Below are 57,671 nucleotides of genomic sequence, written 5' to 3' on the forward strand. Positions count from 1 at the left end.
AGTCGTCGGTCATACCGGCGATGTAATCACACAGGACTCTGTCTGCGCCCTGTTGGCCTTCCTCTTGAAACGCTTTTTCCCATCTTTGTCTTGAGTTGCTAGGCAACAAACGTAACGGCTCAGAGTGAAATGCACTGAACAAATTCAATAACATATTTTGGCTACGGTAACGCAGCTGCTGTATATCTGGGGTGTTAATAACGTGCTCAAAAACCACCGATTTGAGGGCATTAAGAAGTTCGCGCTCTGCGGAAGGCAAAGACGCATTAAACTTCACTAAAGGCTCACTGGCCTGTGGCAAGCTCTCGGTTACATGAACACTGGTTACGAAAATATTAACCAATGCTCCAATGGCATTTTTGCGCGCGTGATGCTCGCTAGAGAAAAGATCGAGCGCAAGCTTTTCCATAAGCTGTTTAAGCGAGGAGGGTAGAGCATCTATTCGCTCGCCCATAAAAGTGTGCCACTGCTCTGCCTTAAGCGTTCCCGTTACCACAGCGTCCTCTAGATCGTGCACCCCATAGGCGATGTCGTCGGCAAGCTCCATTAATGAAGCGTCAAAAGACTTATGTAAAGACTTTTGAAACGGCGAATGAGAGAGTTGGTCGACACTTTGGAAAGCCTCGCGGTCTTCTTTGGACAGAGGCTCTAAAACCCAATTGAGCAAGTCACTGTCAGCCGCATAGAGCGCTTTCGCAGGTTTGAAGTTGGCCAAACTACGAGGATTGTCCGTTGCGTCTGGAACTTGGTTCTTCATGGCCTCATCAGGCATTAATACTGGGTACTTTAAAAGTCCAAGGAGTGTTCTGCGAGTTAGGTCCATACCATGGTCTGCATGGTAGCTTTCTAAGCGTCCGACAATTCTGAATGTTTGCCCGTTTCCTTCAAAACCACCGCTGGCTAACATTTTGTAGTTAAGTGCGGTTTCACCACCATGGCCGAATGGCGGGTGCCCGATGTCGTGAGCTAAACAAAGCGCTTCCATTAAGCTTTCGTCAGGTAAAAGCGTTACGCCCAACTCTGACCCAGTATGCTTTATTTGATTAATAAGCGAAGCTCCAATTTGAGCCGCTTCTAATGAGTGGGTTAAACGCGTTCTATAAAAGTCGTTCTCCCCAACATTCATAATTTGAGTTTTCGACTGAAGCCTTCGAAATGCTGCTGAGTGAAGAACTCGCGCGCGATCGCGTTGCCATGGGTTCCTTAAATCTCCCGGTCTTTGCGGTGCATCTTGCGAGCGTCGCTCAAGCCAAACATCAGACATGAAAGCATTCCTGTATTGAATCAAAAAAGAGGCTCAAACATTAGCAGAATACCGCAACGTGCTCCATAGCTAGCGTAGGTAATAAGCAATGTCGTGGTAATTTCATATCAGACTTCTCATTGTGGCACCGAGCCATGTATCATGTGTGCCATAAAATAATTATGGAGATTTTATGCTGTTACCTATTGTCGCTCTAGTAATTGGATTGGCGGTTTTGGTGTGGAGTGCTGACAAGTTTATTGAAGGTGCTGCAGGAACATCAAAAATTCTAGGCGTTTCGCCCTTAATCATCGGCATGATTGTTATCGGCTTCGGTACCTCGGCGCCGGAAATGGTCGTTTCAGCATTTGCTGCCTCGAGCGGTAATCCAGGTTTGGCATTGGGTAATGCGTATGGCTCTAATATTACCAATATTGGTTTAGTCTTAGGGTTAAGTGCTGCGTTACTTCCTATGACTGTGAGTTCAGGGGTATTAAGAAAAGAAATACCGTTGCTTATCGCAGTAACCTTATTGGCCGGCTATCAAATCTTAGACGGCACTATAAGCCGTTTAGACGCTGTCGTTTTGCTGGTGGCTTTTGTCGCTGTAATGTTGTGGATGGTATTACAACAAAAGAACGAAGACATTATTGGTACCGACACCGACAAAGAATTAGAAGCGCATCCGTTGTCTTTAAAAATGGCTATTGTATGGCTTTTGGTTGGTCTCGTACTGCTTATTATCAGTTCTCGGGTGTTGGTATGGGGCGCGGTGGAAATTGCTACCGCATTCGGAGTCGACGACCTCATTATAGGTTTAACTATTGTTGCTTTAGGCACTTCTTTGCCTGAATTAGCAGCTGCTATGGTGGCTATTCGTAAGCAAGAACATGACTTAGCTTTAGGCAACCTTATCGGTTCAAACCTTTTCAATACATTGGCCGTAGTAGGTATAGCTGGCGCAATTGAACCTATTTCAGTAGCAGCTGAAGTCCTATTGCGTGACTGGACATTAATGCTTGCTCTTACACTCATTATGGCTGCGTTCTCTTGGCGTCCTCAGTCGTGGCAACCGCAAAGACCAGCGCGCATTAATCGTATAGAAGGTTCGGCTTTCGTAGCTATTTATTTGGGTTACATCGGCTGGCTAGTGTTTTCAGTTATACAAGCAAATTCATTAACCTAGGATTGAATATGGAAAGCCCATTAGTACAACAAGCAACACGCTTGGCATGGTTCGGATTAGTCCCGTTTATTGTGACTGCTGTGCTGGGGGCTTTTCATGTATATCCTGACTTTTTATTACAGGTTTTTCTTATTTACAGTGCGGTTATTTTGTCCTTTTTGGGCGGTATTCATTGGGCGTTAGCTATGACAGAGAACCTGCCACGCCCTCAAGGCGCGCTACTGATTTGTATGCTGCCATCTATTGTAGCTTGGGCTAGCGTGTCATTTCTGAATGAAAAGGTCGCGTTACTTGTTCTAGCTGCTGTGTATTTACTATGGCTTAACTACGACATAAAAATGGTGAATCAAACGTGGTACGAAAGGTTTAGAAAACCCATTACCTTTGTTGTCGCAGGTACGCACCTAATTTGGTTCGTGGTAGTGGCTACGGCGGCTCGAACGCTATAAAGTTATTTAGTTTTGTGGGTGAAAACGCCGTCCCAGTTTTCACCCGGTGGCTCTTCAATATATTCTTTGCATCGTCCTACATACAATTTGGCTAGTTTATCGTTAGGCCACTGTTCTAAATGCTCCCTAAACAGTCGCTTAGCCTCTTTAAACTGGCCTTGTTCATAACATGCCAATGCCTTATTCGAGCTCGTTACTTGTGCTGGCGATGCTTGGCTATCTGCTTGATAACCCATTAGCTCATAAATGGTTAGAGGCGCTTCTCTGCCTTTAACACGTACTCGGTCTACTTTGCGATATACGAATTGTTCCTCAGCATATTTCTCGATGTGCTCTAAGGTGCTCTCGCTAAACAGAATGTCTACACCGTAGCCTTTCGTTAAGCCTTCTAGCCTTGAGCCTAAATTTACGTTGTCGCCAAGCACTGTGTACGCCATGCGGAACTCGGAGCCCATATTACCGACGTTCATAAGCCCAGTATGAACGCCAATTCCCATCGCCAATGCCTTTTTACCTTCTTGTACGAAAGTGTCGTTAATTTCTTTTAATGCGTCTTGCATAGCAAGCGCACCTTCCAAGGCATGAATAGCGTGTTGTTGGTCTTTTAGTGGGGCTCCCCAGAATGCCATTACTGCGTCACCCATGTATTTGTCGATGGTGCCCTTGTTGTTATGAATCGCCTTAGTTACAGGCGTCAGTAACCGGTTCATAACTTCGGTTAATTCGGCAGGGGGAATATTTTCAGAAAATGAAGTAAATCCGCGGACATCGGAGAACAAAACGGTCAGCTCCTTTTCTTGCCCTAACATATCTTGCGCTTCGGGAGACGCTACAATGTCGGTAACGAGCTCTGGGGGAATGTAGCGCCCAAATTGTTCTGCAACCTGTCTTTTTTGCAGGCTCTCACGCCAGAAGTTCATGGATAAGTGCCATCCGGTTAGCAGTAACAGAAGCAGCAATCCAGAGGCCAGTGGTAATACTAATCCTTGCTGCCAAGCGTATAGATTGACACCTAGATGTGTAGCTGTAAGTAGCGTGCTAATACTGAGTAGGGCTACGGAGCTTAATCGCGGATAGTACCAAGTCATAAGTAGACCCGTGATAAGAAGCGCAATAAGCGTAATGGCTAAGCTATAACCGGGCTCTGACTTGAAGTTCATTTGCAGCATCCCAGCTAAAATACTGGCATGTATTTCTACTCCGGGAAATACAGCTCCTACTGGGGTAGACCTTAAATCCATTAAACCTGGTGCAGACGTTCCCAATAAAACAATTTTCCCCGCGAGTTGCTCTTGGGGCACTTCTCCAAACAATACATCAGAGGCAGATATATAATCGAAATGTTCGCGTGTACCAAACCAAGGAACAAGAACCGCACCTTGTGGATCTGTGGGGAAATAGAATCCACCTACATCAACACCTTCTAAATGTTTCTGACCTCCTCCCTCATAAATGTCTAAATTTGCAGGTGGCTGTCCAAGTAAAGTGGAAAACATGGCTAGAGGCAGACTGGGGTAAAGTTCGTCCTGCCAAACCTGGAAAAGAGGTACACGTCTAAACACTCCGTCTTCATCTACAAGAGGGTTGTCAAAATAACCTCCCGACATTACGAACGGTTGTACCTCTTCGTTGTTGCTGCTGAAACGAGTTGGGCGCACCAAAGGTAATTGCTGCCACTCTTGCTTCGGGTTGGTGACTTGCAGAGGAGGTGGAAGCACTCCTTGTGACTCGGCGCCAGAACCGACTTGCAATGAAGAGTCGAAGTAGAACGCCGACACTGTGGGATAACTCATAAGAACGTTGCCTAAAACCGCGTCACCGCTAGCAATAGACGGAGTCTCGGGTAGGTTCGGGTAGCTTTGTCGCAGTTGCTGCCACTGGGTGGCTAGAAGGTTTGACTCTGGCTCTGCAAAAATCACGTCGAGTCCAAGCAATTGTATTTGGTAACTCTCAAATAGTTCGTAAACCAGCCGTGCCACATAAGCTCTAGGCCAGGGCCATTGGCCAAACTCCTGTAAGCTTTTCTCGTCGATATCGACAATAACGATACCGGGGTCGTGGGTTCCGTCGAGTGTTTGTACAACGCGTTCGTCAAAAGAGAGCCATTCTAACCGTTGTAAAACATTTGAAGACCACACACCAACTTGCTCGCCAATAACCCAAAATAAGATAATTAAACTTATTGTGGCCTGAAATGTTCTAGAGCCTATTCCATGCTTTTTTATCTTAGCCATGCTAGCGGTTATTCCAGAATGTTCCAGCCGCTAAACTGCTCATCACTAGCGAAGAGTTGGCGTAACTCTGACTCATAAGCCGGCTTAAGATGCGTAATCCAAACGTTTTTCGGTGGTGTTTCTAATTTCTGAAGCAATGCAGAAACGTTCTTAGGCGTGAGATGGCATGAAACATCAGCCAAATCTTCGTAACGATCAGGAAAAGCGCACTCCACCATAAACGTGTCCATAGGCGGTAAGCTATTCAACTTATCTACCACAGCTTGGCTTAGCTTTGTGTCAGCAGAAAATACGAAGTGCTGATCTTGGTCTTGCACACTATATGCAAATGTAGGAACAGTGTGCTCAACTTCGAAAGGTGTAAATGAAATTCCCTCAAGCGTTACAGTTTGTTTAGCGGATAAGGGAACAAACTCAAGAATAGGGTCGGCTTCATCAGGCAGTTTTAAAAAGTCTGGCCATATTTTCCAGTTGAAAATATGCTCCTTTAAAACATCAATGGTTTCTTGTTGCGCATAAACCTTTATGGGGTAGGGCACTTCATCGAATAAGTTCGAAAGAAAGGTGGGTAAATGACAAATATGGTCCATGTGGGCATGGGTAATAAAAATGTGACGTATAGCTCGCATTTCTTTTATGGAAAGCTCTGCCAAACCACTACCAGCGTCGATTAAAATTGAAGGGTGCACCCTTAAACAGGTACTTCCAGAAGAGCCTCCAACACCACCGCTACATCCCAAGACATCAATATTAAACATCGAAAAATCCTTATGCTTTAGGCGAGCTTGCCGAGAATTTCATCTACAGCAACGTCATCAATTTGTTCTGGTGTTAAGTACTTTTCAGCGTAGCGCAAGTACACCTTTTTCTCGACAAACATCTTAAACAAGTCAGGGTCAAGATGACTGTTTAATACCATATTCGACATAATATTCAGTGTTTGCGAGAGAGGCATAGGCTTCTTATATGTGCGTTCAGGGGCGGTTAAAGCCTCGAACACATCGGCAATGCCCATAATTCTGGCAGGCACCGACATTTGTTCTCGAGTTAGCCCTAATGGGTAGCCTGAACCGTCCATTCGCTCGTGGTGACCGCCAGCAAACTCAGGTACACGGCGCAGATGTTTCGGAAATGGAAGTTTACTGAGCATGTTAATGGTATGTACCATGTGATCTTCCATGATCTGCCGCTCTTCGTCGGTTAGAGTCCCGCGTCTGATGCTCAGGTTTTCAAGTTCATTTGGGGTGATTAACGGGTGTTTCTGTCCCTCAATGTCGGTGTAGTAAAGCTCACTAAGCTCTTGTAACCGGCTTAAATCTTTTTCTTCAGTAAACTCGGAGCCTTTATTGCACGTCCTCAAGAACGCTAGCGTGTCTTTAAAAAAGGCATCGTTATAGGTTTTACAGGCTTCAGGCTCGGGTTGGTTATTCGCTTTTGCTTCCAGCGCTTTCACTTTGTACTCCATGCGAATGCGCTCTAAACGAGCTTCTACTGCGTGAATTCTGTCATTTATGGTTTCTAGTTTGGTCGACTTCTCAACAACATGTGGTGGAGTTACAATTTTGCCGCAGTCGTGCATCCAGGCCGCTGTGCGTAACTCATACATTTCCTCTTCAGACATTTCAAAGCCTTCAATGCCAGGGAAATCGGAGCCACTGGCAGCTTCAGCAATCATGATTGTGGCGTCGGGTACCCGTCGACAGTGCGCGCCTGTTTGCGGTGATTTGGCGTCGATAGCGCTTGCGATAACTTGAGTGAAGCTGTCAAAAAGGTGATGTAGGTCATCAATGAGTCGTCTGTTGGTCAGTGCAATTGCTGCTTGAGAAGCTAAGCTAGAAACTAGCTCTAAGTCTTCTTCGTCAAAGGTAATGGTGTTGCCTTTGTCGTCTTGCTTATTTAAAAGTTGAATGGCTGCAATGACTTCATTTTCATGGTTCCGCATGGGAACTACGAGCATCGACTTAGAGCGATAACCTGTTGTTTCATCAAACTTCTTTGTGCCAGAAAAGTCGAAACCTTCTTCTTCGTATGCGTCGGCAATATTAATAGTTTGTTCCGACACAACAGCATGAACGGCTACCATCTTGTTGTTAGCTTCGCCAGACTCTAGATAGCATGGTAAATCTGGGAAACGATTATCTATGGGGTCGCCAGTACCTCCCAGCTTAACGCCAAGCGTATCGTTTTGTACTAACTTGAACTGAAGTACTTTACTTTTCGCGTCTTCGTCGTCTTTAACAATATAGAGCGTTCCGCCGTCTGCCGACGTTAAGTCGCGCGTACTGCTTAGGATTAACTCGAGTAGTTTCACTTCGTCACTTTCAGCGGAAAGTGCAATGCCAATTTCATTGAGGCGTTTTACAAGTTTGAGTTCGGTACTAACGTCTAATGTAGCGGTCATGCAGGGCCCCTAGCTAAATGTTTGTGCCTAAAACTACGAGGCGTTTTATCGTTAATTCTAAGACTAACACAGATAAATATATGTTCAGCTATACTTATTGGTGAAATCTACAGCACGTAGGAGCCGTTATGAAAATCCATATTTTGCTCGTCATGTGTGTTGCAGTACTTGTCGGGTGTCCGGCACAGACACCAGAAATGCCCCAAACTCAAGTTGAAAACCAAGCTACACCTCAAGTGGAGATACCAACATGCTCGTTGAGGCTGGGTTTCGACGCTTGGGAGCCCTATCAGTACATGGATGTTGGCAATGAAGTCATGGGAATTGACATCGAACTGGCGCGCCATGTAACTCAAGCAATGGGATGTGAGTTAGAGTATGTTCAAGCTACTTGGTTGGAGCTTTTACAAGGCGTCGAGGAAGGAACCATCGACATGCTAGTAGGAGCTTCAAAAACAGAAGAGCGTGAGTCTTATGCTTACTTCTCTAATATGTACCGTGAGGAGTCGTTCGCCTTGTTTGTGAGGCAAGGTGAACAACATAGGTATGCCGACTTTGAGACTTTGGGTGACTTCGTTGATGCAGGTTACAAGCTCGGTATAGTTAACCAGTATTACTATGGTGATAGCGTACAAGCGATTACTGAGAGTGCGAACTATCAAGAACAGATCAGCGGAGCGATGATTAGCGAATTGAACCTAGCGAGGCTTATTGACCAAGATGTCGACGGTATCTTAGAAGATGAACGCGTAGGGCTGTCTATGATACGCCGGAAAGGTCTCTCGGAATATGTGACGGAAAGCCATATTAATACCGTTGCGTCACCTATTTTTGCAATGTTTTCTAGGGAAAGTGTGAACGAAGAACTCATAGAGGAGTTTAATCGTGAGCTTGCTGTGGTTCATGCAAACGGAACCTATGCGGAAATAGTCGCTAGATATGGGCTTTAAAGCTCGCTGTTAAAGTTCGCTCTTAAAGTTCGCAGTAACCGGCAGGAAAAACGACGAGGTGGTCTAAGTTAAGTCTTAGGCCAACCTCACTTCCAAGTTCGTATTGATGATGCGAAGGTGCCATACATAGCAATTGACTACCGTCTTCAAGCTCAACAGTGTAGAGATAGTGAGCTCCTCGGAAGCCTTTGCTAATAACTGTGCTTCTCCGAGCGCTGGAGTCGTCGATAATAATGTCGTCTGGGCGAACCAATATTTCTACCATCTCGCCTTCACTATTAATCGAAATACCTTCGCCGTTTAACTCACCTAAAGGTGTAGACACCTTGTTGTCTTCGATCACCGAGCCTCTAATAAGCACTCCATGACCTATGAAGTCGGCAACCAAGTGATGTGCAGGTTCATGATACAAACCATAAGGTGTGTCCCATTGCAGCATTTTGCCGTGGTACATTACTCCTGCTTTGTCAGCCATCGCGAATGCTTCTTGCTGGTCATGAGTCACCAGTAGTGCTGTTATTTTTTCTTTTTTAAGAAGTTGGCGAACATCGGTCGCTAGAGACTCTCTTAATTCCGCATCTAGACTCGAGAATGGTTCGTCGAGCAACAGCAGCTTCGGTTGTGGCGCTAACGCTCGAGCTAGCGCTATGCGCTGCTGTTGACCTCCAGAGAGTTGATGAGGAAATCTGTTTTCGTAACCTTCAAGCCCTACGTATTCTAAAAGCTGCTTTACCCTTTGTGACTTTTCGCCTGTACTCCACTTGTGCAGGCCAAAGCTAATGTTCTCACCTACGTTCAAGTGTGGGAAAAGTGCAAAGTCTTGAAACACCATACCAATTTCACGTTTTTCTGGCGGTACGAGTTGAGCAGGTGAACTCATAAGCTTGTCTGCAAGCGTTATGCTTCCACTTTGTACAGGCTCAAACCCTGCAATAGCTCTTAACAGTGTTGTTTTACCACAGCCGGAAGGGCCCAACAGGCAGCCGATATCGCCTTCCTCTAGAGAAAAGTCTACTGAGTCGACAATGACTTGCTCACCAAAACTGACCTTTATTTGGTTAAGCGTTAACAGGCTCATAGATTTCCTCGGCTTTCTGCGGTGGTGTTTTCATATTGAGATAGCTTTGATGCCTAGCTTGAATGGCTCGGCTGAGCAATATTACAGGAACTAAGCCCGCAACCACAATCATTAAAGCTGCTGGACCTGCTTGTGCAAGTCTTTCGTCGCCTGCCATCTCATATGCGCGAACAGCCAATGTATTAAAATTGAAAGGGCGTAGAATAAGCGTTGCAGGAAGCTCTTTTAACACGTCGACAAAAACCAATATGCCGGCGGTCATTAAACTAGTTTTTAATAGAGGGAAATGAATGCGGCCAAGTACTTGAGTAGAGCTCAAACCTAATATTCGGCCAGACTCGTCCATCGCAGGACTGATTTGGGCTAACCCGCTGTCTATGGTTTGAATAGACACTGACAAGAAGCGCACTAAGTACGCAAATAAGACCGATATGATGGTGCCAGAAAAGATAAGACCTGGATTTATACCGAACAAAAATTCTGAGGCGCTAATGATTTGTCTATCGAACCAAGCGAAGGGCACAATAATACCCACCGCAACGATAACGCCGGGCACTGCGTAGCCGGTAGAAGCCAGGTTCACACTTATGCGTGTCCAGGTGGTTTTTAATTGGCGCTTGCCATAACAAAACCAGAGCGCAACCATGACGGTAATAGACGACGCGAGTAACGCTAAGGCAATACTATTCTTCACTAGTTCATGAAAATCTGGGCTTAGCCAAGTTTCGACCTGATCATAAGACCAAGATATTAATTGTAATGCAGGAAAGACAAAGCCAATCGCAATAGGAATAAAGCACACTAGAAACGCAGCAATGCTTTTGCCTCGACTTAGTTTAAACGGTCTTGCCGGCTGTGAGCCTTTAGTTCCATTATGATACTGAGACTGCTTTCTAGATATACGCTCGAGAACCATCAGGATAATAATGGCAGACAATAGTATGCTGGAAAGTTGCAATGCTCCGAGAGGATCTCCCATGCCGTACCATGTTCTAAAAATACCCGTGGTAAATGTGGTTACGCCATAAAAATGAACTGTGCCGTAGTCGGCTAAAGTTTCCATCAGTGCAAGCGTTAAGCCTGTGGCAATCGCAGGGCGGGCCATTGGAAGGGCAACACGCCAAAAACTTTTCCATGGAGATAAGCCCAAAACTCGGCTTGCTTCAATGGCAGCGCGGGACTGTTCAAGAAACGCAGCTCGTGTAATGAGATATACATAAGGAAAGAGTACAAAACTTAAGACTAGAATAGCGCCGGTGATTGAACGCACTTCTGGGAAATAATAGTCGCCGTAAGACCAGTTAAATATGTCTCTTAGTGTTCGCTGAACAATCCCTTCATAACTTAGCATTCCGCTGTACGTGTATGCGGTAATGTACGCAGGCATGGCGAGTGGCAACAACAATGCCCAGCGCAGCCAGCGCACGCCTTTAAATTCGCATGCGGTGGTTAACCAAGCTGTACTTACGCCCAATAGAGTAACAAGAACACCTACACCGACCATCATGACAATGGTGTGCCATACATACTCGGCAATCACAAACTCCCATAAGTGAGAGAGCGTTTGCCTTTGTTCTTCACCGGTTAGTCCGATAAAGAAAGCGGCAATAACCACCAACAATGGCAAACACACAAAGGTCGCGAGTAGCGGTGAACTTGCCTTTCTGAAAGCAGAAAAAGCCCGCTCTCGCAGGCTTTTATGCAACAAATAGGCTGAACTACGTGCCGGAGACATTAACGCTTAACGCCAACCTGCACGGTTCATTAAGCGAACTGCCGCAGCATTATTTTCGCCTAGTACGCTCATTGATAGAGTGTCAGCTTCGAAATCACCCCAACTAGTAAGGATTTCGCTGCGGTCTGTACCCGGGCGTACTGGGTACTCTTGGTTTGCTTCTGCATACCAAGCTTGTGACTCTTCACTCACTAAGAACTCCATGAGTTGAATAGCTTCGTCTGGGTTAGAAGCGTGTTGTAGTAAGCCAATACCACTCACATTCACGTGAACACCTTGTTCGCTTTGAGAAGGCCAGAATACGTTCACTTTAGACACTGTTTCTTGATTAGCAGCTTCGTCAGAAGCTGTCATACCGCCGAAGTAGTAGGTGTTAGCAATCGCAATGTCGCATTGACCTGAAGCAACGGCATGAATTTGGTCGCGGTCACCGCCTACTGGTTCGCGAGCGAAGTTAGCTACTAGGCCACGAGCCCATTCTTCTGTCGCTGCTTCACCGTGGTGCGCAATTAAAGACGCTACCAAAGACTGGTTATAAAGGTTGTCTGAAGAGCGAATACAAATACGGTTACGCCACTTTTCGTCAGCTAAATCCATATAGGTTGAAAGTTCGCTAGGCTCTACGCGTTCGTTTGAATAGAAAATGGTACGAGCGCGCATGCTAAGTCCGAACCATTGCTGGTCGGCGTCTTGCAAATGTGCAGGTACGTTAGCGTTTAATACGCGAGAGTCCACTGGCTGGAATAGACTGGCACTTTTAGCGCGGTGTAACGCACCTGCGTCTACAGTCAAGAACAAGTCGGCTGGGCTATTCTCGCCTTCGTTTTGTAAGCGAGTTAATAAACCGTCGCCAGAGCCGGTAACCAAGTTAACTTGAATTCCTGTTTCTTCAGTGAACTTTTCAAGAAGCGGTTTAATAAGACTTTCTTTACGAGAAGAGTAGATATTTACACTGCTTTCCTCGTTATTATTAGGTTTTAGAGTAAGGATGAGTCCTGCAATGATAAGGACTGCTAAAATGATTTTAAAAATGGGTTTCATAACAGCGTTAAACTCCTTCTTTAAGATTGAGTAGAGTCTAAAGCATATCTTTCTAAATGACAATTATTATCATTTAACTTTTTTGAATTTTTTTGGGATGTTTTATGGAAGCTACAATTAGCTATATTACGTTGGGTGTTTCAGACTTAAAACGTGCTGTTGAGTTTTATCAAAAAGTGCTTGGGTTGAAGACCAAAGGTATTATCGGAGAAGAATTCAATGACGGAGCTGTGGCTTTTTTTAAAGTAAACACAGATTTAACTTTGGCTTTGTGGCCAAGAGAGAGTTTAGCGCGCCAATGCGGCGTCCCCTTGGGCTCACCGAACTCGTCTGGTTTATTACTTGCTCACAATGTCGGTTCAACGGAGAAAGTTGACCAAGTTATTGCTTCAGCACTGAAAGCAGGAGCTACATTAACCAAAGAGGCCGCGGAGTTTCCTTGGGGTGGATACGGAGGAGTTTTTATGGACTTAGACGGACACCTTTGGGAAGTGGTATTTAATCCAAATAGCAGTAGCAACACGTAAGCACAGTGTTGTTTTCGCATTCATACAACTAAAGGAGATGAAAATGCGATCATTATTGTTAGCAGTGATTATAGGTACGTTTTGCGTTCCTGCTTTTGCAAAAATAGAAACGAGCTACCATGAATACAGAGTCGGCAATGAGGTTATGCGTGGCTACGTAGCATGGAACTCTCGTTTGGAGCGCTCTCTAGGCACAGTTTTAATCGTGCATGACTGGGATGGTCCGAACGACTACGAAGAAGGCAGAGCAGAGCAGTTAGCTGCACTTGGCTATACTGCTTTTGCGGTTGATGTGTATGGAAAGGACAACCAACCGACGAGCATGGACGAGAACCGTGAACGCGCGACAGAAATGTACCAAAATAGGGAATTATTTCGCCAACGACTGATGGGAGCAATGAACGAAGTTGCACATATTCCGGGTGGCACAGAAAACATCGTTGCCATGGGTTATTGCTTCGGCGGTGCAGCTGTCCTTGAAATGGCAAGAGCGGGAGCTGGATTAAATGGCTATGCATCCTTCCATGGCGGGTTAAATCTTCCAGAAGGGCAAAATTATGAGTCTGTAGACGCCCCGGTTATTATTTTACATGGCTCAGCAGATCCCGTGTCAGGTATGTCAGACGTCGCGGCCTTGTTAGACGGGTTAGAGGCACAAAGTGTTCAGCATGAAGCACATATTTATGGTGGTGCTCGCCACTCTTTCACTGTTCCATGGAGCGGTGACTATCTACTCGAAGCCGACAGAGCTTCTTGGGCGGCACTGTTAAACTTCTTAGACACCAACCTGTAAACATATAAAAAGAGGAGCCATTGAGCTCCTCTTTGCCTCCCAATCTGTATATTTTTGAAACAATTTAGTCGGTAAATTCACTTGAGCTCGTCATATTTTCGGCTTACTTTGAAGGTTAGCTAGGGTATGGCTGAAGTGGAGATTCACTATGTACAGTGATCAAGATTTACAAAACGCGGCGGAAGCTGGCGTTTTTAAACACGAACAGGTCGATGCTTTCAAGGAATGGGTGAACAAGCCCCAGGAAAATACTGATCTTAATATCGCAGACGAAGAACAGTTCCGTTTAGTTTCCGGGTTTAACGACATATTCGTCGTTATCGCGTGTGTTTTAACCATCATCGCGGTCTCAATGATCGGCCAGCAGGTCGATGAAGTTGTGGGTGGCTTGGCTGCCGCAGGCTTGGCTTGGGGGTTAGGCGAGTACTTTATTAACAAGCGTCACATGGCGTTACCCGCGATTGTGCTGATGTTCGCTTTTGTGGTTAGTATTTTTTACGCGGGTGCTGAGCTTATCTCCCACAAACATTACTCGATTGTTTTAGCTTGTGGTTTATCGATAATTGCGTCATACGGACATTGGCTTCGTTTTCGAGTGCCTATTACGGTAGCGGCGCTGGCTGCTGCTGGTGTTGGTTTACTGATCAGTTTGGCAATCGCTATTGCTCCAGGAATTGAAGAGTGGCTGCATGTGCTTACTTTTGTGCTGGGACTGGCTGTATTTATCTTTGCCATGTATTGGGATTCGCAAGACTTAAAACGGGTTACGCGTAAGTCAGACGTAGCGTTTTGGTTGCATTTACTGGCTTCACCACTTCTTGTGCATTCGGTCTTTCAATTTATTGAAGTGGGCGACTATCAAGGTATCTCTTTGTTGCAGGCTGCTTTGGTGCTTGTGACTTATGGCATTCTCGCCTTTATATCTCTTGCAGTAGACCGCAGAGCCTTAATGGTGTCTGCATTGGCTTACGTTATTTATGCGTTTTCTTCTCTGCTAAGTGACTTCGGTATAGTGAGTTTAAATTATGCACTTACTATTCTTGTTGTTGGTGGTTCGCTACTGTTGCTCTCGGTGTATTGGCACAACGTACGAAATAAAGTTGTTGGCGTTCTACCGGAAGCGGTTCGTTTGAATCTTATTCCGAGCACCTCATAACATTCTTAAATAAAAAAAGGGGTCAGGTGATTTAATCACCTGACCGCTTTTCGTTTTAGCACTTATTAGAAATTATATTGCAGACCAAACATCGCTGTTTGTGGTTTGTTTGGACGTGCACCATGCGGTGAACGAGCGATAATGACTTGTTCGTCAAATACGTTTTCAAGTTTGAAGTAAACGGTCATGTCGCGTGACAGCTCGTAACGGCTTACTAAGTCTGCTGTTACTAAAGACTCTGTGCGCGCGCTCGGGTCGTTGTTGCGGTTGCAACCTACCGAGACACACATTTCGTCGATATACTTCACCACAACGTAGTTCAACCAACCTTTGTTGTTATCGAAGGTTACACGTAGCGACAATGTATTTTCTGGAACATCGTTAAGTACGTCGCCGTCCATAAGACCTGTTACTGCATTGTTTTCACTGATCTCGGCTTGCGTGTACGTGTAGCTGAGGTCAACAGGAATTAAGTAGTCGCCTGCTGCAAACGTATTGCTAACTTGTAACTCCAAACCAGAAACAACAGACTCACCTAACACATAAGTACCCGACTCGGCTCCGTTGTCACAAGGATTTGCAATCGAGCAAAGTTGCGTGGTGTCACTGAAGTCGCTATAGAAACCGATAGCTTCAACGAACCAAGCGTCTTGTCTGTAACGTACACCAGCTTCATAGTTTAAGCTTGTTTCCGGCTCTTGGTTAGCGGTTGCACCACCACCTAGAGGAGAGAACCCTTTATGAGCTCCTGCTAGCACCTGCCAGTTGTCATTTACGTCATAAGTAAATGAAGCTCCAGGCAACCACAAGTCAGAACTGTTTGAACGGAAGCTTGGCGTGTCCGTGCGCTCTGGAGTTGCAAACTGTCGGCGCGAAGAATCAACGTCTTCGTAACGAAGCGCAAGGTTAAGGTTCAAATCTTCAGAAACTTGCCACTGATCAGTAATCCAAAAACTTAAGGCTTCTGCGCGTTCAATACGGTTGTCGCCGCCGGTTGGCTGAATAAATGAATCGAACACTAAGCTGCCGTTGATTTGGTCATAAACCTCTTTCAATTGGTAGCGGTTCATGTCGTCTTCATGACTGCGCATGCCCACTTCAATTGCATGGTCGGCAAGAGCTATTTCAGAGTGAAGTTCAATACCTTGTGAACCGTAAGCACGGTTACCATGCGTGTAGGTAATGTCTTCAAGATCAACCGCGCCGTCAAGAATAGCCTGAGCGTTTGCGTCACCTTGGTTAGCAGCTGAAACTAAACCATTTACAACACCGGCTTTAAACCAGTCTCTGTGAAAATTGTTGCTATAAACAGTCGCGCCCAGCGTAATCATGTCCGAAAGCTGATAGTCGTAATGAATGTTAATGCTGTCGTGGTGGTTGGTCATTTGGTCAATGCTCGACAAACCATAGCGACGATTAGGATTCTCTGCGAAGTCGGCGTCCGTTAACCCAGCATAAGTCTCATTCGATGTTTCTTCAGAATATTGCAGCTTTACAAGTAAACTTTGACGGTCGCCAGTCCAAAGGAACTTAGCAACGTAGTCTTCAATTGCGAAACCACTGTCGCGGTTAGAGCGATCAATTTCTTTAAAGCCTTGGCTGTCTCGCTGAGAAGTCTCAAGTAGGTAGCCAAAAGTGCCGTTGTAGTCGCCAACAAAAGCATGAGTTTCGTGTGTACCAAAGTCACCAAACTGAGTAAGAACTTGACCACCAAAAGATTCAGGGATTGGTGTTGTAACTAAGTTGAGCACACCGCCTGTAGTTTGCGGCCCATAGCGTAGCATTGGAGCGCCTTTTAGAATTTCAATAGAGTTCATGCGAAAAGCGGTAGGGAAGTAGTACGCCGCAGGGTTAGAGTAAGGAGCTGGCGCCATCATTACGCCGTCTTCAAGTAATGTAACCTTACTTACACGCCCAGCAGTTGCAGCCCGAACGCCAATGTTAGGACGCAAGCCAAAACCGTCTTCTTCACGAATATAAAGACCTGGTACCGTTTTTAATACTTGGTGAATGTCGGTAACCGTTTCTACTTCCATCTGTTCTTCGTCGATAACAGCGCTCGAACCAGCTACGGTTCGTGCATCTTCTTGACTACCGATAATCTGAATACGTTCTACAACTGAATTGTCATTATCGTCGTCAGTCTCTGCTAAAGCTGGCGCCGAAAGAACAGCTAAAACTGCTGCGGAAAGCGTGCTCAAACGCATGATATACCCCATTTAGTTCATTTAAGTTAATGCGAAAAAGAATATTAGTAAGAATCATTTTTATTTAAGTGTGAGAAAGGTACATTAATTAAGAATTATTCGCAATAGGATTTTATGTGTTAAGTGAGACAACTTTAGAATCTTGATATAGCCATTTTACGCGTGTTGTCCAAGGCTCTTGGTAAAATCCATAAAGCTATATTTAATATTTATGAGGTTTTTTAATTTTATAAGTTGACTTTATATTCAAATAGCGTAGATTAGTGGCGTTGGATAGAAACAGTTAGTTTAAAAATTACTACGTAGCATTTTAGTCTTCAAGGCAACAATACCTCCGTCCTGTAAGTTTTAAGTATCATTTTTTACCCCTCAATTATCGTCACTGAGAATGCCTCATTGACGTACTTTTATATTTTAAATTTCAGGAAGTTATTATGTCTAATACAGTAAACGGTGTTGTTAAGTGGTTTAATGAATCGAAAGGTTTTGGTTTCATCGAACAAGAAGGTGGAGCAGACGTATTTGCACACTTTAGTGCGATTGTTAGCGAAGGCTTTAAAACATTGACGGAAGGCCAACGCGTATCTTTCTCAATCACTCAAGGCCCTAAAGGTCCTCAAGCTGAGAATATCCAAGCGATTTAATGCGTCTTGACTAGCTTTTCAACGAGCTAAATTTTAGAAAGCAGCCTTAGGGCTGCTTTTTTTGTGTTTAGTGGTTCTCATCCGTCTTCTGGAAAACCATAAAAAATGGGGTCAGAGCACTTAGTGCTCTGACCCCATTTTTGAATATGGTGCCCGGAGGCGGAATCGAACCACCGACACGAGGATTTTCAATCCTCTGCTCTACCGACTGAGCTATCCGGGCTTATTTTACAGCGGGCGGTATTAAACGGTTTTTAACGCCTGCTGTCAAGACACATAGCCAATTATTCTCTAATTTGACCAGTTCCTGTTACCACAAATTTCTCAGTGGTTAGCGATTGCAGTCCCATAGGCCCATAAGCGTGTAGTTTACTGGTTGAGATACCAATTTCTGCACCTAGCCCCAATTGACCACCGTCAGAGAAACGTGAAGAGGTGTTCCACATGGTTACCGCTGAATCTACCTGGGCAATGAAACGCTTCGCCGTTTTTTCGTTCTCTGTGCAGATCACGTCTGTATGACCACTCGAGAACTTCTCGATGTGTTCAATAGCATGGTCGTAATCTTTCACGGTACGAATCGCAATTTCTAATGCTAAGTATTCTTCGCCGAAGTCTTCGTCGGCAATCAGTTCAGCACCTTCAAAGTGCGGCAAAGACTTGCTGCACGCGTGAATTTTCACGTTTTTCTCGGCCAGTGCTTTTGCCGCCATAGGCAAGAACTTGTCAGCAACCTCAGAATGAACTAGCAAGCCTTCTAGGGCATTACACACGCCTGTACGCTGTGTTTTACCGTTAAGAAGAAGCGCTAGAGCTTTGTCTAAGTCTGCGTCTTTGTCTACATACAGGTGGCATACACCTTTGTAGTGTTGAATAACCGGAATCTTACTGTTGTCACTTACGTAGTGAATTAGACCTTCACCGCCGCGTGGAATAACTAGGTCGATGTACTCACTTTGGCGAAGTAAATCGGCCATAAGTTCGCGGTCTGGTGTAGGTACTACGGTAAGTACGTCTTTGTCGATACCTGAAGCTTCTAATGCGTCGTGCATTGCTTCGGCAATAACTTTACTGGTACCGATAGCTTCACGGCCACAGCGAAGAATAACTGCATTCCCTGATTTAAAGCACAGTGCGCCTGCGTCTGCAGTTACGTTCGGACGTGCTTCGTAAATCATGCAAATAACACCGAGTGGAATACGCATTTTGTCTACGCGCATGCCGTTGGGACGTTCTTCTAGCAAGTAAGACTCACCGACAGGATCAGGTAATTCGATGATTTCTTCGATTGCAGACGCCATGTCGTTTACGCGGCCGGCATCTAAAGCTAGACGGTCCATCATGGCGTCGTCTAAGCCTTTTTCTTTACCTGCAGCTAGGTCTTGCTCGTTTGCAGCAAGAATAGCGTCGGTATGTTTTCTAATGGTGTCTGCCATTTTTTGCAACGCTGCATTTTTTTCAGCAGTTGAAAGAGTGGCAATTGTGCGCGCCGCTTTAGCAGCGCGTTTTGAAATTTCAGTAGCTAGTTCTTGACTCATAATTTACCCCATAACATCAAATCGTCGCGGTGAATGACTTCGCTGATTGGGCTATACCCATATGTTTCAGCGATTTTACTGCCGGTCTGTCCTTTCAGGTGAAGGAGTTCATGGGAACTGTACCGACAAATTCCCTTAGCGATCGTTTCGGTGTTTTCTGCATTGCGAACCAATACTGCATCGCCGCGATCAAAGTTACCCTGAATGTCGACGATACCCGACGTAAGTAAAGACGCACCTTCTTTTCTAATGGCTTCCACAGTACGGGAATTAACCATTAGTTCACCTTGTGCAATCAAGGTGTGGCGAAGCCAGTGCTTCTTATTACTAAGCGGGTTTTCTTTGGCACGGAATAGCGTACCTGGGTTCTCGTTGCGTAGTAGAACTTCAAACTTAGTTCCTTTACGGCCATTGAGAATATAAGTGTCTATACCGTGCGCTGTTGCCTTTTCTGCAGCCTCAACCTTAGTTCTCATACCACCTGTGCCAACTGCGCTCGCTGAGCCGCCCGCAAGGTCGTAAATGCTTTGGTTAATGGTTTCAACTTCAGGCATCAACGTAGCATCGCTATGTTTATTTGGGTCTTTGTCGTAAAGACCATCGATATCGGAACAAATAAAGAGAGCGTCTGCGTCTACCACGGTTGCAACCATGGCAGCTAAGTTATCGTTGTCGCCGACCTTCAAGTCGTCGGTCGCTAATGCGTCGTTTTCGTTCGCAATAGGCATAATTCCTTGCTCTAGCAGGGTATTAACACTGTTGCGAATACTAATGTAACGCTCGCGATCGCGAAGGTCGTCGTGAGTCATGAGAACTTGGGCGCTTGGGAAATCGAAAAAGCGCGACCAACTTTCCATAACTTGAGTTTGTCCTACCGCAGCCATTGCCTTTTTCAGTACAACGGGGATAGGTTTGTTTTCGTCGAATTTGAAGTGGTGCCTTCCGGCGGCTACTGAGCCCGATGAAACTAGTACAATTTCTTGACCACGTTCACGGCATTCGTTGATAAAGCGTGCAATTGCTAGCAAATATTTTGAACTGCAGCCATTACCATCTGGCGCGATGAGAGCACTGCCGACTTTTATGACTGCTCTTCGCCAGGTAGGTATCTTCATGAAAAACTCCCTGTGAATCTCGAAAGAGCCGAAAGTTTAGCACAACTGAGGCCGTCCAACCATGAGCCCAAGGCCTCTGTTATTCATTTATGCACTTTATTTTTGCATAAAGATGCATATTTATGCATAAAGGAACATAAAAATATTTCTGCTAATATATTTAACTGTCTTTTGCAGGCGGTGTGTAGCCCTCAATTTCGATATCTTTACCTTCGAACAAAAATCCGACCATTTCTTTTTCTAAGTACGCGCGGGTTTCCGGGTCCATCAGGTTCAGCCGCTTCTCATTGATAAGCATGGTCTGCTTTTGCTGCCATTGAGTCCACGCTTCCTGAGATATGTTGTCAAAAATCTTCTTGCCAAGTTCTCCTGGATACAGCTGAAAAGCCATAGCTGGTGCTTCTTTTTTCAAATATTGGCAATAAACCGTTCTGCTCATGGATAAACCTTATGTTGTAAATTCAGTGTGTTTCAAAATAAATATTCAGTATTTAATTTCTATTCGCTATGTTTATAGGTGGTATTTAGTCTATTTATGCTTGGTTTTAGTCTTTGTTCAGCTCTTCAAGACGCTCATTATAGCTTGAAAATGCTTCTTCAAAGGCGCAGGTATTCCAAGTTGTTCGACATGCTCTTCTTTAAAACCTTTTCTAGTCGCTTCTTGCACTTCGTGGCTATTAGTTTCCGGTATGCTTCCATACCAAACTTTACCTTTCATTTTAAAGTGGGTGAAAGTGTGTTCGAATTCAAATTTACATTCTAATTCTTGTGGCGCACGTTCTAACTGCGGAAGCATCCATAATGAAGACCAAATGCCTGTGGGAGGACGCTTCTCTAGAACTAATTGGTCCTGCTCTAGCTGACAAACAAAATGATATTCGCGAACGGGCGCAGTTTTCTTAGGCTTCTTCGTTGGAAGTTCGAGCTCACGGCCGGTTAACCGAGCTTCGCAATCAGAGCTAAAGGGGCAGTTTGTACACTGTGGGTTCTTCGGTTTACAAACTTCTGCGCCAATGTCTAATAACCCTTGAGCAAATACTCTGTTGTTTTCTGTGGGAGTGAGCCGCTCAGAGATGTCCCATAGCTGTTTATCTACTTTGCTTTGCGTGGGTACACCCTCAATTGCAAACAGCCTTGTAAATAAACGGCGAACGTTACCGTCTACGATCGGGCCCCATTGGTTAAACGCGAAAGAGCGAATGGCTCCCGCCGTGTAACGTCCCACCCCTGGAATGCTCTGTATATCTTCTAGCTCTCTTGGAAACTCACCGTTTAGTTCTTCAGCAATATATTGGGCTGCTTTTTTTAAATTTCTAGCGCGACGGTAGTAACCCAGCCCTTGCCAGTGGGCCATTACTTGCTCTTCGGACGCATCTGCCAAAGCCTGAATGGTAGGGAATGACTCCATCCAACGGTTAAAGTATGGGATCACCGTTTTTACTTGGGTTTGCTGCAACATGATTTCGCTTACCAGAACACGATAAGGACTGGCTGGCACTTGCCAGGGTAAATCATGACGCCCATGTTGTTGTTGATACGCAATTACTTTCTGTTGGAACTGATCTTCGGTGATCATCTGCTTGTTTTTTGTCTCTAAGATTGGATAATTAGCGGCCCACAGTGTAACAGGTCTAGAAGCGATGACAGAACAGCAAAATGACAATCAACAAAGCAAAGAAACTTACATGCGTAGAATTCGTAGCTTTGTGAAAAGAGAAGGTCGTTTAACCAAGGGGCAAGCTGTCGCGCTTGAGAATTATTGGCCGAAGTGGGGTATTGAAGAACCCGCAGAAGGTACTATAGACCTTAGCGCATTATTCCGCCGCGAAGCTCCGGTAGTTTTGGAAATTGGCTTTGGTATGGGGCATTCGCTTGTACAAATGGCAGCGGCGGACCCTGAACGTAATTACATTGGCATCGAAGTCCATCGTCCTGGAGTAGGGGCGTGCCTTATGGAAGCTGGTGCGCAGGGCGTTGAAAATTTGCGAGTGGCTGAATTTGACGCTGTTGAGGTGCTTGAAAAATGGCTAGACGACCATTCACTCGAGCGTGTTCAAATCTTTTTCCCTGATCCGTGGCATAAGAAGCGTCACCACAAGCGTCGCTTAATTCGCACGGAATTCGTTGAACTGTTGCATAAAAAGATGAAGCCTAACGGCATATTACATATCGCGACCGACTGGGAGAATTATGCAGAGCATATTCTTGAAGTATTAAACCCGTTGTCGCAGTTTGAAAATACTTCGCCAGACAATACGTTCATTCCTCGCCCGGAAGAACGCCCGCTGACTAAATTTGAAAAGCGCGGTCAGAAACTAGGGCACGGCGTTTGGGACATGAAGTTCCGCGCTATCTAATTTTCGGGTAGCAAGTCTGCAAGAACTTTATTCAGATGGAGGCGGCCAAGTTCACTTGGTTGCCAACCTTCTGCACTCTCAACAATCAAACCCTGCGCAATGGAGTTCTCTAATAGCTTCTGAGCAACGTCCGTTTTCAACCCTGTGCGGTTATCAAATTCTTGTTTCGGGGCTTCTGCCATTAGGCGAAAGCGGTTCATGAAATATTCAAACGCCAAATCTTGGATTTCCACTTCCCAACTTTTGTAGAGAAAGGAGCGAGTTAAGTCCATATAACCGCGTGGGTGCTTCACCTTTTCGGTACGAAGAATGCTTTGTGTTTCTAGGTTGGTGATTTTTCCATGAGCACCGCAGCCAATGCCGATGTAGTCTCCGAATTCCCAATAATTCCGATTATGGCGCGACTGATGGTGCGGCTTGCTATATGCGCTCACTTCATATTGCACATACCCTGCTGCTGTTAATTTTTCGTGCCCTTGTTGGTAAATATCCCAAAGCGCGTCGTCATTAGGTAGTGTTGGAGGCTTGCTGGCAAACAGCGTATTGGGCTCGATAGTCAGTTGGTACCACGAGATATGCGGTGGATCTAGCTCAATAATGCGTGTTAGATCGTCTAGCGCTTCCTCTGCTGTTTGGTTAGGCAAGCCATGCATAAGGTCTAAATTAAAGCTTTTCAAACCAATTTGACCAGCATGCTTAGCCGCTTCTATAGCTTGAGTAGGGTTATGAATACGCCCAAGCTTTTGTAAATGATGTTGTTGTAGACTTTGTACTCCAACAGAAAGCCTATTTACCCCAGCTTTGTTAAATCCGCTAAACCGCTTTTGTTCAAAAGTGCCTGGGTTTGCTTCCAGCGTAATCTCTATATCAGCTGCAAACGGTATAATGCTAGCTACGCCTTGCAGCAACCTTTCAATCCCTTCAGCGCTGAATAAGCTGGGTGTGCCACCACCAATAAATATGCTAACGATTTCACGACCTTGGGCGAAATGTTGATCTGCGCGCAAGTCGTCCAATAAACAATTAATATAATTTGCTTCTGGAATGACTTCTGGCTGCGCATGAGAATTAAAGTCGCAGTAAGGACACTTCTGCACACACCAGGGAATGTGAATATATAAACTAAGCGGCGGAAGGGTAGTTATCATGCTGTTGATTTAAACCCTTCGATAAGTTTGCGAAGCGCTATACCTCGGTGACTTATTGCTTGTTTTTGTTCTCTACTAAGCTGAGCAGCAGTGCATTGGTGCGAGGCAATATAAAAAACAGGGTCGTAACCAAAACCTTCTGAGCCAGACTGTTCCTGTGTAATGGTTCCTTGCCAGACCCCATGTGCAATCAATGGAGTCGGATCGTTAGTATGCTCTACATAAACCAAGACACAGTGAAACGCCGCAGTGCGATCTTCGGCCGGAATATCGATCATGTCGGCTAAGAGCTTGTCGATATTTTTCTGGTCAGTGGCACCTTCACCGGAGTATCGAGCAGAGTATATGCCTGGACCACCATTCAGTGCGTCTACGGCTAAGCCACTGTCGTCGGCAAGTGCGGGTAACTTGGTAATCGCGCTAGCGTGGCGCGCTTTAATAATAGCGTTTTCGACAAAAGTAAGGCCTGTTTCGGCAACGTCACCCACGTTGAATTCATTTTGAGCGTGAACACTGATGTTCAATGGCTCAAGTAAAGACTTCAACTCTTTGAGTTTGCCTTGGTTGCCCGAAGCTAGAACGAGTTTTTCAGGGGCATTACGAATCATCATGAAAGAACTTCCTGCGGCATTTTGAAAAGTGAACGGCTTACATTTGCGATGCATATTATAACGCACTTGTCTGGGTGTGATATGATGGATTTAGTTAGCGATTAAAATTTAAGGAAATCAAGCACGTGGACGCCGTTAATCTAACCATATTAATTGCAGGTGGCTTACTTTTTGTAAGTATTGTTGCCACGCAGGTTAGTGTTCGGTCTGGTGCGCCCCTGCTCTTGGTGTTCTTGGTGTTAGGGATGCTTGCCGGTGAGGACGGTATTCTAGGCTTGTCGTTTAATAACCCAGACATCGCGCTTCTTATTGGTTCTGTTGCCTTAGTTATTATTCTTTTCGACGGTGGTTTACGAACCCATCCCGAGCGATTTCGAGTCGCTCTAGCACCTGCGGCAGCACTGGCGTCAGTGGGTGTGGTGATCACTTGCCTAATTACTGGATTAACCGCAGCTTGGCTGTTTAATGTTGGCTGGGTTGAAGGTTTGCTACTAGGCGCTATTTTAAGTTCCACCGATGCAGCTGCCGTGTTTTCTATTTTCCAAACCCAGGGCTTAAAGATTAAAGATCGGGTGGCTTCTACGCTGGAAATTGAATCAGGTAGTAATGACCCAATGGCTGTAATGTTAACGGTTGTGCTCGTGGGCGTTCTGGCTAACTCGGAACAAAAGCTTGATGCCAGTGTAATATTCACGTTTGTTCAGCAAGCTATTGTGGGGGCTGCTGTAGGGTATATCGGCGGCCGTGTATTCGTGAAAATCTGCAAAGCGTTAAAGCTACACGTAGCATTCTTCCCACTACTTGCGGTGGGTGGCAGTATTCTGGTTTACGGGTTAACCGCACAGCTTGGCGGTAGTGGTTTCTTAGCGGTTTATCTAATGGGTTATTTAGTGGGTAACGCTCGCTTGCCACAAGTCATTAATATTTTGCGTGTTCACGATGGCCTCGCGTGGTTGAGCCAAATTGTCATGTTCTTAATGCTTGGCTTGTTAATGACACCTTCGAAACTTATTGATATTGCATTACCTGCACTGTCATTGGCGGCTATCCTTATCTTTGTGGCAAGACCCATTGCCGTATTTGTAAGCTTATTACCCTTTAAGTTTCCTTGGCGCGACCGCTTCTTCATAAGCTGGGTGGGACTGCGCGGTGCGGTGCCTATCGTATTAGCTCTATTCCCATGGATAGCGGGCTTAGAAAACCAAGAGCGTTATTTCGAAATCGCATTTTTCGTTGTTTTGGTGTCCTTAATGCTACAAGGCTGGACGATAACCCCATTTGCTCGAAAGCTCGGGCTTGAAGTTCCACCTGATCCGGCACCAAATGTCCGTTTTCCAGTCGACCAAATTGCCAGTGACGATATGTTGGAGCTGGCCGCGTTTCATATCGACGAAGACACGCCTGCCTGTGACCATCACTGGAATGAAATAAGTATTGCAGAGCCTGTTGAATTTGCGGGACTCATTCGAAATGGTGAGTGGTTACGTGCCATGTCGAATCCAGTGCTGTCCGCCGGAGACACCTTGCTGGTATTAGCGCGAACTAAAGATATCGGGAAAATTAGTGACGTGTTAGCGGCTAACGGTAGTGGCGAGCGCTTAACTAAGAAAACATTCTTTGGTGACTTTGTGCTAAATGCCGATATCACGTTGCAAGATCTGGCGGGTTTCTATGTTTGGCCCGAGGGCTTGGAGATTCCTGAAGACACCATAGCTCAACTATTTGAGCAAAAGTTCCGCCGCCGTGTGGTGGTGGGAGACCACATTGTTTTGGGAAATCTAATTTTTACTGCGCGTGAAGTGGAAGCCGACGGCACGATTATTAAAGTAGGTATGAAGTCGGTCGGCGTGTAACGCTAAACTAATTTATGCTGTGGTAAAACTGGTCGTTAAAGCGAAGCTCTTGTGAGCTATTCTCTGTTTCAATATCTATAAAAAAGCGTAAGTTCTCGTCATCGTCGTGACCAAAGTCTGCGATAAAGTAAATCGCTTCCCCTTCTTGCACACGAGTAAAGTTTAACGTTCTACGTTGCCCTAATACATTTAAAAACGAGCCGGTAACTTCGGCGTCAACTGCGGGTTTACCAGCTACCGTTGCGTCTAATACCGCTATGTTAAGTAAGCTTCTAGCGCTACTTCTGCGAATATTATATTGAGCTGCAATACTTGGCTCTAGGAATGTGGTGGCGACAGTATTGAAATGAACTTCCCAACCGCCAAGGCGCTGAAAACGAGCGCCTTGTTCTTGCGCTAAAGTTGGTTTAGCACTGAGAAAAAGGACAGCGGCTAGCGCTAATAAATAAGTGCTGAATTTTGGGAAGTTCATTTTTGCCTCTTATTGCAACGCAATTCTAAAGAATTGAATAGCGACGATCAGTATAAGTACCGACAGGTCTAGTCCGCCCATCGGGGGTAATACGCGGCGTATCGGCCTAAGCATCGGCTCGGTAAGTTCCATTAACACATATTCTAATGGATTAGAGCCATTCGAGAACCAGCTCATAATCGCGCGAACAATAAGTATCCAGAACATCAGAGAAAGCACTTGAAGCAATAGCTGCTGTAGTGAAAACAAAACTAAGTCGAGCGCTGGTGCAGAAACACCGCGTATTTGCATGATGACGAAGTAGTGCAACACGGTGAAGCCTACAGTTAGAAGTATGCCTGCGATGTCTATCTTCCCCGCGTTAGGTATTACCTTTCGAAGGGGCTGTACTACAGGGTTTGTTACTTTTCTAATCATTTCTGCAACAGGTGAAAAATAATTTGCCTGCACAAGTTGCATCCACACGCGCAAAATAAGGGCTGCGGTGTAAAGACTGAATGCAGTAGAAATGAGGAATTCAAAAGCATTATTCATAGGTTTACCCTTAAAACAATTTAGCCATTTCTTGGTTACGAGCAACTGCTGCTCGAACTGCCTTTTCGGAAATACCGTTCAAGTCATTGTCTTGGTATGCCTCGACACCTTTTGCGGTAGAGCCACCTTTACTGGTGACTTGTTTACGTAACTCTACTAAGCTCAACTCGCTTTCAGAAGCCATTTCAGCGGCTCCTAAACAAGTTTGTTGTACCATTGCACGGGCGGTTTCTTCGTCAAAACCAAGCTTCTGTGCAGCAGCTTGCAAGCCGTGCATAAATTCGAAGAAATAAGCTGGACCACTGCCTGCTACCGCACCGAGTACGTCTATACTGGCTTCTTCCTCAAGCCAAATGGTAATGCCAACATAACCAAATACAGTATCAATAAACGCTTTGTCGTCTTCGGTTACGCGAGAGTCGGCAACCAAGCCAGAAACGCCTTTCCCCACTAAAGATGGGGTGTTAGGCATAATGCGGATAACCTTGATGTCGTCACCAAGATAGGTGTAATACTTTTCAATAGGAATACCAGCGGCAACGGTAGTAACTAGTTTACCGTCGAAACCTTTTGCATTTGCTTTAAGGTCAGCACAAACGTCTTTCATCATTTGTGGCTTTACCGACATTACAATTACGTCACAAGCATCAACGAGTTCGTTGTTGTCTTGCGTGGTTTGAATACCGAAGTCTTTTTCCAAGTCATCTAATTTTGGGCGGCTGCGGTTACTTGCCCAAATGTTGCTGGCAGGAAAGCCTCCTTTAATCATTCCACCAATAATGCTGCGTGGCATGTTTCCTGCTCCAATAAAACCAATTGTGCGCTGCTGTTGCGTCGCCATGTTTTAATCCTTATTCGTTCTTTGTGAATGTGTAACTTAACTGGGCCTTAAAGCCTTTTATCAATAATCTAACTAAGAGTTACGCGCGCCAAAAATATCGGTGCCGACGCGTACCATGGTAGAGCCATGTAAAATTGCGGCTTCTAAGTCCGAGCTCATTCCTACAGACAGTGTATCAACTTGAGGAAAATGTTGCTTAAGTTCCTCGAACAGTTTGTGCAAGGAACTCAGCGTTCGCTCTTGCTCTTGTTCTGAAGGATTTGCTTTCGGAATCGCCATTAAACCTCTTAAATTCAAGCTCTTGAATTCGCGCATGTCGTTTGCGAACTGCAGAACGTCCTCTGCTTTCACTCCTGACTTAGAGCTCTCGTCGTCAATATTTACTTGAATCAGCACTTGTAATGGCTCACTTTCCGGCGGGCGTTGTTCGTTTAGTCGCCGTGCAATTTTTAGCCTGTCTATACTTTGAACCCAGTCGAATGACTCTGCCACAATGCGTGTTTTGTTGGACTGCAAAGGGCCAATAAAGTGCCACTCAATGTCATTTAAAGCGGACAATTGCGCAACTTTATCCGCACCTTCTTGCACGTAATTTTCACCAAAAGCACGCTGCTGGCTTTCATAAGCAGCTTCAATGTCTGATGCAGGCTTGGTTTTACTCACCGCAAGCAAACGAATGTCGCTCGGATTACGCTGGGCATTTTGCGCGGCTTGATTAATTCGCGCTCGAACTTTCTCTAAATGTTCTGCTATGGTTGCTATATTCGACATCTTTTCAAAGCTCTAGAGACTTTTATGAACTTACAGGAATTACTCGGTCAATGTGTTCGTGACGGTGCGTCTGACCTTCATATCTCTGCAGGTACACCTGCAAGTGTCCGTATTGACGGAGACATACGTAAGATTACCACAGACGTTTTATCGCAGCGAGATGTGCTAGATATGGTGCATAGCATTATGTCTGAAGAGCAACGTGAGTCGTTTAAAGACAATTTGGAGGCGGACTTCTCCTTTGAAATTGAGAACGTTGCTCGTTTTCGTGTAAACGCTTTTATGCAAAGGCATGGTGTTGCAGCAGTGTTCCGTACCATCCCGAGCGAGGTGTTAACGTTAGAGCAACTCAATGCGCCAGAGATTCTGAAGCGCATTGCAGACTATCCGCGTGGTTTGGTGTTAGTGACTGGACCAACGGGTTCAGGGAAGTCGACGACATTAGCGGCAATGGTGGATCATATTAATGAAACTTACCCGCACCATATTCTTACTATTGAAGACCCCATAGAGTTCGTTCATGAAAGTAAGCAAAGCTTAATTAACCAAAGAGAAGTACACCGCGACACAAAAAGCTTCAACAGCGCGTTGCGAGCGGCTCTTCGTGAAGACCCGGATGTAATTTTGGTCGGTGAACTACGTGATTTAGAAACCATTCGCTTGGCGTTAACCGCGGCTGAAACCGGGCACTTGGTTTTTGGCACGCTGCACACAACTTCTGCGCCGAAAACCATAGACCGCATTGTTGACGTTTTCCCGGGTGAAGAAAAGGCGATGGTGCGTTCGATGTTGTCAGAATCATTACGCGCTGTTATTTCGCAGTTGCTCGTTAAGAAAGAGGGCGGTGGGCGCGTTGCGGCACATGAAATAATGTTGGCAACACCAGCCATTAAAAATTTAATTCGCGAAGACAAAATTGCACAAATGTATTCCGCTATTCAAACCGGCGCCTCGTTAGGCATGCAAACCATGGAACAAGCATTAAACAAGCTTCTCGACTCGGGAACTGTTTCTACCAAAGCTACGCGTTCATTGATGGAGCAGGTAGGGCGCTAAAAGTGTCGTGAAGCGGCGTGAAAAAAGCGGTAAACTAGCGCCGTTTTTAAGTGGTATGAGAGAAGCCGATGCGAGTTCTGGGTATTGAAACGTCTTGTGACGAGACAGGAATAGCAATTTACGACACCGAAAAAGGTTTGTTGGCACACGAGCTATACAGCCAAGTGAAGTTGCATGCCGACTACGGCGGTGTAGTGCCCGAACTTGCCTCTCGTGATCATGTAAGAAAGGCATTACCGCTAATTCAACGCGCATTGACTGCCGCGAACCTAACCTCTGAAGATATTGACGGAGTGGCCTACACGTCAGGCCCTGGCTTAATCGGTGCTTTGTTAGTGGGTGCTTGCATAGGTCGAAGCATTGCGTTTGGTTGGAATGTTCCTGCTGTGGGTGTACACCACATGGAAGGTCATTTGCTGGCGCCCATGTTAGAAGACAAGCAACCAGAGTTTCCATTTGTAGCGCTATTAGTTTCCGGTGGCCACAGCCAATTAGTTTCGGTGAAAGGTGTAGGTGAATACGAATTATTGGGAGAGTCGGTCGACGACGCTGCCGGAGAGGCTTTCGACAAAACAGCCAAGCTTTTAGGTTTAGATTACCCAGGCGGTCCTCGACTGGCTGCTTTAGCAGAACAAGGTAAGCCTGGCGTTTATCAGTTTCCGAGGCCTATGACCGACAACCCAGGGCTTCAGTTTTCGTTTAGTGGATTAAAAACAGCAGCAGCCACCGCAATTCAAAAGGCTCAGCAGCAACATGGTGAGCTTACCGAACAAGTGAAAGCAGACATTGCTTATGCGTTCCAAGAGGCTGTAGTCGATACGCTTATTATTAAATGTCGAAGAGCTTTAAAACAAACGGGTATGAAGCGTCTTGTGGTAGCTGGCGGTGTAAGTGCCAATACCAAATTGCGAGAAGCATTGTCGGAAACCATGACAAAACTTAAAGGTGAAGTGTTCTATCCACGAAACGAGTTTTGCACCGACAACGGTGCCATGATTGCTTACGCTGGTGCATACCGTTTACATGCAGGGGAGCAGTCGGGGTTGTCTGTTAAAGTTCGTCCGCGTTGGCCGTTAGTAGAACTGAACAAGCCGCAAGCTTCTATGTGAGTCTAACGAAAGCCGGTTTCTTCACCTTTCCAGAGGCGAATAATGTTGGTGCGATGGCGCCAAATAATGAGGGCCGTAAGCATAATAGCTGGAATGGTGTACTGTGGCTTAACTAGAAATGCGTATAGCGGAGCCAACGAGACCGTTATTAGAGCCGCAAGAGAGCTTACTCGGCTTACAGCGAAAATAATAATCCATGTGGCAATAAGCATGAGCGCCATTTCTGTAGCGATGGGGAACATTGCGCCAAGGGCTGTAGCAACTGCTTTTCCGCCTCTGAAATGGAAGAATATTGGATAGATATGCCCAAAACATGCGGCGATCGCAACAACGCCTAAAACGATCGGTGGTAAGCCCATATAGTATGCAAACCATACAGGAAGCATACCTTTCATAACGTCCATCAGTAGCGTTAGAAGTGCAGGAAGAGCTCCGCCAATACGATATACATTGGTTGCACCAGGATTGCCTGAACCGCGTAAACGAGGGTCGTCCAGTTGGAATATTTTACAGATCAGTACTGCACTACTTATAGAGCCAAGTAGGTAGGCACTAAGGATCATTATAAGGCTAAACGCTGGTGTCATGTGTTTGGTGCTTTAATTAGTTTTCGGTAGCATAAAGGCATTTGCACTTGAATGCTATCCGACCAGAAGAATGAGAGGTTATTTTGGATATTGTTTCTGTGAAAGGACTGAAGGTAAGTACCACCATTGGTATCTTAGATTGGGAGAAAGAGATTCTTCAGCCTTTAGTGATCGACCTCGACATGTACCACTCCTGCCAAGAAGCTGCTGTCACAGGAAACATATACGACGCGCTAGACTACGCTGCGGTGAGTGAAAGTGTACGAACTCTTCTACAGGGCAGTGCGTGGGGCCTAATTGAAACGGTTGCCGAAGACGTGGCGAAGCATATTATGGAACGTTTCAACGTACGCGGTATGACGATTTGCGTGAAAAAACCAACAGCTGTGGCTGAAGCTGAGTACGTAAGTGTAACAATTACGCGTGGAGTTGTTAGCGCATGATTCCTGTTTTTCTTGGCTTAGGTTCAAATATAAACCGAGAACACAATATTAAAGCCGCTATACAGCTATTAGAGAAGGAGTTCTCCGAGCTTCGCGCTTCGAAAGTTTATGAGAACGAAGCCATTGGTTTTGAAGGCCCTCCATTTTTTAATCTTGTTGTAGCCGTAGAAACCGACAAACCGTTACTAGACGTTCAGAAATTGTGTAAAGACATTGAAGTACAGCTGGGACGAGAAGAAAAAGCGCCGCGTTTTAGTTCTAAAACGCTCGATATAGATATATTGCTTTATGGCAAAGAAATAACAGCAGCAAAGCCAGGCATTCCTAAACTGCCACGCACCGAAATTACCGAACAAGCGTATGTATTGAAGCCTTTATCTGAGCTCGCGCCTTATTTGCAGCACCCAGAAACGCAAGTAACCTTTCTTGATATATGGAAGGCATACAACGCAAAGGAACAGCCAAACACTATTTTACGTGAATTCTCGTTACAAGAATTAATTGAAGTTGGGAAAGTAGCTGGCTAACTTACTTAGGCGTTGCTGGTATACGTATTCGCCTATTTGTGGGCCTTTCAGTCTTTGCTGTAACGCATCAGCAACATCTATTTTGGCAATTTGGGGAATAGCTTCAAAGACGCTTGCTATTAGCGAACTATGCTTCGGTTCTATGCGTTTAAACGCGATTTCCAATAATGTTAAGCGTTCAGGCTGACGCCAGGCATCTATACGCTGAAAAAAGTCTAACAATTGCTCTGGAGTTAAATTGCTGTCGTTGAAGAAGTCTTTATGCTGCACTATCACTTGCGCGAACTGCTCGGTGGTTTTGGGCAGAGGTAGCTTTTGCAAAGTTACTGTTTTCGAACTGGCGGCCCATCCTGTGTACCAAAGTGCAAATTGTAGGTCGATGCGATGTTTTTCCGACAGAGTTTGAAGCGTACCATCCTGTCCCTCAGATAAATATTGATAAGCGGTTTCTGTGTCGGCAGCTTTTTCAAAAGCACGGGTTAATGCACCGCAACGCGATAAGATTTGAAAGAAAACAGCAGGGTGTGGTGTACACAGGGCTTTTCTCATTTCCATCCAAACGCGCTCAGGGGTTAGAGCTTCAATTTCACCACGTTCGACAATTTGCTGCATAAGCTGCATGGTTTCTTCTGCAACTTGAAAGCCTAAGTGGTGAAAGCGAGCGGCAAAACGAGCCACCCTCAGCACTCGCAAAGGGTCTTCAACAAACGCCGGGCTGACATGGCGCAATAGTTTTGCTTCAAGGTCTTGTTGGCCATGGTAGGGGTCAATCAAGTTACCATCGCTATCTTGCGCCAACGCATTAATGGTTAGGTCTCTGCGAAGCAGATCTTCTTCTAGTGTAACGCTGGGTTCGGCAAAGCATTCAAACCCGGTATATCCACTACCAGACTTCCGCTCAGTTCGAGCCAAAGCATATTCTTCGTGAGTCTCTGGGTGTAAAAACACAGGAAAGTCTTTGCCAACTTGGCTATACCCAAGAGACAACATTTCATCGGCTGTGGCACCTACAACAACATAGTCTTTTTCTTTAACAGCAAGTCCAAGAAGTTTGTCGCGTACAGCTCCACCAACGAGATATATTTCCATTGACGTGTTTTCCTGTCAGAATCGTGGCAACATCTTTACTTTTCAGTCACTAAAAAGCAAATACTAGCGTGTTTTGAACTAGGTTTTCCGAATATTGCTAGAGGGCGGAGCCATGTACTTAGACTATTTTGGACTTTCAAAACTACCATTCTCAATCGCTCCGGATCCTAGTTTCCTATTTCTAAGCCCCAGACACCGAGAAGCTTTAACGCACATGCGCCATGGTCTCACTGGAAGTGGCGGGTTTCTTTTACTTACAGGTGAAGTAGGCCTGGGAAAAACCACAATTTCACGTGCCGTTTTTGCAGAGTTAGAAGAGCAGCTTCAGATAAATTCTATTTTGAACCCTCGACTGGGTGAGCTCGAAATGCTCATGGCCATTGCCGAAGGGTTCAACATTCCGCTCGATAATGACCCGAAATCAGTGAAGTCGATTACCGACGCGATAGCTAACTTTTTACAAGAATCTGCGCATAATGGGAAACATCCTGTTGTGGTGATAGATGAAGCTCAGCATTTGCTTCCCACTGTACTAGAACAACTTCGCTTACTCACAAACTTAGAAACTGATTCACGTAAACTTCTCTCGGTAGTGCTTATTGGGCAACCCGAGTTAAAAGAGTTACTGCAGCGTCCAGATTTAAGGCAAGTGGCGCAAAGAGTTGTTGCTCGCTATCAACTCATGCCGTTTTCCGAACGTGAAGTGAATGCTTACATTGATCATCGACTTTCTACTGTTGGTGGATCCCCTGCTTTATTTACCAAGTCTGCACGGCACCGTATTTTTAAACTTACCCAAGGTACGCCTCGTCTTATTAATTTACTGTGTGACAGAGCATTGCAAGTAGCGTGTGGCAAGAGCAAAGGGCAGGTCGATAAGAAGTGTATTGAGGAAGCAACGGATGTACTGCCCTCGGAGTTAGCGTCTAGCCACAGTTTGGGGTGGCCAGTGCTTACTGTGATTTTAACAGTAGCGTTGGTATTTACCCTAAGTTTTGTTTACTGGGCTTTTAGCCAAGAAGAAAAAGAAGCAGACGTTGTCATAGAGCCGCAAGTGCAAAGCAATGAACTACGTGTGATGGGCGCTGATTTAAATAACGCTTTGCAAGGCTTGTTGCAGGTTTGGCAGTTAGAAGATGAAGTGGTGGGCGCAAACCTTTGTGAGTCTTTGGTCAGTGTTTATGTTTATTGTCTACAAGCAGAATTAACTCTCGCGGAAATCAAGGCTTTAGACTATCCCGTTATCGCAAAAACTCAGGGTGAGCAAAACTACGTACTTATCGTTCGTGCCGAAGGCCAAAACTGGCGCATCGTCGACGAGGAAGGTGAGAAAACAGTGCCTCAAGCGCAGTTACAAAGCTTGTTTACGGGCGAAGTGCTTGCCTTTTATCACGTACCCGACTTGAACGCTAACAATGATGACTGGCGCAGTTGGGTTGAACAGTCGTCGGCTAGTCTAATACCCTTTTCAATACAAAGCGCAAGCATTGAAGTGAAGCGCGAATGGCTACAAACAAGATTAATTCAAAAAACCGATGATGATTCGTGGCTATTAGCACTTATGAGCAGTAAGTCTTCTGATATAGCTAGACCAAGTCTTAACCGTGATTTGGTATTTGCACCTACAGCCCTTTTACTCCAAGACAGCTCAACGGGCTCAGAAGACAGTCAAGCTAGAGTATTATTTCCAAGTAGTGAACTGGGTCTTCGCGACATAGTTATTCCTGAGCAACAGTTAAATTGGCCTGAAGCTGTTAGCGTGGCTCAACCTTCAACAGAAAGAGAGATAGGTGAAAGTGAGCAAGGGCGCAGAGTGACTGCTGAACAAGTCGATGAAGTGGCTAGCGAAGATATTTCTGAAGCGCTACAACTACTTTTTGAAGACGCGGTAAGAAGTACTCCTCCGGTAGAGAGCGACTACAGAGAAGTGGCTGAAGAACAGACCGAGCGCGCGGTTGAGCCCGAGACTAGGTTAGTTAACCAAGACGCGGATACATTACCTAACTTAAACCAAGTCCCAACCTCTATTCGCTCTAGCATGCCCCAAATGAGTTACGACGCTCACGTTTATCACAGCTTTGCTCGAGAGAGGTTTATCGAACTGAACCAGCAAAGAATGAGAGAAGGTGATGCCATGAATGGTATCCGCGTGGTGTCTATCCAGCCCAGCTATTCCATTGTCGAGTTCAATGGCTTGATGTTTCGTCTAGAAGCCCTAGAAAATATCAACCTTCGCTAGATGAGCTATATTTCCCCTTGCTAAGGGCAAAAAGCTTTGCGATGATGTCGCTAAATTAAACGCCTGTTTGAAAACTATGTAATTTAGGTTACAGCGGTACTAAATTTGGAGGACATAATGGCTGATTATAAAGCTGCAATTGATGACATGAATTTCTTGCTGGACGATGTATTCGCGGTCGCGAAAGATTGGGAAAACATGCCAGCACTAGCCGAAATGATGGACGCAGACACTGCAAAAGCCATCCTCGATGAAGCTGCAAAGCTTACCGAGAATCTTATTGCACCAAACGCGCGTGCGGCGGATGAAGAAGGCATTCACTTTGAAGATGGCGTTGTGACTACGCCAAAAGGCTATAAAGAACAATTCGCTGAACTAGCGAGCGGTGGTTGGGTTGGCGTTACTGCAAATCCAGACTTCGGTGGAATGGGTCTTCCCAAAGTATTGTCGGCGCAATATGAAGAAATGATGTGTGCTGCTGATATTTCTTTCAGCTTGTATTCTGGCCTAACAGCTGGCGCCATTATGACTCTTGATCTGCATGGCTCAGACGCACTCAAGGAAACTTATTTACCGCGCCTAGCTGCGGGTGAGTGGACAGGCACCATGTGCCTAACAGAACCACATGCAGGTACAGATTTAGGCATTATTCGCTCAAAAGCAGAACCCCAGCAAGACGGTAGTTTCTCTATTACGGGTACCAAAATCTTCATTACTGGTGGCGAGCATGACTTAGCAGAGAACATCGTTCATTTAGTGTTAGCTAAGCTTCCAGACGCCCCTGAAGGTACTAAAGGTATCTCTTTGTTTGTTGTTCCGAAGTTCCTAGTGAACGAGGACGGTAGCTTAGGTGACCGTAATGCCGCAGTTGCTGGCTCTACAGAACATAAAATGGGTATCCACGCTTCAGCAACTTGCGTTATGAATTTTGACGGCGCAAAAGGTTGGTTAGTGGGTGAACCTCATCGTGGTCTAGCTGCCATGTTCACCATGATGAACTATGAAAGGCTAGGTGTCGGTATTCAAGGCTTGGGTGCCGCAGCGCGTTCATATTGCACGGCACTGGATTACGCTACCGACAGACGTCAGGGACGTGGTGCGAAAGCTACACGAGACGAAAACTCGAATGCGGATTTGTTGTTGGTGCATGGTGATATTCGTCGCATGTTGCTAACGATGAAGTCATTAACTGAAGGTGGCCGGGCATTCTCTACCTATGTAGGTCATCAGCTAGACCGCGCGAAGTATGCTGAAAATGACGAAGAACGCCAAAAAGCAGAAGCTTTAGTGCAACTGCTTACGCCAGTAGCCAAAGCATTTATGACCGATACAGGCCTTGAAGCTACAGTACACGGTCAGCAAATACTTGGCGGACATGGTTATGTTCGCGAGTGGGGTCAAGAACAGTGGGTTCGTGACTGCCGTATCGCACAAATTTATGAAGGTACAAACGGTATTCAGGCGCTTGATCTATTAGGTCGTAAAGTAGCGGGTAGCCGTGGCAAGTTGCTAGAACCTTTGATTGCTGAAATGCGCGAATTCCTTGCTGAAGACGCAGGAGACTGGACGACTCAGTACGAAGAAATGCAAATTTTAGTGGGTGAACTAGAGCGTATTACCGGCGAAGTGTTAGGCCAAGTGGCAACTGATGAAAACATTATCAACAGTGTCGCGGTCGAGTACTTACACTTATTAGGTTATGTAACTTACGGGTTTATGTGGCTGAAAATGGCGCGCGCAGCCGAGTCATCATCGATGTCGGCGAGCTTTATTCAAGGCAAAGTGAAAACTGCGAAATTCTACTTCGCGAAAATATTGCCTCGGGTATATGGCTTAATGCCAACCATAGAAGCGGGTTCTGAGGATCTCTTTAGCTTCACGCAAGACGAATTCTAAAGGAATTCTAGAAGAACTTTCATAGCAAAGGCCAACCTGACAGGTTGGCCTTTTTGTAAAGGTTCTCTCGGACGTTGCACGAAGTGCCTAAAAAAGGCATTATCGGTAACTGTTTCCAATCAAAACTAAAAAAACTATAAATGGAACAACAAGAAAGCGTAATATCCCTCAGTAAGCTCGGTAGTGTTGGGCTCAGTTTTGTTATCTTCATAGCTTGGTTAGCGCTATGGGCGGTCGCGATGCTCATGGAGTATGCTCCCCATGCTAGTATTTGGTTCCCTCCAGCGGGCCTTTCATTTGCTTTCCTATTTGCTTTCGGTTTGCGTGCTATTCCTGGAATAGTTGTATCTATATTTATCACCGGAATTTTGGCTAACCTCTTATACGGAAGCCAGCAAAGCCTTACAGAAACCTTAATAGGCTCTCTCTACTTTTCAATTGCGCACGTAGGCTCTTATGGAATTGCAGCTTACATTTTGAAGTGGGTTTTTCGTTTCACCGCAGCAACAAATTTAGTTTTTAAAGTGTTGTGGTTTCTAATTATTGGTTCGGTGGCTACTTTACTGACCTCTTTTTTGGGTATTCACGCCTTAATATTAAGCGACGCTCTCGTTGTTGAGAGTTTCGCAGAGGTATTAATGCCTTGGTGGGTAGGTGACCTTGCAGGTGTATTGGTGCTTGCTCCTGTAGTACTAGCCCTGATAAGCAGTGATCAGAATGAATTTAGGGAGCACCTAAATATCGGGGCTGCTCGAAGCCCTATGGTTGATCCTCAAAGTGTTTTCTTAAAAGTGATGTTAGCCATAGTGTTACTGGCAACAACTATGGCTTTAACTAAATGGACCGGATCGTCTTCGGTTGCATTGTTGATTTTCTTGGTGGCGATACCGTTGGTTTGGACTGTGAAGTCAGATCCCGCTTTTGCGACCGGTATTATGCTCATCGTATTGAGCTTCTTTACGGCATTGTTTGTCGATATTTTTGCCGTCATGAATTACGCGATTATCTACCAATTTGCGTTGATTTTTATGGCTTGTGTAGCCTGGATTTCCTTAGCGTCTCACAAAGACAAAGTATTCAATTAGCGGTTCGGTAATTCGTATACGTTGGTCATTTCGTGCTTGGTCACTTGCCAACGGGCGTCTCGCCATTCAAAGCAGGCGTTTCGGGTGGAATGTTCCTGTAAAGGCTGTCCAAGCATTAACGCTTCACCAGAAACTTCGGCAGACACGCAAAAACCATTTGCAGTGCGTTCAATTATTTCCACTTGTTCTGGGTTTACCCTATTACTTTCCGTATTCGTGTTTGCCTGCTCCATGTTAAACAACACTTTGTCTCTCGTAATACTGCGCGACTCCTCTAGAACATCACCTACCCGAGTGTGCTGAGCAAGCGTATATTCAGAGGCTAACCAAGGTTCTAATTGTAAGTCGTCTGTACCAAAAAATACGTTTTCAAAAGCCACGTAAACGTTTTTAGGTAAGGTCTTCTGGTGCACGTTCGACTGTGCATAAGCGGGTAGGGCGTATAGCAACGTAGCTGCGCTAAATAGCACCCCAACTGAAAATAAACTGTCCCTAAATTTCGAATCCATAGTGTTTACTCCTGTTAACCTTACTTTAAGCCTAATCTTTTTATGGCTTATTTCCACTCTTTTTCAGCAACACGACGGTTTCAGCGTGCGATGTTTGTGCAAACATATCTAAAATAGATATTTTTTCTATAGTGAAATTCTGTTGTAGCAATAAAGATAAGTCTCGAGCCAACGAAACTGGACTACAGGAAACATAAAGAATCTTGTCGGCTGCTATTTTTTGCTTACACACCTCTTCCGCTCCAGCCCTAGGCGGATCGAGTACAAGCACATCAAATTGCTCACCAAGAAGTCGTTGCGCTGTGCTTAGCTCACTAAGATCTGCTTCTTGGAATTGCACATTGTTAATACCCAGCGCTTTCATGTTAGCTGTACCACGTTCAACTTGCGCCTTTGCACCTTCAACCGCCAAAACGGAGTGACTTGCACGACCAAGTTGTGCGCTGAAGTTACCGAATCCTGCAAATAGCTCAAGAATACGTTCATGCCCCTCAAGAGCCAGCCAATTGGTTACGGTTTCAAGCATTCGAGCATTAATGTGTCGATTTATTTGGATAAACTCATTGGGGCCGTAATACAGCGTATCGTTGGCAACTCTGTAGCCGAATACCGGAAGCTGGCCATTGTCGTCATTAAGTTCAGAGAACCGTTCCGGCTTATCTACTGGGTTGTCTTGAATAATCACCCGCAGGTTATGCTGCTGTTGAAACTTTAACCATGCATCATGTTGGGCTTCGGTGAGTGGCTTTGTCACCCTGACCAGTGCCACAACCCTGTCGCCGTTTGTTTCGTCGAGTAACAGCTCTATATGACCTAAATACTTGATACTGGGGTAATCGGATAAAAAGCTTTGTAATGGCTTTAAAAGGTCGCTAATAGGCTTCTCTGCCACATTACACTGCTCAATTTTTATGATGGCTTTAGACTGGTGGGCGCGAAAGCCTGCTGAGCGTTCACGTGGCGCTATGGCAAGACGAATTCGACGCCTGTAACCATATTGATAACGCTCATGAGCGACAGGTTGCTGCCATGGTAGCTCTATGTCTTTTAGATTTTTATGAATGAGTTCTTCAACTTGCTGTTGCTTAAACTTAACTTGCTTTTGATAGCTCAAATGCTGAAGCTGACAACCACCGCACTCGCCAAAGTATGGGCAAGGCGGAGTCTGCCGTTCTTCAGATGCATGCTCCACAGTCTTAATTACCGCTTCGCTAAATCGATCATGAGACTGTGTAATACGTGCTTTTACCACTTCGCCAGGCAACGCATACTCGACAAAAACGACTTTGCCATTGTCATGGTGAGTTACACCACGGCCATCGTGACTCAGTTTCTCAATGCGAGCGCTGAATATATTAGAAGTAGGTTCGGTCTTTTGTGCTTGTGAAATTCTCGCCGACCGAGGATTTTTCGGTTTAAATCCTCGGCGACGATCAAATAATGATGGCATGCGTGTTAATCACCTAAAGAGAGAAGTGTAGCATTTCCTCCCACTGCGGTGATGTTGTCCGTAAAGGTTTTTTCGGTCATGAATGCATATAGGTAGTGTGGACCACCAGCTTTTGGACCTGTACCTGAAAGTCCTTGGCCACCAAATGGCTGCACACCCACCACTGCGCCAATTTGGTTACGGTTAATATACACGTTACCCACATTAATGCGTTTGGCTACGTCATACGCAAATGACTCATTGCGGCTATGAATACCAAATGTAAGACCAAAGCCTGTGTTGTTGATGTCGTCGATCACTTGATCAAGCTCTTCTCGCTTAAAGCGAATTACATGAAGAATTGGACCAAAGTTTTCACGCACCAACTGCGAAATGCTCTTAATTTCAATTGCTGTAGGAGTCACATAAGTGCCGCCTAGCGTGTAATCAGGCATTGGAGCTTCGCCAATAATCTTACCGGTGTGGCGAATATCGATAACGTGCTGCTCTAAGTTGGTCTTTGCAATACCGTCAATCACAGGACCCACGTCTGTTTTGTGGTCCATGGGGTCGCCAACGAGTAGTTCTTTCATCGTGCCTTGCAGTAAGTCGATAATGCGATCGGCAACGTCGTCTTGAACATAAAGTACACGTAATGCAGAGCAACGCTGACCTGCGCTCTTAAATGCGCTGGCAACGATGTCTGTAACTGACTGCTCAGGCAATGCTGTAGAGTCGATAAGCATTGCATTTTGCCCACCGGTTTCTGCAATAAGCGGCACAATTGAGCTGGTGCGAGCAGCTAACGCACGGTTAATAGCTTGTGCGGTATTGGTTGAACCGGTAAAGCATACGCCACCAATGTTCTCTTGGCTGGTTAAGGTCGAGCCAATCTCAGCACCAGCACCAGGCAAGAAGTGAAGCACATCGCCTGGAATGCCGGCTTCATGAGCTAATTGAACTGCTCTAAATGCAATCAAACCGGTCTGCTCTGCCGGTTTTGCGATAACGCAGTTACCCGTTGCAAGGGCAGCAGCAACTTGACCGATAAAGATAGCGAGAGGGAAGTTCCACGGACTAATACAAATAAATGTGCCGCGGCCTTGTACGAATAACTCGTTGGTTTCACCTGTCGGGCCTGGAAGCTTCTCACCTTCACCCATAAGCTTACGCGTTTGAATGGCGTAATAGCGACAGAAGTCGACAGCTTCACGTACTTCGTCGATACCGTCTTGTAGGGTTTTACCCGCTTCTAACGTACACAGAGCGATAAGCTCGTGTAGGTTTTCTTCAAGCAAATCAGCCAGCTTTTCTAGCATCTGGGCACGATCGTCTGCAGAGCGGCGTGTCCAAGCAGGAAACGCATTGTTGGCAATTTCTAGAGCTTTTTCTGCGAGCTCAGCGTCTGCCCAACCAATGGTACCGACTTGGTGCGTGCTTTCTTGCGGACACACCACACCAACGCGTTGCGCTGCATTAACAAGTTCACCGCCAACTACTGGGCCGCCTTGCCACTGGTTATTACGGTAGCTTCTTACTTTTTCAAAGAATTGGTCGCCTTGAGAGTGGATATTCATATTTAACCCCAGTGAATTCTTTCTATCGCCAAAAATTTGCGTTGGCAGTGGAATTTTGTCGTTGGCTAATTGCTCCCGCTGCTTCAGCAATGCAAGCGGGTGTTCAGCAAGTGATTCAACAGGAACACTTGGGTCTAGCAATTTATGCACAAAAGAACTGTTCGCGCCGTTTTCTAAAAGCCTGCGAACTAAGTACGGTAGTAGGTCTTTGTGCGCTCCAACCGGTGCGTAAATGCGCACGTTACGACCTTCTTCTTCAATAACTTGATCGTATAGGTCTTTACCCATGCCATGCAGGCGCTGGAACTCGTAATGACCGTTAGGAGACATTTCTTTAATGGCACATATCGTATGCGCATTGTGCGTTGCGAACTGAGGGAACACATTGCCTTCAGTGTCTTCACTAAGCAGGTAACGCGCACAAGCTAGGTAGGAAACGTCTGTACTCGCTTTTCGAGTAAAAACAGGGTAACCCGTAAGACCTAACTGTTGAGACCACTTTATTTCTGTGTCCCAGTAAGCGCCTTTCACGAGCCTTACCGGAATTTCGTCGCCGCACTCTTTGGCAAGCGCGTTAATCCAACATAAAACGGGTAGGGCGCGTTTAGAGTATGCTTGTACAACGAGCCCAAACCGCGGCCAGCCTTTACACACGCCGCTGCGGTAGACTTTCTCGAATAACTCAAGAGAAAGCTCTAAACGGTCCATTTCCTCTGCGTCGATGGTTACGCCCACGTCGGCATTCTTAGCTAGCGTTATAAGCTCAGTTAATGTGGTTGCTAGTTCGCTTAATACGCGGTCGTGGTTTGCAACTTCGTAGCGCGGGTGTAACGCAGAAAGCTTGATGGAAATAGTCGGACGAGGAACGTCTGGGCGATTAAAGTTCTCTGCTGCTACTTTATTAATAGAGTCCACGTAAGCTTGGCGGAAACGGTCTGCGTCTTTCATTGTTAACGCAGCTTCGCCTAGCATGTCGTAAGCATGGGTATAACCTAAATCACGCTTCTCACGACTGTTTTTCAAAGCTTCTTCAATAGTGCGCCCAAGTACGAACTGCTTACCCATAAGCTGCATTGCAGCGTACGTGGCTTTGCGCACAACCGGTAAACCTAAACGGCGCACCATGCGGCGGAAGTAATTGATAGGTTTTAGTTCTTCGCGACCCGCTGGGTTTATGACCTTGTTGGCAAGGTTGAGCGCAAATGTACCTGTGTTCACCAACACAGATTCTGACTTGCGTTTATAGTCTTGCCATTCGCCTAATCCGAGTTTGTCTTTGATTAGGGCGTCAGCAGTAAAACTGTCAGGTATTCTCAGTAAGGCCTCAGCCAAACACATAAGAACAATACCTTCTTGGGTATCTAAACTGTACTGCTGCAAAAACGCGTCGACACTCTCTCCACCATCGGCTTTCTCACGAACGCGAGATATAAGACCCATGGCACTTTCGTTGACCTTTTTAATGGTCTCTTGGTCGTCTTCGACCAAGGTGAGGAGTTCTTTTAAGTACTCGTTTTCATCCACAATGTAGTTGTCTGAGATGGCTTTCCAGAGCTCTTCTAACTGAGCGGGTTCAAACCGCTGCTTTAAAACCTGACTTGCCTTAAACATTGCTGCTCCTAGTAAACAGTGTCCAAAACCAGCGCTGCAAAATTGAGCTTATGGACATGGCGCCAGTATAAGAAGAATTTGCGTCGCGTAAAGGAAAGAAAGCAGGTTTTTCTAAACTTTTTTCCCGAACTAATAGTTTTCTTGACCCCAGCTAGGTTGAGTGCTCAAAATGTTAGCCTGAATGTCTTAAGGAACAGACCATGTCGAATACACAAAGTATTGAAATTGAATTGAAATATGTTTTGATGCCAGAACAGCTCGTAAAAACAGCTGCCTGGCTAGACGACAACGCCATGTTTGTAGGTCAGAAGCATTTAGAGAATCTATATTTCGATACCCCGGAAGGTTTGTTAAATAAACACCGTATAGGTCTGAGAATTCGCCGGTGGCCTGGTGGGGCAGAGCAAACTGTAAAGCTTGCTGGTGTGGTCGATGGGGCAATGAGCCAGCGCCCTGAATTTAATGTGCCAGCAACGCAAGCCGTTCCCGACTTAGAGCAATTCCCGGCAGACATCTGGCCTGCAAACTTTGAAACAAAAGCTGTCACAGCTCGGTTGCAGCTGCAGTTTGAGGTGTCATTCGACCGACGTTATTGGCTTTTTGAAAAAGACGGAACGCAAATAGAAGTGTCGATCGACGAAGGGAAAATTCACGCGGGCGGCAAGCAAGAGTCTATCAGCGAGCTCGAATTAGAGTTGAAGCAAGGAAGTGAAGAAACGCTTACATATTTTGCTGATTTATTGCACCAACACTTTGAATTACAAGCTGGAGAGAAAAGTAAAGCGCAACGCGGCTACGAGCTTCTTCTCTCAGCTAATGAGTCATAAATTTTATGCTTCAGTTTCCTAAACAAATATTCCCAGCTCCACAATTAGAAACCGAGACGCTAAGTAAAGAACTTCAGGAAGTGCTTGCTAGCCATTTGGAAAGGTTGGCAGAAAAGTGGTCGAGTGTCTGGGTTGAACAGCTCTCAGAAAGCGAGAAGTGGAGTGTAGCGTTAAGTGACTTTGTTGCGGAAACACTGTTTCGCTATGGCGACGATGCATTAAGTCACTTTCGAGCTGACCAAGGTTACCGCGCCAACGACATTGAGAGTGGAATAGGGGACTGCGACACAGAGCAAAATGTGCTCGCCCAAATTCGAAAGTTTCGTCACTTAGAAATGGCACGTATTGCACATTTAGACCTGTCGGGACAGCTTTCCACTGAGGACGTGTTAGAACAAAATACCGCAATTGCCGACCATCTAATTACAGCTACCGCACATTGGGCTGAGCAACATCTCGCACCAAGATATGGTTATGCATATTTTGAAGAGAAAAAGCTTCCATTATGGATTATTGCTATGGGTAAGCTCGGCGGTAGAGAGCTTAACTTCTCTTCTGACGTCGACCTTATTTTTTGTTTCGAGCATGAAGGTGCTACAGCTGGCGGAAAACGTTCGGTAGACCATGAGATTTACTATGCAAAGCTCGCTCAATTAGTTGTGAAGTTGCTGAACCAAACTACGGTAGACGGCCAAGCGTTTCGTGTAGACCTGCGATTAAGACCCTTCGGTCAGTCGGGACCTATTGTTTCTAGCCTTTCTGCACTAGAGGCGTATTACCAAGAGCAAGGTAGGAATTGGGAGCGTTACGCCATGGTCAAAAGCCGTGTAATTAACGCTACTGCTGACATTGAAGAGATGTTCGCTAGTGTTTTACGCCCATTCGTGTATCGCCGCTACCTTGACTACAGTGCCATTGACGCTCTTCGTAAAATGAAGTCGATGATTAACCAAGAGGCGCGTCGCCAAAATCAGACTATTAATGTGAAGTTGGGAACCGGCGGAATTCGCGAAATTGAGTTTTTAGCGCAGGCCTTTCAGCTCATGCGTGGGGGGCGCGAACCGGAGCTGCAGACACGGTCTTTGCTGCAAGCAATAAATGCGTCGGTAGCGTTAGATATTTTCTCGGAACAGGAAGCGCAGCAAATCGTACTTCGCTACTCGCAACTTCGAAAAATAGAGCATGTATTGCAGCAAATAAACGATCAGCAAACTCAGCGTTTACCGGACAATGAACTCGATCAAGCGCGTATTTGTGCGGCTCTGAATATGTCGGGTTGGAGCGAGTTTTTAGCTGAATATGAGCAAATTACAGCTGAAGTGCATGAGTATTTCAGTGACTTATTCGGAGGCGATGAGGAACAGCAAGGGAAGCAAGACAGCGCGTTTTCATTACTTTGGCATGACCTTACCGAAGACGAGACTGCTGTCGGTGTGCTAGCAGACGCAGGGGCAGAGCAACCTGAAGCGTGCTGGGAGCGAATTCGGAATTTCAGACAACACCTTAAGCGTAGGTCCTCAGGGCCTCGCGGACGAGAGATTCTGGCTGATCTTATTCCACAGCTCATTGAAGAACTAGTGGAAGTCGAAGAGACCTACGAAGTATTACAACGAGTATTCGACGTACTCGACCGTGTTGCATCGCGAACCACATATTTGGAATTACTCTACTCGAATTCTGGTGCGCGTAATCAGTTAGTGTCTTTGTGTGCCAAAAGCCCTTGGGTTGCTCATTTAATTGCTAAGTTTCCCATTTTGTTAGACGAGCTTATCGATCCGTTGAAACTATTCGACCTGCCTGAACCTTCTAGTTACGGGCAACGGGTGGCTGAATATTTAAATCGTTTTGCTATCGACGACGCTGAAATGTTGATGGAAGGTGTGCGGCAAGTGAAACAGATTTTCCAATTGCACGTTGCTGCGGCAGACCTCAGTGACGGTGTCGAGCTAATGCGAGTAAGTGACCACTTAACGTATCTTGCGCAGGCATTGGTTGAACAAGTGGTACTCGCTGCTTGGCGTCAACTCGCTGAGAAACATGGTGTTCCACCAGGAAAGTCAGAAACCAACACAGGATTTGGCGTAGTTGCTTATGGCAAGTTAGGCGGCTTTGAACTGGGGTATGGCTCGGACCTCGACTTAGTTTTTCTTTGTGAAGACAATATTAGTGGAGAGACCGACGGTCCTAGACCCATCGACAGCCAGCAGTTTTATCTTCGTTTGGCCCAAAGAACTCTGCACTTGTTTACCACCCGAACCGCTCACGGTGTGCTTTACGACGTCGACATGAGACTTCGCCCGTCAGGACAAGCCGGTTTGATGGTGGTGCGGGCATCCACCTACGAAGATTACCTAACCACTGAGGCATGGACTTGGGAAATTCAGGCGCTCGTTCGGGCAAGATTTATTTTCGGTAGCGAACCGTTGAAACAGCAATTTGGTGATATTCGTGAAAGGGTATTGGCACAGCCGCGCGAACTCGCATCGTTGCGTCACGAAATAAAAGAAATGCGCCAACGTTTAAAAGACCATAGCCTTATTAAACACGAGAGTAAGGTTGATATTAAGCAAGCCGACGGCGGCATGACCGACATCGAGTTTATTACTCAGTTCGTTGTATTGGCTTATTCGAATCAACATTCAGATTTACTGAGTTTTACTGACAACATTCGCATTCTGGAAAAAGCTGAACAAGCGGGCATTGTGAGTGAGGAAGAACGAGAGCTACTAGTGGAGGCGTACAAAGCGCTTCGTACTGAAAACCATAAGTTGGCTTTAGCTGAAATTAAAGGACTGTCTGGCGGCGACTTTAGCCGCCAGATGCAGCAGGTAAGAAAAGTTTGGGACCGGTTAATTGAGGCCGCGTCTCTGTAAACGCTGTTCGGCTTCCTCGGCTGCCCTTTGGCGCTCAATTTCTTGAAGTTCTTCCATTGAGTGACAGTAGCGGGCAACACTTTGCGCTTCATCGGCACCTGAAATAAGGATAACCCGCGCTCGTGGACACAAGAACGCTTGAATGTGCTCTGGGTGTTCGCTATTCAGTGAACGAGCTAACCTGTCCATGGTGTTCACTAGGTCTGAATGAACTTGGAACGCTGCGCTCACGCGGTAGTCGTGTGACAACCGCCAAAGTACTTGCAGATTCTCTTCTTCAGCGAATTGCTCAGAGCTAGTTTTAAGGGTGTCCTCGTCCATAAACCAACGCGTTTTAATTTCTCCACGAAACGATGCGTCTAGCGGCGTGTCGGTAAAGCGAATAATCTCTTCTAACTGAGGAGCCAAAGGAGGAAGGTCTTCGTTCAGGTCTATCACGCGGTCTTTGTCGTCGCCTCTACCCCAAGCAGCTTCCCTTACGCCACCGAAGAAACGAGAGATTTCGCCTTGTAAGTTATCGTATGCCCCACCACTCGCAATTTGAGCTCTGCGGTTATCAGAGCTTTCATTAAGATACATTCTTTGAGAGGCAATAAAAGCAACGACTAAAAGCACAATGGTCAGCACAACTAGCGTGATCACCGCACGTTGTTGCGACTTTTTTCTCTTTGCGGTGTTCTTCTTACGCGTGGCCATTATTTCTTCCTTTGTTTTTTGCGTTTCTGCAAAGAGCCATAATAACTAGGCAGATCCTTTGACGGACGAGTTTTGTAGCGTCGGTGCATCCACATGTACGCACCTATATTGTTTTCGACCGCTTTTTCAACTTCTGAATTAATATGCCGAGCATCTTGCTCGTCGTTTCCTGTTGGAATGGCGTTTTCAGGTTCGTAGAAACGCAGCACATATCCTTGATTACCGGGTAGTCTGTCGAACGTTGAAATAAGTGTAACGGCATTTGGGTGGTTCGCAAATATACTGCTTCCCGTTGTAGTGGCAGCGTCTGGAACCGCAAACAGAGGAATGTATACCGCGCGATTAGGACCATAGTCTTGGTCGGGTAAATAACCACACAATTCGCCGTCTTCAAGGGCTTGTAAAAAGCCTTTCACGTTCTTTTTCCCTAATAGATACTTGTTGCTTCTACCGCGCCCTTTGGTTTGCAGGTATTCCATGAGTGGGTTGTTGTGTGGTCTGTAAAGCCCAACTGCAGGGTGGTAAAAGCCAACCGCGCGCGCATGCACTTCAAGCGATAGAAAATGAAAGAGCAGGGCAAATACGCCTTTGCCTTCGTCTGTAGCTTTTTTAACGAGCTCTAGCCCCTCAACTTTAACCTTTCTTTTCAGGCGCCAGTCCGGCCACCACCAAGCTATCCCCGTTTCTAGCATGGCAATGCCTGTGTTGTTGTACACCTGGTCAATGATTTTGTCTATTTCATCTTCACTTTTGCCTGGGAAGCTCAACTGTAGGTTTTTTTTGGCAATAAGAACGCGTTTTTTCATCGATTTCTTGAACAAACGACCAAGACCTTTTCCCAATTGCAGCTGCAAAGAGAATGGTAACCAAGATAGTAGGTATAAGAAGCCTACCATCAACCAAGTGGGCCAAAATTGCGGTAGTAGAAATCTACCTTCAAACTTAGGGGGATCAACTCTGTACGGGTTCAATGAAGAATTCCAATTCAAGATTTGTAGGTATTATAAGGAAAAAAGAGCGCTAAAAAAATAAAGCCGACAGCACAAAGCTGTCGGCTTTAAAGTTTTAGCTTGTAGAAGCTTTATTCAGCTGCAACTAAACCTTCATTAATCGATAACAAGTCGCGCTCTGAAATAATGCCAGACGCTTGTTGTAACGCTAAAGAGCGGTTGATGTAGTTGTAACGCGCTTCAGAAAGGTTACGGCGTGCGTTAAACAAGTTTCTAGTGCTGTTCAGTACGTCAACGATAGTACGTGTACCTACCTCAAAACCCGCTTGTGTCGCATTCAGTGCACTTTCAGCAGAAACAACCGCTTGTTCAAACGCTTGAATACTTGATACCGCTGCAACAACGTCGAAATATGCAGTACGAACACTACGCTCTACGCTTCTACGGCTTTCTTCAAGTGTTTGGCTCGCTGCAACATAGTTGTTTCTTGCTTGCTCTGTAGACGCCAACGTTCTACCACCTGAATACAATGGCACGCTTGCGCGAATACCAATCGACTGAGTGTTCAAACCGCTAATTGACGTGCCGCGGCTGTCAGAGGTTTCGTCTGAATAGCTCGCTGTCAAAGAAACCGTTGGGTAATGCCCCATGCGTGCTAGGTCGATTTGCTGGTCTGCTACTTCTACACCGCTACGACGAATAAGCAACTCTAAATTACGTTCGTGTGCTTGTGCAATCCAGTTTTCAACGCCTTGTGGATCTGGGCTTGAAGTTGAAAAAGTTTCCGCGTTCAGTACTTCTACGTCGGTAAACTGACGACCTGTAATTTCACGAAGACCTTCAAGGGCTATTTCAACACCGTTTTGCGCCTGAATTTCTTGCGCATTTGCGTTGTCGTATTGTGCTTGTGCTTCATGAACGTCTGTAATTGCTGTCAATCCTAGAGAGAAACGGTGACGCGTTTGCTCTAGCTGGCGCTCGATAGCACGTTTTTCAGCTTGAGCGAACTCTAGGCTGTCAATCGCGCTTAGAACAGTAAAGTATGCTTCTGAAACACGCAGCATCAATTGCTGGCGTGCCAGTAAATAGTTAACTTCTGCTTGGTATGCACGTTTCTCTTCAATATCGGTGGATTCCCACACTCGCATATTGAAAAGAGTTTGAGTTAGGCTAATTTCTGCTCCGGTAGAAGACCCAGAACTTGAAACGATAGAGTAGGCTGTGCCTGCGTCGTTCCAGTTTACGTTGTCTGTTTCACGGTCGCTATAACTCAGAGCAAAGTCAATTTGTGGCCACCAATCAGCGCGTGAAATGTCTACCGCTGATTTAGCTGCATCTCTTTCAGCCGCTGCGCGCAACAATTGCGGATCGTTCTCCAACGCTAGCGTGTATACATCTGCTAGGTCGTTAGCCGATACCGAAGTTGCAACTGGGCCCACTGCAAGAGCTAATGCTGCTGACAAAATTTTCATTTTCATGACGTCAGAATTCCTTAGGACGGTTGTAAATAAAATACTTTCGTACACTTTACCCTGGACTTTGGATTGTACCTGTAATCGTTACAGACTATTAGTGCAGAATTGTGAAAACCTTGCGCTAATTGTAACAAGGTATTTGCTAGCGTGGGTCTTTAATCGCTAATATGCTGCGATATTAAGTTGACTAGCAGGTACAGTATTATGGCGAATATTAAATCTCTCGTGCCTTTTGGGCAAGAGGATGTAGAGATAATAAGTACCGAAACGGTCTATCACGGTTTTTATCGGGTTAAAAAGTCTGAACTTAGACATCGGTTATTTGAGGGGGGCTGGTCGCCCGTTATTTCACGCGAAATTATGGACCGCGGTCACGCGGTGGTGGTTTTACCCTACGACCCGGTGCGCGATACCATTGTGATGCTTACCCAGTTTAGAGTCGGTGCAGTGCAGGCTGGTGGAGCCCCTGTTCGACAACATTCGAATTACAGCATATCGCCGTGGCTAGTTGAACTCGTAGCAGGTATGATTGACGAAGGTGAAAGCGAGGAAGATGTCGCATTTAGAGAAATGCAGGAAGAAGCAGGGCTAACGCCCAAGGCTTTACATTTTGCAACCAGCTATCTTTCCAGCCCCGGCGGACTTACAGAACGCATTAGCATTTATGTGGCACAAGTAGATGCCACGCAGGCAAGCGCTTTTGGTGGTCTAGCAGAAGAACACGAAGATATAAAAGTAACAGAAGTGCCGCGTACTGAAGTGATTGAGCTATTAGAGGCGGGTGTTCTAGACAACGCGGCTACGTTAATTGGAATACAGTGGTTAATGTTAAATCGGGAAAAACTATTACAAGACTGGGATATTGAATCATAGCGGTTATGGCATTAATTAAACGATATGTACCCGACTTAAAAGAACTACACAGCATTGGCGAGCGAAACTATGCGGTGCTGTCCAAGCTTTTACCTGCAAAAACGAACCAATTTAAAATAAATGTAGGTGAGCATTCAGTATTTTCGCTTCAGGTGGTTTATGAAGCTACTTACACTTCAGATATTGAGGTAAAACAAAGCTTTGTTGGACGCTCGGTGCCAGACATATTACCTATAGAGTTTATTGTGCGTTTGTACCACGACGCAAAAATGGCAGAGATTATTGATTGCCAAGGGGCAAGTGCGCTAACTTCAATTCGTAAAGGTAGCGTACCGAAACGAGCCAACGAGCAAGACGAAAAACGTCAGTTAGCATTATTTCTTAAAGATTGGCTGACACTATGTACGCAAGAGGGAAGAGTAGACTACGATTGGTGCTCGAAACCTTTACCCGAGAATAAAAATAATTAAGTTCAACTTTTGCTAGTAAAGCGCATGGAACAATAAATGGCAGACTATAAAGCGGATTCGATTGAAGTACTGAGTGGCTTAGAGCCTGTGCAACGCAGGCCCGGAATGTACACCGACACCACGCGACCTAATCACTTGGGCCAAGAAGTTATCGACAACAGTGTCGACGAAGCTTTGGCAGGCCATGCTCGATCTATCGAAGTTATTCTTCACCCAGACCAGTCGCTCGAAGTGATCGATGACGGTCGAGGTATGCCGGTAGACATTCACCCAGAAGAAGGCATGCCTGGGGTTGAATTGATCATGACGAAGCTTCATGCCGGCGGTAAGTTTTCCAATAAAAATTACCAATTCTCGGGTGGTTTGCACGGGGTAGGTATTTCTGTTGTGAACGCACTTTCAACGCGGGTTGAAGTTTCAGTGCGACGCGACGCACAAGTTTATGAGATGGCATTTGAGAACGGTGAGAAGGTTGCTGAACTGGAAGTAACAGGCACCGTAGGTAAGCGCAACACGGGTACACGCGTACATTTTTGGCCAGACGCCAAATATTTTGACTCGCCTAAGTTCTCTGTTTCAAAACTTCGTTATCAGCTGCGTGCAAAAGCTGTTTTATGCCCAGGCTTGAGTATCAAATTCAAAGACAAGGTTAATGGCACTGAAGACACTTGGTGTTACGAAGCCGGTCTAAGAGATTATTTAAAAGAAGCCCTACAAGGCTGGGAACAACTTCCAGAAGAACCATTTGTTGGCGAGTTTAAGTCGACCGGTGAAGCTGCAGAATGGGCGGTAACTTGGTTACCGGAAGGCGGCGAACACATTGCCGAAAGTTATGTAAACCTGATTCCTACCGTGCAAGGTGGTACGCATGTGAATGGTTTACGCCAAGGCCTGTTAGAAGCGCTCCGCGACTTTTGTGAGTTTAGAAATCTTGTTCCTCGTGGCGTTAAGTTAACACCAGAAGATGTGTGGGAACGTTGCGGCTTTATTCTTTCAGTCAAAATGGAAGACCCGCAGTTTTCTGGACAAACCAAAGAGCGTTTGTCTTCACGTCAAATGTCTGCGTTTGTTTCCGGCGTGGTGAAAGACGCATTCAGCTTGTGGTTAAACGAGCACACCGACTTAGCAGAACAAATCGCTGAGCTATGCATATCTAATGCGCAACGCCGTATGCGGGCAGCTAAGAAAGTGGTTCGTAAACGTGTAACGCAAGGCCCAGCGCTGCCGGGTAAGTTGGCTGACTGTGCTGGCCAAGACTCTGAACGTAGTGAACTCTTCCTGGTCGAGGGTGACTCGGCAGGCGGTTCTACGAAACAAGCCCGCGACCGTGAGTTTCAAGCGGTTATGCCTCTTCGCGGTAAAATACTCAATACGTGGGAAGTTGAGTCTGACCAAATATTGGCGTCACAAGAGATTCACGATATTTCAGTTGCGCTTGGTGTAGACCCAGGAGCAACAGATTTGTCAAAGCTGCGCTATGGCAAAGTGTGTATTTTAGCTGACGCCGACTCGGACGGACTACACATCGCTACTTTGCTGTGTGCCTTATTTGTGCGCCACTTCCGCCCTCTTGTTGAGGCCGGCCATGTGTTTGTTGCCATGCCTCCGCTTTACCGAATCGACGTAGGTAAAGAAGTGTTTTACGCGCTAGATGAAAGCGAGAAGCAGGGCATATTAGACCGAATTGAAGCTGAAAAGCGCCGCGGTAAGGTAAGTGTTCAGCGCTTTAAAGGCTTGGGTGAAATGAACCCGTTGCAGTTACGGGAAACTACCATGGACCCGAACACTCGTCGCCTTGTTCAGCTAACAGTCGACGAAAGCGAAGAAACCGATTTATTAATGGACATGCTGCTCGCGAAGAAGCGCTCTTCAGACCGTAAAGAATGGTTAGAGCGTAAAGGCAACTTAGTCGAAATTATATAAAGAATTATAAAAGACGGAATTCATTCATGAGCTCAATCATAGAAGCGACAGAACAACTCCCGCTGCATAAATTTACCGAAGACGCGTATTTGAATTACTCCATGTACGTGATCATGGACCGAGCATTGCCGCATATAGGTGACGGTTTGAAGCCAGTGCAACGTCGTATTGTTTATGCGATGTCGGAGCTAGGTCTCTCTGCCATATCAAAACATAAAAAGTCAGCGCGTACTGTGGGTGACGTATTGGGTAAATTCCACCCGCACGGTGACTCGGCATGTTACGAAGCCATGGTGCTTATGGCGCAGCCGTTCTCTTACCGTTATCCATTAGTAGACGGGCAAGGGAACTGGGGTTCACCAGACGATCCGAAGTCTTTCGCGGCAATGCGTTACACCGAAGCCCGTTTATCAAAATTCAGTGAAGTACTGCTTAGCGAGCTTGGGCAAGGCACAGTGGACTGGATGCCGAATTTCGATGGCACCATGAACGAGCCGAAAATACTGCCTGCACGGTTACCGCATATCTTACTCAATGGTGTTACCGGTATTGCTGTAGGTATGGCAACGGATATTCCTCCGCACAACGCACGCGAAGTAGCTAATGCTTGTGCGTTGCTATTGGATAAGCCGAAGTCGACGCTTGAAGATGTCATGGAGTTCATTAAAGGGCCAGATTACCCGACAGACGCTGAAATTATTACTTCAAGTTCGGACATCACCAAGATTTACGAAAGCGGCAAAGGCAGCATTAAAATGCGCGCCCGTTATGTGGTGGAAGACGGTGAAGTGGTTATCGACGCTTTACCTCACCAAGCGTCAGGCGCACGTATTCTGGAACAAATTGCAAGCCAAATGCAGGCGAAAAAATTGCCAATGGTTTCAGACTTACGTGACGAGTCTGACCATGAAAACCCGACCCGTTTGGTGGTTGTACCGCGTTCAAATCGCGTAGACACCGAGCAGTTGATGGCGCACTTGTTTGCAACCACTGATCTTGAGAAAAGCTATCGTGTAAACCTGAATATGTTGGGCTTAGACGGTCGCCCTCAAGTAAAACCTATTCTGAACGTACTTTCTGAGTGGAATGAGTTCAGAATTCAAACGGTGACCAAGCGTTTGCAGTTCCGTTTGGACAAAGTAGAGAAACGTCTTCATATTCTTGAAGGTTTGTTGGTGGCGTTTCTTAATATCGACGAAGTTATCGAGATTATTCGCTACGAAGACGAGCCGAAGCAAGAATTAATGAAGCGCTTTGGTATTACCGACGTACAAGCCGAAGCTATTCTTGAATTGAAATTACGCCACTTGGCGAAGTTAGAAGAACAAAAGCTAAAAGGCGAGCAAGACGAATTGAGCAAAGAGCGTGATAGCTTATTGCAAATACTCGGTTCAGAACGCCGCTTAAAAACGCTAGTGAAGAAAGAGCTGCTTGCAGACGCTGAAAAGTATGGCGACGATCGTCGCTCGCCTATGGTCGAGCGTACCGAAGCTAAAGCACTTTCTGAAAGACAGCTCACACCTTCAGAGCCAGTAACTGTAGTGCTTTCGAAAAAGGGCTGGGTGCGTTGTGCTAAAGGGCACGACGTAGACGGCGCGAACTTGTCGTATAAGTCGGGTGATACCTTCTTATCGCAAGCTACGGGTCGTAGTAATAACCTAGCCGTGTTCCTGGACAGTTCAGGGCGAAGTTACAGTTGTGAGGCGCATACGCTTCCTTCTGCGCGTTCGCAGGGCGACCCACTCTCTGGGCGTTTCTCAATTGTTGCTGGTGAAAGTATAGACCATGTGTTGATGGGCAAAGAAGAAGGTTTGTGGCTCATAGGCTCTGATGCAGGGTATGGCTTTGTAACTCAGTTCAGCGACATGGTAAGCCGAGTGAAAAATGGTAAGGCGCTTTTAAGCTTACCAGCTTCGGCTAAAGTGCTTACGCCGAAACCATTAACCAATAACGAGACCGATCGCGTTGTTGTGGTTTCTAACGAAGGCCGCATGTTGGTATTCCCAATTAAAGACTTACCTAAACTTGCCAAAGGTAAAGGGAACAAGCTAATTAGCATTCCTTCTTCTCGTGCGAAACTGCGTGAAGAGTATGTAACCGCAATGACAGTATTACCTGAAAACGCAACGCTTGTGGTTGTTGCAGGTAAGCGCAAGCTATCACTGAAAGCCTCTGACTTAGAGCACTACATTGGTGAAAGAGGGCGTAGAGGTAGTAAATTACCACGCGGCTTACAGCGTGTTGACGCACTTGAAGTTGAGCATGGAGCGAGTGCTGAGCCAGTGGAAGAAGAATCTCAAGAGAGTTAAACCTGTTGCGATAAACTAAAAAGCCAGTGCTTCCGCACTGGCTTTTTTTGTGGCTTTAACTTTATTGAGACGTTAACTTTCTTGAGAAAGAAGAGCTTGCATAGCCTGGTTGAATGCAGCTACCCAATAAGGACTAAGTTGCGTACCTGCTAGGCGGTTGATTTCTGCCACCGCACGTTGATAAGGGCGGCGCATGTGGCTTTGGCTTGCACGTTCATGGGTCATTGCGTCGAACGTATCTACAATCGCTAGAATCTTCGCACCGTCGGAAATTTCATGGTCTTTCAATCCCAGTGGGTAGCCGCTACCGTCGCACTTCTCGTGGTGTTGTAGCACCATCATTTTCGCTTCATGCCAGTAGCTCATGTTTTCTAAAAGCTTCGCCGAGCAATACACGTGGGTATGAATAAGCTGAACTTCTTTAGACGACAACTCGCCTTGTTTGTGCAGCACTTCTAGCGGCATAAAACCCATGCCAAAATCGTGTACGTAACACCCGCAAGTGAGTTGGCGCTCGTCTACGGCGGAACCGGCATAACGGTTAATGAGTAATGCCAGCTTTAATTGACGAACACTACGTCCACGCCAATAGCGCGACCGGGCTTCTACGGGTTCAATTAACTGCTTGAAGAATGCTAAGTCGTCCTCTGGGCGGCTCTCGTCTGGCGGCGTTACTTGTGGTTCGTCTGCCTGTGAACCGTCAGTAAGCACTAACGTAGGCTCTAGGGTGAGCAGTGCCGTTCTAATGATGGGTTCATGCTGCTCAGGGTTATTTTTGTTGATTTTAGACAGCAAGTGCTCGACTCGGTGCAGTTGCTTTTCGTCGTATTGGAACTCGCCGGTTTCGTGACATTCTTTGATGAATGCGTTTACTTTTTCTAGACTAAGCAACAACAAGTCGCTGAGCACTGGAGTAAAGGTGAGCTTGCCGTCGCGCAGAAGGCTTAAACCGTCTTCTAAGTGACCTAAAAATTGAATCAGTGGAGAAATACTTAATAGGCCCAAGTCGCCTTTAATGGTATGCACAGCACGAAACAATGACTTCAGTAATTCCGTGTCATTGGGTTTGTGCTCCAATTCAATTAAATTGCGTTCACAGCCTTCGTAAAGCTCTTGGAGCTCGTCGAGAAGGTCGGCAAATACTTCAGGTTCGATGTCAGAAACTTGGAATCGGGCCATACGAATTTCCTATCTTAGCTGTGGTTTTAGGTAGGTAAAAAGGTGCATTGGACTG

At 45.9% G+C, this 57,671-nt stretch carries 49 protein-coding genes and 1 tRNA gene (1 of these 50 only partly in view); 22 read left to right on the top strand and 28 right to left on the bottom strand.

All coding sequences use genetic code 11. From position 1 onward, the window contains the following. A protein-coding gene (locus EYQ95_RS00265) for an anti-phage deoxyguanosine triphosphatase (protein ID WP_111914770.1) crosses the window boundary here: on the bottom strand, positions 1 to 1,264 show its 5' portion. Its footprint begins 41 nt before the window's first position; the window shows 1,264 of its 1,305 coding nt (coding positions 1-1,264); it begins with the start codon at positions 1,262 to 1,264; its stop codon lies off the left edge, out of view. 172 nt (positions 1,265 to 1,436) lie between these two features. Between EYQ95_RS00265 and EYQ95_RS00270 the strand changes: the two genes are divergently transcribed. Together EYQ95_RS00270 and EYQ95_RS00275 are read left to right on the top strand one after the other, a co-directional pair. Then, complete coding sequence (locus EYQ95_RS00270; protein ID WP_111914769.1) at positions 1,437 to 2,429, top strand: calcium/sodium antiporter; 993 nt, start codon at positions 1,437 to 1,439, stop codon at positions 2,427 to 2,429. A gap of 8 nt (positions 2,430 to 2,437) precedes the next feature. Further along, positions 2,438 to 2,878 (top strand): DUF3429 domain-containing protein, encoded by a 441-nt coding sequence (locus EYQ95_RS00275; RefSeq protein ID WP_111914768.1) that lies wholly within the window; start codon positions 2,438 to 2,440, stop codon positions 2,876 to 2,878. A 2-nt stretch (positions 2,879 to 2,880) separates the two neighbouring features. Here the strand turns inward: EYQ95_RS00275 and EYQ95_RS00280 are convergent, their stop codons facing one another. The 3 genes from EYQ95_RS00280 to EYQ95_RS00290 are packed head-to-tail and all read right to left on the bottom strand — an operon-like array spanning position 2,881 to position 7,513. Further along, entirely contained in the window at positions 2,881 to 5,112 is a 2,232-nt protein-coding gene (locus tag EYQ95_RS00280) for a CHASE2 domain-containing protein (protein WP_111914767.1), read from the bottom strand. Between the two features lie 8 nt (positions 5,113 to 5,120). Next, on the bottom strand, positions 5,121 to 5,870 hold the full coding sequence (locus EYQ95_RS00285) for a 3',5'-cyclic-nucleotide phosphodiesterase (RefSeq protein ID WP_111914766.1): 750 nt from the start codon (positions 5,868 to 5,870) through the stop codon (positions 5,121 to 5,123). Positions 5,871 to 5,887: 17 nt separating this feature from the next. Continuing rightward, positions 5,888 to 7,513 carry an HD family phosphohydrolase gene (locus EYQ95_RS00290; RefSeq protein WP_111914765.1) on the bottom strand — a complete coding sequence of 542 codons (1,626 nt, stop codon included), beginning with the start codon at positions 7,511 to 7,513 and terminating at the stop codon, positions 5,888 to 5,890. Positions 7,514 to 7,641: 128 nt separating this feature from the next. On the opposite strand from EYQ95_RS00290, the gene EYQ95_RS00295 reads away from it, so the two are divergent. After that, the gene (locus EYQ95_RS00295) at positions 7,642 to 8,463 is read left to right on the top strand and encodes an ABC transporter substrate-binding protein (protein WP_207801084.1); all 822 of its coding nucleotides are present in this window, start codon (positions 7,642 to 7,644) and stop codon (positions 8,461 to 8,463) included. Between the two features lie 22 nt (positions 8,464 to 8,485). Here the strand turns inward: EYQ95_RS00295 and EYQ95_RS00300 are convergent, their stop codons facing one another. Genes EYQ95_RS00300 through EYQ95_RS00310 form a run of 3 tightly spaced genes read right to left on the bottom strand, consistent with a single transcriptional unit; the run spans position 8,486 to position 12,317 of the window. Beyond that, a complete protein-coding gene (locus EYQ95_RS00300) occupies positions 8,486 to 9,541 on the bottom strand; it encodes an ABC transporter ATP-binding protein (RefSeq protein ID WP_111914764.1) in 1,056 nt (351 codons plus the stop codon). Next, entirely contained in the window at positions 9,522 to 11,276 is a 1,755-nt protein-coding gene (locus EYQ95_RS00305; RefSeq protein ID WP_111914763.1) for an iron ABC transporter permease, read from the bottom strand. Before EYQ95_RS00305 ends, EYQ95_RS00300 begins: the two co-directional genes overlap by 20 nt. Positions 11,277 to 11,282: 6 nt before the next feature. Continuing rightward, positions 11,283 to 12,317, bottom strand: coding sequence for a Fe(3+) ABC transporter substrate-binding protein (locus EYQ95_RS00310; RefSeq protein ID WP_111914762.1), 1,035 nt, complete (start codon positions 12,315 to 12,317; stop codon positions 11,283 to 11,285). 104 nt (positions 12,318 to 12,421) lie between these two features. On the opposite strand from EYQ95_RS00310, the gene EYQ95_RS00315 reads away from it, so the two are divergent. From EYQ95_RS00315 to EYQ95_RS00325, 3 genes are all read left to right on the top strand, one after another. Next, positions 12,422 to 12,844: a VOC family protein gene (locus EYQ95_RS00315; protein ID WP_111914761.1), complete on the top strand. Its 423-nt coding sequence runs from the start codon at positions 12,422 to 12,424 to the stop codon at positions 12,842 to 12,844. Between the two features lie 43 nt (positions 12,845 to 12,887). Then, positions 12,888 to 13,637, top strand: a complete 750-nt coding sequence (locus EYQ95_RS00320) for a dienelactone hydrolase family protein (RefSeq protein ID WP_111914760.1) — start codon at positions 12,888 to 12,890, stop codon at positions 13,635 to 13,637. A gap of 148 nt (positions 13,638 to 13,785) precedes the next feature. After that, a complete protein-coding gene (locus EYQ95_RS00325) occupies positions 13,786 to 14,793 on the top strand; it encodes a hypothetical protein (RefSeq protein ID WP_111914759.1) in 1,008 nt (335 codons plus the stop codon). A 65-nt stretch (positions 14,794 to 14,858) separates the two neighbouring features. On the opposite strand, the gene EYQ95_RS00330 is transcribed toward EYQ95_RS00325, so the two are convergent. Next, positions 14,859 to 17,012, bottom strand: a complete 2,154-nt coding sequence (locus tag EYQ95_RS00330) for a TonB-dependent receptor domain-containing protein (protein ID WP_207916182.1) — start codon at positions 17,010 to 17,012, stop codon at positions 14,859 to 14,861. A gap of 422 nt (positions 17,013 to 17,434) precedes the next feature. Between EYQ95_RS00330 and EYQ95_RS00335 the strand changes: the two genes are divergently transcribed. Beyond that, a complete protein-coding gene (locus tag EYQ95_RS00335; protein WP_111914757.1) occupies positions 17,435 to 17,644 on the top strand; it encodes a cold-shock protein in 210 nt (69 codons plus the stop codon). 147 nt (positions 17,645 to 17,791) lie between these two features. Here EYQ95_RS00335 and EYQ95_RS00340 read toward each other — a convergent pair. The 5 genes from EYQ95_RS00340 to mutY all read right to left on the bottom strand — a co-directional run bounded on the left by EYQ95_RS00340 (position 17,792) and on the right by mutY (position 21,873). Beyond that, positions 17,792 to 17,867, bottom strand: a tRNA-Phe gene (locus EYQ95_RS00340). Positions 17,868 to 17,928: 61 nt separating this feature from the next. Then, entirely contained in the window at positions 17,929 to 19,182 is a 1,254-nt protein-coding gene (locus EYQ95_RS00345; RefSeq protein ID WP_111914756.1) for a glutamate-5-semialdehyde dehydrogenase, read from the bottom strand. Then, positions 19,179 to 20,297, bottom strand: a complete 1,119-nt coding sequence (proB, locus tag EYQ95_RS00350) for a glutamate 5-kinase (protein ID WP_111914755.1) — start codon at positions 20,295 to 20,297, stop codon at positions 19,179 to 19,181. Before proB ends, EYQ95_RS00345 begins: the two co-directional genes overlap by 4 nt. 160 nt (positions 20,298 to 20,457) lie before the next feature. Next, entirely contained in the window at positions 20,458 to 20,736 is a 279-nt protein-coding gene (locus EYQ95_RS00355) for an oxidative damage protection protein (RefSeq protein ID WP_111914754.1), read from the bottom strand. A gap of 117 nt (positions 20,737 to 20,853) precedes the next feature. Continuing rightward, positions 20,854 to 21,873: an A/G-specific adenine glycosylase gene (mutY, locus tag EYQ95_RS00360; protein ID WP_111914753.1), complete on the bottom strand. Its 1,020-nt coding sequence runs from the start codon at positions 21,871 to 21,873 to the stop codon at positions 20,854 to 20,856. Between the two features lie 64 nt (positions 21,874 to 21,937). Here mutY and trmB point away from each other — a divergent pair, with 64 nt between their 5' ends. After that, positions 21,938 to 22,654, top strand: a complete 717-nt coding sequence (trmB, locus tag EYQ95_RS00365; protein WP_111914752.1) for a tRNA (guanosine(46)-N7)-methyltransferase TrmB — start codon at positions 21,938 to 21,940, stop codon at positions 22,652 to 22,654. On the opposite strand, the gene hemW is transcribed toward trmB, so the two are convergent. Next, positions 22,651 to 23,802, bottom strand: a complete 1,152-nt coding sequence (gene hemW / locus EYQ95_RS00370; RefSeq protein ID WP_111914751.1) for a radical SAM family heme chaperone HemW — start codon at positions 23,800 to 23,802, stop codon at positions 22,651 to 22,653. The genes trmB and hemW overlap by 4 nt on opposite strands. Further along, positions 23,799 to 24,410 carry an RdgB/HAM1 family non-canonical purine NTP pyrophosphatase gene (gene rdgB, locus EYQ95_RS00375; protein ID WP_111914863.1) on the bottom strand — a complete coding sequence of 204 codons (612 nt, stop codon included), beginning with the start codon at positions 24,408 to 24,410 and terminating at the stop codon, positions 23,799 to 23,801. The genes hemW and rdgB overlap by 4 nt, the downstream gene beginning before the upstream one ends. 128 nt (positions 24,411 to 24,538) lie before the next feature. Here rdgB and EYQ95_RS00380 point away from each other — a divergent pair, with 128 nt between their 5' ends. Continuing rightward, positions 24,539 to 26,266, top strand: a complete 1,728-nt coding sequence (locus tag EYQ95_RS00380; protein WP_111914750.1) for a potassium/proton antiporter — start codon at positions 24,539 to 24,541, stop codon at positions 26,264 to 26,266. 7 nt (positions 26,267 to 26,273) lie between these two features. Here the strand turns inward: EYQ95_RS00380 and EYQ95_RS00385 are convergent, their stop codons facing one another. From EYQ95_RS00385 to EYQ95_RS00400, 4 genes are all read right to left on the bottom strand, one after another. Then, the gene (locus EYQ95_RS00385) at positions 26,274 to 26,738 is read right to left on the bottom strand and encodes a DUF4426 domain-containing protein (protein ID WP_111914749.1); all 465 of its coding nucleotides are present in this window, start codon (positions 26,736 to 26,738) and stop codon (positions 26,274 to 26,276) included. 9 nt (positions 26,739 to 26,747) lie between these two features. Beyond that, on the bottom strand, positions 26,748 to 27,272 hold the full coding sequence (locus EYQ95_RS00390; RefSeq protein ID WP_111914748.1) for a YggT family protein: 525 nt from the start codon (positions 27,270 to 27,272) through the stop codon (positions 26,748 to 26,750). A gap of 10 nt (positions 27,273 to 27,282) precedes the next feature. Then, positions 27,283 to 28,113 (bottom strand): pyrroline-5-carboxylate reductase, encoded by an 831-nt coding sequence (proC, locus tag EYQ95_RS00395; RefSeq protein WP_111914747.1) that lies wholly within the window; start codon positions 28,111 to 28,113, stop codon positions 27,283 to 27,285. Between the two features lie 72 nt (positions 28,114 to 28,185). Beyond that, positions 28,186 to 28,884: a YggS family pyridoxal phosphate-dependent enzyme gene (locus EYQ95_RS00400; RefSeq protein WP_243699847.1), complete on the bottom strand. Its 699-nt coding sequence runs from the start codon at positions 28,882 to 28,884 to the stop codon at positions 28,186 to 28,188. Between the two features lie 24 nt (positions 28,885 to 28,908). Between EYQ95_RS00400 and EYQ95_RS00405 the strand changes: the two genes are divergently transcribed. Both EYQ95_RS00405 and tsaD read left to right on the top strand, forming a co-directional pair. Continuing rightward, positions 28,909 to 29,940, top strand: coding sequence for a type IV pilus twitching motility protein PilT (locus tag EYQ95_RS00405; protein ID WP_111914746.1), 1,032 nt, complete (start codon positions 28,909 to 28,911; stop codon positions 29,938 to 29,940). A gap of 68 nt (positions 29,941 to 30,008) precedes the next feature. Then, on the top strand, positions 30,009 to 31,049 hold the full coding sequence (tsaD, locus tag EYQ95_RS00410) for a tRNA (adenosine(37)-N6)-threonylcarbamoyltransferase complex transferase subunit TsaD (RefSeq protein ID WP_111914745.1): 1,041 nt from the start codon (positions 30,009 to 30,011) through the stop codon (positions 31,047 to 31,049). 2 nt (positions 31,050 to 31,051) lie between these two features. Here tsaD and plsY read toward each other — a convergent pair whose 3' ends face one another. Continuing rightward, the gene (gene plsY, locus EYQ95_RS00415; RefSeq protein ID WP_111914744.1) at positions 31,052 to 31,636 is read right to left on the bottom strand and encodes a glycerol-3-phosphate 1-O-acyltransferase PlsY; all 585 of its coding nucleotides are present in this window, start codon (positions 31,634 to 31,636) and stop codon (positions 31,052 to 31,054) included. An 83-nt stretch (positions 31,637 to 31,719) separates the two neighbouring features. Here plsY and folB point away from each other — a divergent pair, with 83 nt between their 5' ends. Both folB and folK read left to right on the top strand, forming a co-directional pair. Continuing rightward, the gene (gene folB, locus EYQ95_RS00420) at positions 31,720 to 32,079 is read left to right on the top strand and encodes a dihydroneopterin aldolase (RefSeq protein WP_207916183.1); all 360 of its coding nucleotides are present in this window, start codon (positions 31,720 to 31,722) and stop codon (positions 32,077 to 32,079) included. Next, positions 32,076 to 32,606 (top strand): 2-amino-4-hydroxy-6-hydroxymethyldihydropteridine diphosphokinase, encoded by a 531-nt coding sequence (folK, locus tag EYQ95_RS00425; protein WP_111914742.1) that lies wholly within the window; start codon positions 32,076 to 32,078, stop codon positions 32,604 to 32,606. Before folB ends, folK begins: the two co-directional genes overlap by 4 nt. On the opposite strand, the gene cca is transcribed toward folK, so the two are convergent. Further along, entirely contained in the window at positions 32,577 to 33,695 is a 1,119-nt protein-coding gene (gene cca / locus EYQ95_RS00430) for a hypothetical protein (RefSeq protein WP_111914741.1), read from the bottom strand. The genes folK and cca overlap by 30 nt on opposite strands. A gap of 214 nt (positions 33,696 to 33,909) precedes the next feature. Here cca and EYQ95_RS00435 point away from each other — a divergent pair, with 214 nt between their 5' ends. The 3 genes from EYQ95_RS00435 to EYQ95_RS00445 all read left to right on the top strand — a co-directional run bounded on the left by EYQ95_RS00435 (position 33,910) and on the right by EYQ95_RS00445 (position 38,915). Next, positions 33,910 to 35,934, top strand: coding sequence for an AAA family ATPase (locus EYQ95_RS00435; RefSeq protein ID WP_165924679.1), 2,025 nt, complete (start codon positions 33,910 to 33,912; stop codon positions 35,932 to 35,934). A gap of 117 nt (positions 35,935 to 36,051) precedes the next feature. Further along, positions 36,052 to 37,830 (top strand): acyl-CoA dehydrogenase C-terminal domain-containing protein, encoded by a 1,779-nt coding sequence (locus EYQ95_RS00440; protein WP_111914739.1) that lies wholly within the window; start codon positions 36,052 to 36,054, stop codon positions 37,828 to 37,830. 140 nt (positions 37,831 to 37,970) lie between these two features. Then, positions 37,971 to 38,915, top strand: coding sequence for an MASE1 domain-containing protein (locus EYQ95_RS00445; protein ID WP_111914738.1), 945 nt, complete (start codon positions 37,971 to 37,973; stop codon positions 38,913 to 38,915). On the opposite strand, the gene EYQ95_RS00450 is transcribed toward EYQ95_RS00445, so the two are convergent. The 3 genes from EYQ95_RS00450 to putA are packed head-to-tail and all read right to left on the bottom strand — an operon-like array spanning position 38,912 to position 44,041. Then, positions 38,912 to 39,424: a hypothetical protein gene (locus EYQ95_RS00450; RefSeq protein WP_111914737.1), complete on the bottom strand. Its 513-nt coding sequence runs from the start codon at positions 39,422 to 39,424 to the stop codon at positions 38,912 to 38,914. The two genes, EYQ95_RS00445 and EYQ95_RS00450, sit on opposite strands and share 4 nt — an antisense overlap. A 40-nt stretch (positions 39,425 to 39,464) precedes the next feature. After that, positions 39,465 to 40,874, bottom strand: coding sequence for a 23S rRNA (uracil(1939)-C(5))-methyltransferase RlmD (gene rlmD, locus EYQ95_RS00455; RefSeq protein WP_111914736.1), 1,410 nt, complete (start codon positions 40,872 to 40,874; stop codon positions 39,465 to 39,467). A gap of 5 nt (positions 40,875 to 40,879) precedes the next feature. Next, positions 40,880 to 44,041, bottom strand: a complete 3,162-nt coding sequence (gene putA / locus EYQ95_RS00460) for a bifunctional proline dehydrogenase/L-glutamate gamma-semialdehyde dehydrogenase PutA (RefSeq protein WP_111914735.1) — start codon at positions 44,039 to 44,041, stop codon at positions 40,880 to 40,882. Positions 44,042 to 44,241: 200 nt separating this feature from the next. On the opposite strand from putA, the gene EYQ95_RS00465 reads away from it, so the two are divergent. After that, on the top strand, positions 44,242 to 44,868 hold the full coding sequence (locus EYQ95_RS00465; RefSeq protein ID WP_111914734.1) for an inorganic triphosphatase: 627 nt from the start codon (positions 44,242 to 44,244) through the stop codon (positions 44,866 to 44,868). A 5-nt stretch (positions 44,869 to 44,873) separates the two neighbouring features. Next, positions 44,874 to 47,741, top strand: coding sequence for a bifunctional [glutamate--ammonia ligase]-adenylyl-L-tyrosine phosphorylase/[glutamate--ammonia-ligase] adenylyltransferase (glnE, locus tag EYQ95_RS00470; RefSeq protein WP_111914733.1), 2,868 nt, complete (start codon positions 44,874 to 44,876; stop codon positions 47,739 to 47,741). Here glnE and EYQ95_RS00475 read toward each other — a convergent pair. From EYQ95_RS00475 to tolC, 3 genes are all read right to left on the bottom strand, one after another. After that, the gene (locus EYQ95_RS00475; protein WP_111914732.1) at positions 47,718 to 48,437 is read right to left on the bottom strand and encodes a TcpQ domain-containing protein; all 720 of its coding nucleotides are present in this window, start codon (positions 48,435 to 48,437) and stop codon (positions 47,718 to 47,720) included. The genes glnE and EYQ95_RS00475 overlap by 24 nt on opposite strands. Further along, on the bottom strand, positions 48,437 to 49,426 hold the full coding sequence (gene lpxL / locus EYQ95_RS00480) for an LpxL/LpxP family Kdo(2)-lipid IV(A) lauroyl/palmitoleoyl acyltransferase (protein WP_343141656.1): 990 nt from the start codon (positions 49,424 to 49,426) through the stop codon (positions 48,437 to 48,439). The genes EYQ95_RS00475 and lpxL overlap by 1 nt, the downstream gene beginning before the upstream one ends. Before the next feature lie 92 nt (positions 49,427 to 49,518). Next, a complete protein-coding gene (gene tolC / locus EYQ95_RS00485; RefSeq protein ID WP_111914730.1) occupies positions 49,519 to 50,865 on the bottom strand; it encodes an outer membrane channel protein TolC in 1,347 nt (448 codons plus the stop codon). Between the two features lie 201 nt (positions 50,866 to 51,066). Here tolC and EYQ95_RS00490 point away from each other — a divergent pair, with 201 nt between their 5' ends. Genes EYQ95_RS00490 through parC form a run of 4 tightly spaced genes read left to right on the top strand, consistent with a single transcriptional unit; the run spans position 51,067 to position 56,437 of the window. Next, positions 51,067 to 51,735, top strand: a complete 669-nt coding sequence (locus tag EYQ95_RS00490) for an NUDIX domain-containing protein (RefSeq protein ID WP_111914729.1) — start codon at positions 51,067 to 51,069, stop codon at positions 51,733 to 51,735. A 5-nt stretch (positions 51,736 to 51,740) separates the two neighbouring features. Beyond that, positions 51,741 to 52,205: a DUF1249 domain-containing protein gene (locus tag EYQ95_RS00495; protein ID WP_111914728.1), complete on the top strand. Its 465-nt coding sequence runs from the start codon at positions 51,741 to 51,743 to the stop codon at positions 52,203 to 52,205. Positions 52,206 to 52,241: 36 nt separating this feature from the next. After that, the gene (gene parE, locus EYQ95_RS00500; RefSeq protein WP_111914727.1) at positions 52,242 to 54,128 is read left to right on the top strand and encodes a DNA topoisomerase IV subunit B; all 1,887 of its coding nucleotides are present in this window, start codon (positions 52,242 to 52,244) and stop codon (positions 54,126 to 54,128) included. A gap of 26 nt (positions 54,129 to 54,154) precedes the next feature. After that, on the top strand, positions 54,155 to 56,437 hold the full coding sequence (gene parC / locus EYQ95_RS00505) for a DNA topoisomerase IV subunit A (RefSeq protein WP_111914726.1): 2,283 nt from the start codon (positions 54,155 to 54,157) through the stop codon (positions 56,435 to 56,437). 72 nt (positions 56,438 to 56,509) lie between these two features. Here parC and EYQ95_RS00510 read toward each other — a convergent pair whose 3' ends face one another. Continuing rightward, positions 56,510 to 57,616 carry an HD-GYP domain-containing protein gene (locus tag EYQ95_RS00510; protein WP_111914725.1) on the bottom strand — a complete coding sequence of 369 codons (1,107 nt, stop codon included), beginning with the start codon at positions 57,614 to 57,616 and terminating at the stop codon, positions 56,510 to 56,512. Between the last annotated feature and the right edge of the window lie 55 nt (positions 57,617 to 57,671).

The organism is Lysobacter sp. N42, assembly GCF_004344885.1.

What these genes read in the sequence shown, in the direction of transcription:
- EYQ95_RS00270 (WP_111914769.1), top strand. Translation starts at nt 1,437, where the DNA reads ATGCTGTTACCTATTGTCGCTCTAGTAATTGGATTGGCGGTTTTGGTG.
- EYQ95_RS00275 (WP_111914768.1), top strand. Translation starts at nt 2,438, where the DNA reads ATGGAAAGCCCATTAGTACAACAAGCAACACGCTTGGCATGGTTCGGA.
- EYQ95_RS00280 (WP_111914767.1), bottom strand. Translation starts at nt 5,112, where the DNA reads ATGGCTAAGATAAAAAAGCATGGAATAGGCTCTAGAACATTTCAGGCC.
- EYQ95_RS00285 (WP_111914766.1), bottom strand. Translation starts at nt 5,870, where the DNA reads ATGTTTAATATTGATGTCTTGGGATGTAGCGGTGGTGTTGGAGGCTCT.
- EYQ95_RS00290 (WP_111914765.1), bottom strand. Translation starts at nt 7,513, where the DNA reads ATGACCGCTACATTAGACGTTAGTACCGAACTCAAACTTGTAAAACGC.
- EYQ95_RS00295 (WP_207801084.1), top strand. Translation starts at nt 7,642, where the DNA reads ATGAAAATCCATATTTTGCTCGTCATGTGTGTTGCAGTACTTGTCGGG.
- EYQ95_RS00300 (WP_111914764.1), bottom strand. Translation starts at nt 9,541, where the DNA reads ATGAGCCTGTTAACGCTTAACCAAATAAAGGTCAGTTTTGGTGAGCAA.
- EYQ95_RS00305 (WP_111914763.1), bottom strand. Translation starts at nt 11,276, where the DNA reads ATGTCTCCGGCACGTAGTTCAGCCTATTTGTTGCATAAAAGCCTGCGA.
- EYQ95_RS00310 (WP_111914762.1), bottom strand. Translation starts at nt 12,317, where the DNA reads ATGAAACCCATTTTTAAAATCATTTTAGCAGTCCTTATCATTGCAGGA.
- EYQ95_RS00315 (WP_111914761.1), top strand. Translation starts at nt 12,422, where the DNA reads ATGGAAGCTACAATTAGCTATATTACGTTGGGTGTTTCAGACTTAAAA.
- EYQ95_RS00320 (WP_111914760.1), top strand. Translation starts at nt 12,888, where the DNA reads ATGCGATCATTATTGTTAGCAGTGATTATAGGTACGTTTTGCGTTCCT.
- EYQ95_RS00325 (WP_111914759.1), top strand. Translation starts at nt 13,786, where the DNA reads ATGTACAGTGATCAAGATTTACAAAACGCGGCGGAAGCTGGCGTTTTT.
- EYQ95_RS00330 (WP_207916182.1), bottom strand. Translation starts at nt 17,012, where the DNA reads ATGGGGTATATCATGCGTTTGAGCACGCTTTCCGCAGCAGTTTTAGCT.
- EYQ95_RS00335 (WP_111914757.1), top strand. Translation starts at nt 17,435, where the DNA reads ATGTCTAATACAGTAAACGGTGTTGTTAAGTGGTTTAATGAATCGAAA.
- EYQ95_RS00345 (WP_111914756.1), bottom strand. Translation starts at nt 19,182, where the DNA reads ATGAGTCAAGAACTAGCTACTGAAATTTCAAAACGCGCTGCTAAAGCG.
- proB (WP_111914755.1), bottom strand. Translation starts at nt 20,297, where the DNA reads ATGAAGATACCTACCTGGCGAAGAGCAGTCATAAAAGTCGGCAGTGCT.
- EYQ95_RS00355 (WP_111914754.1), bottom strand. Translation starts at nt 20,736, where the DNA reads ATGAGCAGAACGGTTTATTGCCAATATTTGAAAAAAGAAGCACCAGCT.
- mutY (WP_111914753.1), bottom strand. Translation starts at nt 21,873, where the DNA reads ATGATCACCGAAGATCAGTTCCAACAGAAAGTAATTGCGTATCAACAA.
- trmB (WP_111914752.1), top strand. Translation starts at nt 21,938, where the DNA reads ATGACAGAACAGCAAAATGACAATCAACAAAGCAAAGAAACTTACATG.
- hemW (WP_111914751.1), bottom strand. Translation starts at nt 23,802, where the DNA reads ATGATAACTACCCTTCCGCCGCTTAGTTTATATATTCACATTCCCTGG.
- rdgB (WP_111914863.1), bottom strand. Translation starts at nt 24,410, where the DNA reads ATGATTCGTAATGCCCCTGAAAAACTCGTTCTAGCTTCGGGCAACCAA.
- EYQ95_RS00385 (WP_111914749.1), bottom strand. Translation starts at nt 26,738, where the DNA reads ATGAACTTCCCAAAATTCAGCACTTATTTATTAGCGCTAGCCGCTGTC.
- EYQ95_RS00390 (WP_111914748.1), bottom strand. Translation starts at nt 27,272, where the DNA reads ATGAATAATGCTTTTGAATTCCTCATTTCTACTGCATTCAGTCTTTAC.
- proC (WP_111914747.1), bottom strand. Translation starts at nt 28,113, where the DNA reads ATGGCGACGCAACAGCAGCGCACAATTGGTTTTATTGGAGCAGGAAAC.
- EYQ95_RS00400 (WP_243699847.1), bottom strand. Translation starts at nt 28,884, where the DNA reads ATGTCGAATATAGCAACCATAGCAGAACATTTAGAGAAAGTTCGAGCG.
- EYQ95_RS00405 (WP_111914746.1), top strand. Translation starts at nt 28,909, where the DNA reads ATGAACTTACAGGAATTACTCGGTCAATGTGTTCGTGACGGTGCGTCT.
- tsaD (WP_111914745.1), top strand. Translation starts at nt 30,009, where the DNA reads ATGCGAGTTCTGGGTATTGAAACGTCTTGTGACGAGACAGGAATAGCA.
- plsY (WP_111914744.1), bottom strand. Translation starts at nt 31,636, where the DNA reads ATGACACCAGCGTTTAGCCTTATAATGATCCTTAGTGCCTACCTACTT.
- folK (WP_111914742.1), top strand. Translation starts at nt 32,076, where the DNA reads ATGATTCCTGTTTTTCTTGGCTTAGGTTCAAATATAAACCGAGAACAC.
- cca (WP_111914741.1), bottom strand. Translation starts at nt 33,695, where the DNA reads ATGGAAATATATCTCGTTGGTGGAGCTGTACGCGACAAACTTCTTGGA.
- EYQ95_RS00435 (WP_165924679.1), top strand. Translation starts at nt 33,910, where the DNA reads ATGCGCCATGGTCTCACTGGAAGTGGCGGGTTTCTTTTACTTACAGGT.
- EYQ95_RS00440 (WP_111914739.1), top strand. Translation starts at nt 36,052, where the DNA reads ATGGCTGATTATAAAGCTGCAATTGATGACATGAATTTCTTGCTGGAC.
- EYQ95_RS00445 (WP_111914738.1), top strand. Translation starts at nt 37,971, where the DNA reads ATGGAACAACAAGAAAGCGTAATATCCCTCAGTAAGCTCGGTAGTGTT.
- EYQ95_RS00450 (WP_111914737.1), bottom strand. Translation starts at nt 39,424, where the DNA reads ATGGATTCGAAATTTAGGGACAGTTTATTTTCAGTTGGGGTGCTATTT.
- rlmD (WP_111914736.1), bottom strand. Translation starts at nt 40,874, where the DNA reads ATGCCATCATTATTTGATCGTCGCCGAGGATTTAAACCGAAAAATCCT.
- putA (WP_111914735.1), bottom strand. Translation starts at nt 44,041, where the DNA reads ATGTTTAAGGCAAGTCAGGTTTTAAAGCAGCGGTTTGAACCCGCTCAG.
- EYQ95_RS00465 (WP_111914734.1), top strand. Translation starts at nt 44,242, where the DNA reads ATGTCGAATACACAAAGTATTGAAATTGAATTGAAATATGTTTTGATG.
- glnE (WP_111914733.1), top strand. Translation starts at nt 44,874, where the DNA reads ATGCTTCAGTTTCCTAAACAAATATTCCCAGCTCCACAATTAGAAACC.
- EYQ95_RS00475 (WP_111914732.1), bottom strand. Translation starts at nt 48,437, where the DNA reads ATGGCCACGCGTAAGAAGAACACCGCAAAGAGAAAAAAGTCGCAACAA.
- tolC (WP_111914730.1), bottom strand. Translation starts at nt 50,865, where the DNA reads ATGAAAATGAAAATTTTGTCAGCAGCATTAGCTCTTGCAGTGGGCCCA.
- EYQ95_RS00490 (WP_111914729.1), top strand. Translation starts at nt 51,067, where the DNA reads ATGGCGAATATTAAATCTCTCGTGCCTTTTGGGCAAGAGGATGTAGAG.
- EYQ95_RS00495 (WP_111914728.1), top strand. Translation starts at nt 51,741, where the DNA reads ATGGCATTAATTAAACGATATGTACCCGACTTAAAAGAACTACACAGC.
- parE (WP_111914727.1), top strand. Translation starts at nt 52,242, where the DNA reads ATGGCAGACTATAAAGCGGATTCGATTGAAGTACTGAGTGGCTTAGAG.
- parC (WP_111914726.1), top strand. Translation starts at nt 54,155, where the DNA reads ATGAGCTCAATCATAGAAGCGACAGAACAACTCCCGCTGCATAAATTT.
- EYQ95_RS00510 (WP_111914725.1), bottom strand. Translation starts at nt 57,616, where the DNA reads ATGGCCCGATTCCAAGTTTCTGACATCGAACCTGAAGTATTTGCCGAC.